At 58.8% G+C, this 57,671-nt stretch carries 45 protein-coding genes and 2 pseudogenes; 13 read left to right on the top strand and 34 right to left on the bottom strand.

The window, feature by feature from the left end:
* Positions 1 to 466: 466 nt before the first annotated feature.
* From ACZBJS_RS03600 to ACZBJS_RS03645, 10 genes are all read right to left on the bottom strand, one after another.
* Positions 467 to 1,327, bottom strand: coding sequence for a host specificity protein (locus tag ACZBJS_RS03600; RefSeq protein ID WP_463438372.1), 861 nt, complete (start codon positions 1,325 to 1,327; stop codon positions 467 to 469).
* A gap of 413 nt (positions 1,328 to 1,740) precedes the next feature.
* Complete coding sequence (gene fdxB / locus ACZBJS_RS03605; RefSeq protein ID WP_463438373.1) at positions 1,741 to 2,040, bottom strand: ferredoxin III, nif-specific; 300 nt, start codon at positions 2,038 to 2,040, stop codon at positions 1,741 to 1,743.
* 3 nt (positions 2,041 to 2,043) lie between these two features.
* Complete coding sequence (locus tag ACZBJS_RS03610; protein WP_463438374.1) at positions 2,044 to 2,253, bottom strand: CCE_0567 family metalloprotein; 210 nt, start codon at positions 2,251 to 2,253, stop codon at positions 2,044 to 2,046.
* A gap of 8 nt (positions 2,254 to 2,261) precedes the next feature.
* Entirely contained in the window at positions 2,262 to 2,726 is a 465-nt protein-coding gene (locus tag ACZBJS_RS03615; RefSeq protein WP_463438375.1) for a NifX-associated nitrogen fixation protein, read from the bottom strand.
* Between the two features lie 6 nt (positions 2,727 to 2,732).
* Positions 2,733 to 3,128, bottom strand: a complete 396-nt coding sequence (gene nifX / locus ACZBJS_RS03620) for a nitrogen fixation protein NifX (RefSeq protein WP_463438376.1) — start codon at positions 3,126 to 3,128, stop codon at positions 2,733 to 2,735.
* Positions 3,125 to 4,531: a nitrogenase iron-molybdenum cofactor biosynthesis protein NifN gene (nifN, locus tag ACZBJS_RS03625; protein WP_463438377.1), complete on the bottom strand. Its 1,407-nt coding sequence runs from the start codon at positions 4,529 to 4,531 to the stop codon at positions 3,125 to 3,127. The genes nifX and nifN overlap by 4 nt, the downstream gene beginning before the upstream one ends.
* 9 nt (positions 4,532 to 4,540) lie before the next feature.
* Complete coding sequence (nifE, locus tag ACZBJS_RS03630) at positions 4,541 to 6,187, bottom strand: nitrogenase iron-molybdenum cofactor biosynthesis protein NifE (protein WP_463438378.1); 1,647 nt, start codon at positions 6,185 to 6,187, stop codon at positions 4,541 to 4,543.
* An 88-nt stretch (positions 6,188 to 6,275) separates the two neighbouring features.
* Positions 6,276 to 7,832 (bottom strand): nitrogenase molybdenum-iron protein subunit beta, encoded by a 1,557-nt coding sequence (nifK, locus tag ACZBJS_RS03635; RefSeq protein ID WP_463438379.1) that lies wholly within the window; start codon positions 7,830 to 7,832, stop codon positions 6,276 to 6,278.
* A gap of 65 nt (positions 7,833 to 7,897) precedes the next feature.
* Complete coding sequence (gene nifD / locus ACZBJS_RS03640) at positions 7,898 to 9,400, bottom strand: nitrogenase molybdenum-iron protein alpha chain (RefSeq protein ID WP_463438380.1); 1,503 nt, start codon at positions 9,398 to 9,400, stop codon at positions 7,898 to 7,900.
* Between the two features lie 391 nt (positions 9,401 to 9,791).
* Positions 9,792 to 10,673 carry a LysR substrate-binding domain-containing protein gene (locus tag ACZBJS_RS03645; RefSeq protein ID WP_050420793.1) on the bottom strand — a complete coding sequence of 294 codons (882 nt, stop codon included), beginning with the start codon at positions 10,671 to 10,673 and terminating at the stop codon, positions 9,792 to 9,794.
* Between the two features lie 139 nt (positions 10,674 to 10,812).
* On the opposite strand from ACZBJS_RS03645, the gene ACZBJS_RS03650 reads away from it, so the two are divergent.
* The 6 genes and pseudogenes from ACZBJS_RS03650 to ACZBJS_RS03675 form a co-directional block, all read left to right on the top strand.
* The gene (locus ACZBJS_RS03650) at positions 10,813 to 11,562 is read left to right on the top strand and encodes an SDR family NAD(P)-dependent oxidoreductase (protein ID WP_463438455.1); all 750 of its coding nucleotides are present in this window, start codon (positions 10,813 to 10,815) and stop codon (positions 11,560 to 11,562) included.
* Positions 11,563 to 11,582: 20 nt separating this feature from the next.
* Positions 11,583 to 12,428: a transketolase gene (locus tag ACZBJS_RS03655; RefSeq protein ID WP_463438381.1), complete on the top strand. Its 846-nt coding sequence runs from the start codon at positions 11,583 to 11,585 to the stop codon at positions 12,426 to 12,428.
* Positions 12,425 to 13,435: a transketolase family protein gene (locus ACZBJS_RS03660; protein ID WP_463438382.1), complete on the top strand. Its 1,011-nt coding sequence runs from the start codon at positions 12,425 to 12,427 to the stop codon at positions 13,433 to 13,435. Before ACZBJS_RS03655 ends, ACZBJS_RS03660 begins: the two co-directional genes overlap by 4 nt.
* A gap of 165 nt (positions 13,436 to 13,600) precedes the next feature.
* A complete protein-coding gene (locus ACZBJS_RS03665) occupies positions 13,601 to 14,626 on the top strand; it encodes a TRAP transporter substrate-binding protein (RefSeq protein ID WP_253641101.1) in 1,026 nt (341 codons plus the stop codon).
* Positions 14,627 to 14,629: 3 nt separating this feature from the next.
* Complete coding sequence (locus ACZBJS_RS03670; protein ID WP_463438383.1) at positions 14,630 to 16,513, top strand: TRAP transporter large permease; 1,884 nt, start codon at positions 14,630 to 14,632, stop codon at positions 16,511 to 16,513.
* A gap of 508 nt (positions 16,514 to 17,021) precedes the next feature.
* Positions 17,022 to 17,156: pseudogene (locus tag ACZBJS_RS03675) on the top strand (transposase); the annotation flags it as partial.
* Between the two features lie 223 nt (positions 17,157 to 17,379).
* Here the strand turns inward: ACZBJS_RS03675 and ACZBJS_RS03680 are convergent.
* From ACZBJS_RS03680 to ACZBJS_RS03785, 22 genes are all read right to left on the bottom strand, one after another.
* Positions 17,380 to 18,627 (bottom strand): cysteine desulfurase, encoded by a 1,248-nt coding sequence (locus tag ACZBJS_RS03680; RefSeq protein WP_463438384.1) that lies wholly within the window; start codon positions 18,625 to 18,627, stop codon positions 17,380 to 17,382.
* Complete coding sequence (sufD, locus tag ACZBJS_RS03685; RefSeq protein WP_463438385.1) at positions 18,624 to 19,946, bottom strand: Fe-S cluster assembly protein SufD; 1,323 nt, start codon at positions 19,944 to 19,946, stop codon at positions 18,624 to 18,626. Before sufD ends, ACZBJS_RS03680 begins: the two co-directional genes overlap by 4 nt.
* A 19-nt stretch (positions 19,947 to 19,965) precedes the next feature.
* Positions 19,966 to 20,718, bottom strand: coding sequence for a Fe-S cluster assembly ATPase SufC (sufC, locus tag ACZBJS_RS03690; RefSeq protein WP_463438386.1), 753 nt, complete (start codon positions 20,716 to 20,718; stop codon positions 19,966 to 19,968).
* A gap of 71 nt (positions 20,719 to 20,789) precedes the next feature.
* Positions 20,790 to 22,286, bottom strand: coding sequence for a Fe-S cluster assembly protein SufB (gene sufB, locus ACZBJS_RS03695; protein WP_463438387.1), 1,497 nt, complete (start codon positions 22,284 to 22,286; stop codon positions 20,790 to 20,792).
* A gap of 192 nt (positions 22,287 to 22,478) precedes the next feature.
* Positions 22,479 to 22,673, bottom strand: coding sequence for a 4Fe-4S dicluster domain-containing protein (locus ACZBJS_RS03700; protein ID WP_128971097.1), 195 nt, complete (start codon positions 22,671 to 22,673; stop codon positions 22,479 to 22,481).
* 641 nt (positions 22,674 to 23,314) lie between these two features.
* Positions 23,315 to 24,427 (bottom strand): alanine dehydrogenase, encoded by a 1,113-nt coding sequence (gene ald, locus ACZBJS_RS03705; RefSeq protein ID WP_463438388.1) that lies wholly within the window; start codon positions 24,425 to 24,427, stop codon positions 23,315 to 23,317.
* A 419-nt stretch (positions 24,428 to 24,846) separates the two neighbouring features.
* Positions 24,847 to 25,893, bottom strand: coding sequence for a hydrogenase expression/formation protein HypE (gene hypE, locus ACZBJS_RS03710; RefSeq protein WP_463438389.1), 1,047 nt, complete (start codon positions 25,891 to 25,893; stop codon positions 24,847 to 24,849).
* Positions 25,890 to 27,032 carry a hydrogenase formation protein HypD gene (hypD, locus tag ACZBJS_RS03715; RefSeq protein WP_463438390.1) on the bottom strand — a complete coding sequence of 381 codons (1,143 nt, stop codon included), beginning with the start codon at positions 27,030 to 27,032 and terminating at the stop codon, positions 25,890 to 25,892. The genes hypE and hypD overlap by 4 nt, the downstream gene beginning before the upstream one ends.
* Positions 27,029 to 27,265 carry a HypC/HybG/HupF family hydrogenase formation chaperone gene (locus tag ACZBJS_RS03720; RefSeq protein ID WP_463438391.1) on the bottom strand — a complete coding sequence of 79 codons (237 nt, stop codon included), beginning with the start codon at positions 27,263 to 27,265 and terminating at the stop codon, positions 27,029 to 27,031. Before ACZBJS_RS03720 ends, hypD begins: the two co-directional genes overlap by 4 nt.
* A 1-nt stretch (position 27,266) precedes the next feature.
* Positions 27,267 to 29,525: a carbamoyltransferase HypF gene (gene hypF / locus ACZBJS_RS03725; protein ID WP_463438392.1), complete on the bottom strand. Its 2,259-nt coding sequence runs from the start codon at positions 29,523 to 29,525 to the stop codon at positions 27,267 to 27,269.
* A complete protein-coding gene (gene hypB, locus ACZBJS_RS03730; RefSeq protein ID WP_463438393.1) occupies positions 29,522 to 30,469 on the bottom strand; it encodes a hydrogenase nickel incorporation protein HypB in 948 nt (315 codons plus the stop codon). Before hypB ends, hypF begins: the two co-directional genes overlap by 4 nt.
* Positions 30,469 to 30,810 carry a hydrogenase maturation nickel metallochaperone HypA gene (gene hypA / locus ACZBJS_RS03735; RefSeq protein WP_229159175.1) on the bottom strand — a complete coding sequence of 114 codons (342 nt, stop codon included), beginning with the start codon at positions 30,808 to 30,810 and terminating at the stop codon, positions 30,469 to 30,471. The genes hypB and hypA overlap by 1 nt, the downstream gene beginning before the upstream one ends.
* Complete coding sequence (locus ACZBJS_RS03740; RefSeq protein WP_463438394.1) at positions 30,803 to 31,897, bottom strand: hypothetical protein; 1,095 nt, start codon at positions 31,895 to 31,897, stop codon at positions 30,803 to 30,805. The genes hypA and ACZBJS_RS03740 overlap by 8 nt, the downstream gene beginning before the upstream one ends.
* A 100-nt stretch (positions 31,898 to 31,997) precedes the next feature.
* Positions 31,998 to 32,861 (bottom strand): hydrogenase expression/formation protein, encoded by an 864-nt coding sequence (locus ACZBJS_RS03745; protein ID WP_463438395.1) that lies wholly within the window; start codon positions 32,859 to 32,861, stop codon positions 31,998 to 32,000.
* Positions 32,862 to 32,881: 20 nt separating this feature from the next.
* A complete protein-coding gene (locus ACZBJS_RS03750) occupies positions 32,882 to 33,292 on the bottom strand; it encodes a thioredoxin domain-containing protein (RefSeq protein WP_463438396.1) in 411 nt (136 codons plus the stop codon).
* Between the two features lie 187 nt (positions 33,293 to 33,479).
* On the bottom strand, positions 33,480 to 33,770 hold the full coding sequence (locus ACZBJS_RS03755; RefSeq protein WP_463438397.1) for a HypC/HybG/HupF family hydrogenase formation chaperone: 291 nt from the start codon (positions 33,768 to 33,770) through the stop codon (positions 33,480 to 33,482).
* A 16-nt stretch (positions 33,771 to 33,786) separates the two neighbouring features.
* Entirely contained in the window at positions 33,787 to 34,386 is a 600-nt protein-coding gene (locus tag ACZBJS_RS03760; protein ID WP_463438398.1) for a HyaD/HybD family hydrogenase maturation endopeptidase, read from the bottom strand.
* Positions 34,383 to 35,102: a Ni/Fe-hydrogenase, b-type cytochrome subunit gene (gene cybH, locus ACZBJS_RS03765; RefSeq protein WP_463438456.1), complete on the bottom strand. Its 720-nt coding sequence runs from the start codon at positions 35,100 to 35,102 to the stop codon at positions 34,383 to 34,385. Before cybH ends, ACZBJS_RS03760 begins: the two co-directional genes overlap by 4 nt.
* Before the next feature lie 4 nt (positions 35,103 to 35,106).
* The gene (locus ACZBJS_RS03770) at positions 35,107 to 36,897 is read right to left on the bottom strand and encodes a nickel-dependent hydrogenase large subunit (RefSeq protein WP_463438399.1); all 1,791 of its coding nucleotides are present in this window, start codon (positions 36,895 to 36,897) and stop codon (positions 35,107 to 35,109) included.
* 23 nt (positions 36,898 to 36,920) lie between these two features.
* Positions 36,921 to 38,012, bottom strand: coding sequence for a hydrogenase small subunit (locus ACZBJS_RS03775; RefSeq protein ID WP_463438400.1), 1,092 nt, complete (start codon positions 38,010 to 38,012; stop codon positions 36,921 to 36,923).
* A gap of 819 nt (positions 38,013 to 38,831) precedes the next feature.
* Entirely contained in the window at positions 38,832 to 40,094 is a 1,263-nt protein-coding gene (locus tag ACZBJS_RS03780) for a serine hydrolase domain-containing protein (RefSeq protein WP_463438401.1), read from the bottom strand.
* Between the two features lie 102 nt (positions 40,095 to 40,196).
* Entirely contained in the window at positions 40,197 to 40,877 is a 681-nt protein-coding gene (locus ACZBJS_RS03785; protein ID WP_463438402.1) for a molybdate ABC transporter permease subunit, read from the bottom strand.
* Between the two features lie 776 nt (positions 40,878 to 41,653).
* Here ACZBJS_RS03785 and ACZBJS_RS03790 point away from each other — a divergent pair.
* The 7 genes and pseudogenes from ACZBJS_RS03790 (at position 41,654) to ACZBJS_RS03820 (ending at position 52,133) form a co-directional block, all read left to right on the top strand.
* A complete protein-coding gene (locus ACZBJS_RS03790) occupies positions 41,654 to 41,911 on the top strand; it encodes a hypothetical protein (protein ID WP_463438403.1) in 258 nt (85 codons plus the stop codon).
* Between the two features lie 879 nt (positions 41,912 to 42,790).
* Positions 42,791 to 44,095 (top strand): C4-dicarboxylate transporter DctA, encoded by a 1,305-nt coding sequence (dctA, locus tag ACZBJS_RS03795; RefSeq protein WP_461345120.1) that lies wholly within the window; start codon positions 42,791 to 42,793, stop codon positions 44,093 to 44,095.
* Positions 44,096 to 45,050: 955 nt separating this feature from the next.
* Positions 45,051 to 47,723 carry a PAS domain S-box protein gene (locus ACZBJS_RS03800; RefSeq protein WP_463438404.1) on the top strand — a complete coding sequence of 891 codons (2,673 nt, stop codon included), beginning with the start codon at positions 45,051 to 45,053 and terminating at the stop codon, positions 47,721 to 47,723.
* Positions 47,720 to 48,391: a response regulator transcription factor gene (locus ACZBJS_RS03805; RefSeq protein WP_463438405.1), complete on the top strand. Its 672-nt coding sequence runs from the start codon at positions 47,720 to 47,722 to the stop codon at positions 48,389 to 48,391. The genes ACZBJS_RS03800 and ACZBJS_RS03805 overlap by 4 nt, the downstream gene beginning before the upstream one ends.
* A gap of 93 nt (positions 48,392 to 48,484) precedes the next feature.
* Complete coding sequence (locus ACZBJS_RS03810) at positions 48,485 to 48,871, top strand: response regulator transcription factor (protein ID WP_463438406.1); 387 nt, start codon at positions 48,485 to 48,487, stop codon at positions 48,869 to 48,871.
* Positions 48,872 to 49,551: 680 nt separating this feature from the next.
* A complete protein-coding gene (locus tag ACZBJS_RS03815; protein ID WP_463438407.1) occupies positions 49,552 to 50,349 on the top strand; it encodes an effector protein NopP in 798 nt (265 codons plus the stop codon).
* A 449-nt stretch (positions 50,350 to 50,798) separates the two neighbouring features.
* Positions 50,799 to 52,133, top strand: a pseudogene (locus tag ACZBJS_RS03820) (IS5 family transposase).
* A 430-nt stretch (positions 52,134 to 52,563) separates the two neighbouring features.
* Here the strand turns inward: ACZBJS_RS03820 and ACZBJS_RS03825 are convergent.
* Complete coding sequence (locus tag ACZBJS_RS03825; RefSeq protein ID WP_463438408.1) at positions 52,564 to 54,528, bottom strand: glycoside hydrolase family 127 protein; 1,965 nt, start codon at positions 54,526 to 54,528, stop codon at positions 52,564 to 52,566.
* 1,143 nt (positions 54,529 to 55,671) lie between these two features.
* Positions 55,672 to 57,498 (bottom strand): glutamine--fructose-6-phosphate transaminase (isomerizing), encoded by a 1,827-nt coding sequence (glmS, locus tag ACZBJS_RS03830; RefSeq protein ID WP_463438409.1) that lies wholly within the window; start codon positions 57,496 to 57,498, stop codon positions 55,672 to 55,674.
* Positions 57,499 to 57,671 lie beyond the last annotated feature (173 nt).

Genomic DNA, 57,671 nt, shown 5'->3' on the forward strand with positions numbered 1-57,671 from the left:
AGAATACGGCTTGCCCATCCATGCTGGCCTCCGTCCAGCCAGCATGATGAATCAGAAACAACCTGATTTGGGAATCCTAAATCGATTCAACCTAACCCCATCCCGCTTTAGCCGTCGCAGAACGATTTTCACGATCGCCAACTTCGCAACCGCCTAAGTGATATCGGATTCAACGGAAGTACTGACATCGTGAGCGCAATCGGTTCTCGCATTTGCCTCAGATTGCCGCTCAAAAAGCCGGACTAAAGCAGGTCCTCTCCCAAACCGTACCAAAGCCCCGCTGGCTCGGCGCCGCAGGCCGTCCGGCACGTATGACACAAGGCCGGCCCAGCTCCACCAACCAACTCGCGAACCGGTATCTGGCAAGCATAAGGGAGCGCGACGTGGCGCACGCCCCCTTCAAGGCTACGACTTCTGCTCGTGCGCGAGCTATGGCGAAAAACCGATCAGTTCCGCCGCACTCCGATTATTCCGAATCGTCTTCAACAGCCATTCGTCGAAGTTCGCGCTCCAAGTAAAACGAAGGGTCATCGTCAGATGAATTCGTCTCAACGCTCTCTTGACGACCGCTGCGGGCCTCTTCGACTTTGGAAAGATATTTTGTAGGCTTGTCTACTCGCTGCCACTTGTCGTTCTCGTTCTTCGTCCACACTTCGGGATGCTGGTGAGGGTCGAGCACCCAGTGATTTTGAGCCACGTGAACAAAACCCATTTCAGCCAGACGGGGCTCCATCCCGGGTCGGGCAGGACGTGACAATACCAATGGATGATCGCCGTCCAATCGCAATTGATGCTCGAGCAGGATATCGCCTGCGTTTTCGACAAGCGGGTGAGTAACGCGTAGATCTACGACGGACGTGATATCGTTACGCCCGAACTGTTCTCGAAACCGGTCTCCCTTGATCCGGACCGGGCCACCCACTGCTAGCAGGCCGACACTTTCGTTACCCAGTTGATAGCTGAAGAACCGCGCGGGTCTATTCGGGTCATGGTAAGTGTTGGCATAGGCTCCAGCAACAGTTGCAGCCCACTCAGCTTTCTTCGAGACAAACTCAGGGTACTCTTCTTGTGGGTTGTCTGCGATGTCCATGATATCGCGACGCAAGTATCTCTCCACGAGATCCATGAAGTCGTCTTGTTCGTGGATTTCGATAATTGGTGGATCGGAACTCAGAGAGTATGGCGCCGCGGCCCCCGACGACGACCCACCTCGCTCCATGCGCGCAACTGTTTCCGCAAAACGGGGGCTATCTCCCGCCTCGCTCGAATCATCAGCCTGATTCGCGCTTGTGGACTGGCTGGATGAGCCAACGATTCTGCCATACATCCGGATCGTTCTCCTATCGGCGAATTGCACGCAATCGAGCTCGTGCCGCGCAAGCTCTGCCGACGAGGATACAATCTCTAGCTGACCACAAGCTTACCACGCCACCGGCCCACCACGGGCTCGGCAAGGCATCCGCCGGAAGACAGACAACGACTCGGCCGCCTTAAGGCTCCACTGCATAGGTGAACCGCGTGTCCCTTGTCGCGGACGGGCGATCAACGACGTGCCGCTCGACGTTGTTGCTCTCAACCAACTAAAATACCCAATCAATCATTTCCAAGTCACTTGGTCTCGGAGGTTTGAGCACGATGGCCTGATCAAAGCTGCGAGCTCACTGATCACGTGCGCGTCATCCGCAGGCGGCGCATGTGAGTGCACTATCCTCTGCTGCTACTGGACGAGGCGGTCTTAGCTCACGCGACTTCAGCTCCGACTGAGGTGTGGAGCTGGCAATTGGCCGGGCACACCCTGGCGCACGCGCCGCAACCGATGCATGCGCCCTGATCATTCAGAACCATGATCTTCTTTTCGATCTCATCGTCCGCGTCATCGTCTAGATTGACAAGCTCGCCCTCTTCGCTGATTCCTTTCAAAGTCATGACATCTCGACCGCACACTTTGAAACAACGGCCACATCCGATGCACTTCTTGTCATCGATCGATATCAGGTATTCTGGTATCCACTCGCGGCCATCGCGCGCTGCAAATGACATAAGTCAGCCCCTCTGGTTATTTTCCAGCGCCTTTAAATCATGGCTCTTGCGCTCGAGTTCGGCATAGGCATCGTACGCCTTCTGCGCCACCGTCATGATCGAGCCCCAGTTGACAGGCAATTCCTCCGACAGGTCGTGCAAATCCATTTTGGCTTGCAGCGCTTTGCCTGACAGCTTCTTCAGTTCTGCTTTCAATGCTTCACGTTCGCTCATGAGCGCCCTCAATAGTTCGCCACGTCCGGAAATCTGCGAACCATCTCGATTCCGTCGTTGACATATTTGTCGCCTTCCTGTGCCAGCTTTACGTGACTAACGAAGCCGAAACGATGCACATCGCGTAGCTGCTTGTTCACGGCGATCAGCCGGCCAGCGATCAACACCACGCGGCCGAAGCCTTCATGATGCAGCTTCATAATGGGCTGGATCATCACGCCGGTGACCCTCTCGATCGAGAGCGCGACCGCATCGAAGAATAGTTCAAGCCGCCACAGCGTGTCGGGATCAGGATCGCCGACAATAGGTAGGGCGCGCCGCTTCTCCTTATCCAAGATATAGGGTTCGAGCAGGTCGAGATCGCTCTTCTTCGTCCAGGCGCCGTTGGCATCTTGAGCACGCCAAATCTTGATCAACTCCATGAGGAACGGTGTGTCGATGCCGCTACCCTGTCGCACTATTTCTTCGGTCATCTCACCTCATTCGTCGAACTCAAACGCGCGGCGCTGGTCCTTGGCCATGGCCTTGCGTAGCCAGGGAGGTGGCGTTCCCTTCAGTACGTCCTGAAGCTTTTCAAGCAGCACCAGGATGCTTTCCGGCTTGCTCACCTTGATAGGATGGATCTTGTTGGCCACCACCCGCGCGGCACCAGCACCGCCGATGGCGGCGACGTAGAGAATTGCACAATCCTTGATTGCATCTATCTTCGGCCCCAACTTATCGTCGTTGCCGTCTTCCTTGAGATCGCCCTCAAACTCAATTGCTTTGAGAAAGACGTGCCCGCCCGGCGCGACATCATAGATTGCGATATTCTTCGCCCAACCAAAATGTGCATCGACCCGTTTAAGATCTTGCGTAGCGAATGCGACCTTCATGCTGTCGACCTCTCAGCTGCGCCATTCGAGCTGTGGCCGGCTCGTCGTGGCAGTGCGGCCGGAACCCGCCAGCTATCGGGCGTAGGCTGATGGTTCTCCTCGCGGTCAGCAATCACGAGATTGGCGATATCGAAGATCATATCGCGCGTACCACGGTAGCCGACGGATAGCTGGTGTCCTGCTCCAAGCCGATCGAACATCGGAAAACCCGCGCGATAGAACGGGATTTTCAGCCGAGCCGCCGCTTGCCTGCCATGCGAATGCGTGACCAGTAGGTCGCATTGCTTGGTTCTGGCGAGTTCTTCGAGGTCCTCGAGGTCGCCAATGAGGACCTCCTCGGCCTTGACTCGCTCAATAACGACCGACTGTGTGGTTGTCACTGCTGCGGTCACCTGCGCACCCATGTCATGCAGCATACTGGATAGGTCGAACAGGAGGTCTGGCTCGGCGGCGATCGCAACTCTGCGACCACCAATATGGAAGTGCGCGTCCAGCATTGCATCGGTGAGCTGGCCACGCTGACGCCGATATTTCACCGGTACGGGCCGGCCGCTGATCTCGCTCAAAAAGGTGATAAATTCGTCGTTGGGATCGAGACCGCAAAGCCGTTCGAACAGGCGAAATGGCACGCCGGCCTTGGCCTGCAGGACCTCCGCCGCGCGTCGCATCTGTGCGCCAATTGCGATCGTCCATTGAGCGCGTCCCATGCTCGCAATTTCGTCGATGCCGATGCCGCCTATGGTTGTCGGCGTAAACTCATCGGGGATATGCCCATCAAGCGAGCCTGCCAGATCAGGCAAAAAGGACGGCCGCAACCCGAAATCCTCCAGGATGACCCGGAGTTCGTCTAGATCACCGGGGGTGAGGTGGCATCCTGGAAGAACATTCACCTTGGACGGGTCGCGCAGTCCACTCACGCCCGGCCCCTCGACCAACTCCTCCACAATGCGCGCCACAGCCTTCTCCCAGCCGTCCTGGAACCCTCCCTTGAAATCTGGTGTCGAGACATAGACCAGCGGCAATTTTGCAAGTTGCGGATGCTTGTCCCGGATCAGCTTGAGGTAGGCATCGACATCGTCGCCATTGGTCTCTGTAACCCCGGTCGAGCAGATCCCCACGATCTTTGGCTTGGCTCGGCTGTGGATATTGAGTATCGCCTGCTCGAGATTCTCGTAGCCGCCGAGCACGGTTGCGACCTCGCTCATAGCGGTGGTTTGCAGCGGTACTGCTTCCTTGAAATGGCGCACGAAGAGCGTGAGCCCGAAGGATGTACAGCCTTGCGAGCCGTGCAGAAGCGGCATAGCCCCACGCAACCCCATAAAGGCGAAGGCTCCACCGATCGGCTGGCTCATCTTCAGCGGATTGACCGCGCAAGATTTAGTAGACGCTTTGACGAGGGCCATAACAGGTCCTTATTCTGCGGCCTGTGGCAGGGCAGATGGTGAGGCCGCCAAGATTCCCTCGATGCGTCTGTTGCAGCAGCCGCCGACCGCATTGGTGTGCTCTCTGACAGCTTCCACACTGATCAAGCCATGCGTGGTGATTGCATCCTCGATTGTTCCGAGATCGACCTTGTTGCAGCAGCAGATCTCCTTGGCTCGGCGCGCCGTTTCGCCGAGCGCAGGATCGCAAGCGATCTCGGCCAGCGGTGATCGCATCTGCACCATCGCCTTCGCCAAGACCTGCCATGGCGCAGGTCGACGCAGCTGCTCCCACATCGGATTGGAGAGCGACTTGTCGATCTCCTCCACCAGTTTGACCATTCCAAGATAGCCCAGATAGGCATGGCACCGCTCCTGGTTGATATCGATCCAGGGCATCGCCGCCTTCAGTGCGACAAACTGCGATTTGCCGCCCGACAGCATGATGTCCGCCTCCGCTTCTTTCAACATTCTGTACATTTCGCGCGGCGTCATCTCCTCGATCATGTGGGCATCCTGCCCCATCAGCTCCTTGATGCGTTCCTTATCCTCCCTGGTCGATTTTTTCACGCTGGTTCCGACCAATTCGAGACCGGCTTCCTGCAGCGCCGCCACGACCGACCATGACTTGACGCCGCCGGTAATCAACAAGACCTTCTTGCCTTTAAATCGTGGCTTGTACGGTTCGATGGCAGCCCAGGCGCGCGTTTCCTCGCGCGCGATCACCGCATCAGTGCGCCCGAGCAACTCTTCGGGGGCGCCGCGCTCGACCAATAAGCGGGCGATCTGGCGAACCGAATCACTCGAATCCTGGATACCGTAGAACGACCCCTCGAAGAACGGGATCCCGTAGCGTTCCTTCATTTTGCGTGCGACGTTGATCATAGATTTTGAGCAGACCAACATCGCCGCCCGCGCGCGATGAGAAGAAGCGACCTCGCGATACTTTCCGTCGCCAGAGATGCAGGAGAGAATCCGGACTCCGAGCTCGTCCAGCAATGGCTTCACTTGCCAGAGCTCTCCTGAAAGGTTGTATTCTCCGATCAGGTTGATGTCGTACGGCGTTGTGTAGTCCGGCTCCTGCGTTCCGATGACATGTTCGAGCAGGGCCTCGCCGGCGAGCTTGTTACCCAGGTTCTTGGAGCCGACGAACCCGGGGGAATTGACCGGGATAACTGGTTTGCCGAACCTTTGAGACGCAGCCTTGCAAACCGCATCGATATCGTCGCCGATCATCGCCGGGATGCAAGTCTGATAGACGAAGATCGCGGGAGGGTCCCACTTATTGATGATTTCTGTGATTGCTTTGCACAGCCGCTGCTCGCCTCCGAATACGATATCGGTTTCGTTCAGATCGGTTGTGAATGCGGTCCGCCACAGATTTGAGCCAGACGACGCCGAGCCGCGATTGTCCCAGGAGTTGCCTTCGCACGCAATCGGACCGTGCACCAAGTGAGCGACATCGGTAAACGGCTGCAGCGCGATCTTGGCACCGTCGAAGGCACAGCCCCCCGCAGCACTGCCCGGCTGCAGTTGCTTGGTGCAGCCCTTCCTGCGTTCAGCCTCCGGCTTACTGCCATTCTTGCCGCAGCCCGGCTCGTCGAAAATATTCTGGACCGTAGCCGCCAGCGAACTCATCCGTTTTCCCCTCAGCGGAAGCCAATTGAAAGGTTTAATGCGTTTGTGCCATCGCCGGGTTCGGCGATGGCACGTGCACCATTCGTCATCAACGAATGATGTCGAAGCTGTAGTCGGTTTTGCCAAGAAGGTTGGTCTTCTTGTCGATTTCGTCGAAGATCTTGTCGAGGATCTTGACCAGCACATTCAGGCCGCCCTGATACCCCCAAACGGGCGAGCGGTGATGGTGATGCCGATCAAAGACTGGAAAGCCAATTCGGATCAGTGGCGTTCCAGTGTCGCGCTCAAGGTACTTGCCGTACGTGTTGCCAATCAGAAAATCGACCGGCTCGGTAAATAGGAGCGAGCGCATGTGCCAGAGGTCCCGGCCAGGGTAGACTTGGCAGCTCTGCCCAAACGGCGAGCTTGCAAGCAGCGCCGCCATTTTTGTCTGCCATGCCTTGTTGCCGTTGGTGGAAAGCACATGGGTTGGCTCGGCGCCCAGTTCGAGCAGAAAGGCAGCTACTCCGTAGCAGAGATCCGGATCACCATAGATCGCGAACTTCTTGCCATGGATATGCGCACTGGAATCGGCGATGGCATCGACCAAGCGGCCACGCTCTCGTGCGAGTTGCTCGGGAATGTCCTTGCCGCCGATCCGCGATAACGCCACCAGCAAGTCATCCGTTGCAGATATGCCAATCGGGTAGTTGAAGGACACGACATCCTGACCATGCTCGGCCACGAATTGCAACGTTTTCTCCGTACACCACTCCTGCATGGAGATTGTCGCCTTGGCGTGAACGGCGTTGGCTGTGTCTTCCAGCGTGGTGCCACCGTCATACATCCGGAACTCGCCATCTGTCGGGGTGTCGAAGACTTCGGAGTTGTCGGCGAGTATGGTGTGCTGGATTCCCATCAGTTCCAGGATGCGCTTGATCTCGCGAAGGTTTCCGACGGTATAGCCATCGAAACCGCCGATGATGTTGATGGCCTGGTTCGGCCTGCGCTCCAGCTTCGGCGCCGTTCCGGCCTTGCCGTCCCAAAAATGCTCCAAGATGCCCTTGAGCGCGTTGTCGTAGCCGGTGACGTGGCTGCCGACGAAGGCCGGCGTATGGGCGAACGGCACGTCGAACTCCGCCGGAACCGAGCCCTTCTCCTTGGACGTCTTGATGAAGGCGTTCAGGTCATCGCCGATCACCTCAGCCATGCAGGTCGTGGAGACTGCAATCATCTTGGGTTTGTACATGTTGTAGCTGTTGGCGAGGCCGTCGATCATGTTATTCAGGCCGCCGAATACAGCAGCGTCCTCCGTCATCGACGAAGAGACGCAGGAGCTCGGCTCCTTGAAGTGTCGCGACAGATGGCTGCGGTAATAGGCCACGCAGCCTTGCGAGCCGTGGACGAATGGCAGCGTGCCTTCAAAGCCGACGGAGGCGAATACGGCGCCAAGCGGCTGGCAGGCCTTGGCCGGGTTTATCGTTAGCGCCTCCCGCGCAAAATTCTTCTCGCGGTACTCCGGCGTTTTCGTCCATTCCTTGATACGCTCGACTTCGGCAGGCTCGCGGGGATCCTCGAACATTTTCTTCTTGTCCAGCATCTGCTGGTATTCTGGACCGCGGAACAGTTCGAGATGATCGAGCACGTGCTCGGCACTTTGCGCCATTATTAAGATCCTTTTACTGTCGAAATTGACCGCCCCGCTCTCCGCTGAGAGCGAGACTTGTTGCTCTATTCTGCAGCCAAGAGCTTGGCCCTCGGCGTTTCCCTCCAGGGTGCCCTTGTCTTCTTCCAGACAGGCGAGTTGACAGCCATGTCCATGTCGCGCGCGAAGATCGCAAAGCCGTCATAGCCGTGATATGGACCCGAATAGTCCCAGGAATGCATCTGCCGGAACGGCACACCCATCTTCTGGAACACGTATTTTTCCTTGATGCCCGAGCCGATGAGGTCAGGCTGGAGCTTTTCGACGAAGCGCTCGAACTCGTAGCCATTGACGTCGTCATAGATCAGCGTGCTGTCCTTTACGTAGTTCTGAGCGGTGCGCTGATAATCGTCGTTGTGGCCAAACTCGTATCCGGTGCCAACGACTTCCATCCCGAGGTCTTCGTAGGCGCCAATCACATGACGCGGACGAAGCCCGCCGACATACAGCATGACCGTTCGGCCCTCCAGGCGCGGGCGATACTTCGCAACCACCGCGTTCACCAGCGGCTGGTACTTTTCAATCACGCGCTCGGCCCCTTCCTTGATCTTGTCGTCGAAATAGGCCGCAATCTTCCGCAGCGATTCTGCGATCTTTGAAGGTCCGAAGAAGTTGTATTCGCACCAGGGGATGCCGAATTTCTCTTCCATGTGGCGGGAGATGTAGTTCATTGAACGGTAGCAATGCAGAAGGTTGAGCTTGGCTTTCGGAGTTGCCTCGAGTTCAGCGAGTGAACCGTCCCCGGACCACTGCGCGATCACCCGCAGGCCCATTTCCTCCAGCAGAATTCGCGATGACCAGGCATCGCCGCCGATATTGTAATCGCCGATGATCGCAACATCGTAAGGCGTCGGCTCGAACTTTGGTGTGCCGTCGGGCTCGAGCTTGTCGAAGATCCAGTCACGTACCGCGTCGTTGGCAATGTGGTGACCTAGTGACTGCGATACGCCACGAAAACCCTCGCAGCGGACCGGCACGATGGTCTTGCCTCCATACTCCTTGGATTTAGTTCTTGAGACAGCTTCGATATCGTCGCCGATCAGTCCGATCGGGCATTCCGATTGGATGGTGATGCCGTTGTTGAGGGGAAACAGCTCCTGGATTTCGTCAAGAACTTTGACCAGTTTCTTGTCACCACCGAATACGATATCCTTTTCTTGGAAGTCGGAGGTGAATTGCAGGGTCACGAAGCTATCGATCCCCGTCGTACCAACGTAATAGTTGCGGCGCGATCCCCACGAATACTGACCACAGCCAACAGGACCATGGCTGATATGGACCATGTCCTTGATCGGTCCCCAAACCACGCCCTTGGATCCCGCATAGGCGCAGCCTCGGATCGTCATCACGCCGGGTATGGATTTGATGTTGGACTTCACCCCGCAGTCGGACTTGCCGGCCTGATGAACGTTGAGGTGCTTGGCACGCCTTTTCGCGGTTTTCTCCGGATAGACCTTCAGCACCTCCTCGATCAGCTGTTTGTTGCGAGCCCTGATATCTGCGATACTCTGGGTCGTGGCGAGACTCATCTGATGTCCTCAAGGTTAGCTGTTGCAAGAGCGGCTTCGGACCAGAACTTTTGCAACCAGCATGCCAGCGCTTGGCGAACACAAAACCCACAACGATTAACGGCAGTTAGCGCGTCTCGCGCGGTGGCAACGCCGTTGTTGCGAACGCGACATCGCGCTTTGCTCGGAGGCTTCTTGGTTTGACCTGTTCGAAACGGAACAAGGGGGAGCTATGCGCGAAATGGCCCCGCTCAGCTATCAGCGCGTGTTTTCGTTCTAGACGATGAACCCATAAATCTGCCGGGCGGACGGCTTGCCAGAATCCGCTATGGCCCGATAGCGACCAAATTCCGCAGCGCGACCAAATAACGCGAAGGGTCAGGAGCGGATGTCAGCTCCAGCTCACGCTAATCTATAAACTTGGCGCAATCTCAGACCTGATCCATTCCACGAAGGTCTGCAAAGCGCGGCGCTGACGGCCAGCGCGCGGGAACACTAGATGATGACCAACGTAGCGGATGTCGGTGGAGCGGCCAGCCAGGGGCGCTATCAGGCGCCCCGATGCTATCTCACTTTCAGCCAACCGAGTTGATTCCAACGTCACGCCAACCCCGCCGCAAGCCATGGCTATTGCGAGGAAGCTGCGGTCGAATCGCATTCCATGGATCGCTGGAGGTTCGAGCCCGTTCGCGGCGAACCATTGATACCATTGAACCTGCTTTACGTCGGAGCGAATAAGAACTTGGCTCAACAAATCCTTTGGCTGGCGGATTCTCTTCGCGATTTGAGGAGCACACAGAGGGGTGACGGTTTCCTCACCAAGCGGGATCACTTCGAGGCCCTCACCGCGAGGTGAACCGTAGACGATGTCCAGATCGAAATCGTCGTTCGTGAAGCGGGCGTACTCCGTATTGGCGGCGAGCCGAACCTCCAGTTTCGGTTCGGCCGCGAGAAATTTGGTCAGGCGCGGGGCCAGCCATTGCGCTGCGAAACTTGGGGCACAATGCACCCTCAGGAGCTGCGGCCCGCGACCTGCGACTTCTTCGATCCCGCGCCGCAAATTGTCGAAGGCCGCACCGGCGTGGCGCATCAGGTTCTCACCAGCGGGCGTTAGACGGACGGAACGAGCACTCCGCTCGAACAGAACGGTGCTCATGGTGCTTTCCAGCTTGCGGATCGCGTGGCTGACGGCGCTCGGCGTCAAATGCAACTCGTCGGCCGCATCGCTGAAGGAGCCAGTGCGCGCAGCCGCTTCGAAGGCCCGGATAGCGGAGATCGGGATGCTCGACAGCAGCATACCCATAAGTGAACCAGATTCACACATCCAAGACAACTGCGCGTTTGTCCCGGCCGGCCCCTCGGCTCTAGCAATGGGGCAAGAGGACCGGCTGCCTACCGCGGCGTCCAAAACGACAGGGACAGGGAGGATTCGAATGCTGCTTCGCGGCAAAACGGCGATCATCACGGGGGCGGCCTCGCCTCGTGGGATTGGCCTCGCAACCGCCAGGCGATTTGCCGAAGAGGGCGCGCGGGTCGCCATCCTCGACATCGATGGGACCGCCGCACAGGCTGCCGCGCAAGGCCTCGGCGACGCTCATATCGGAATTGCTTGCGACGTCGCCGACCAGGCTTCGTGTCAGAAGGCAGTCGAAGCTGTCGCTGACGCTTTCGGCCAAATCGATATCCTGATCAACAATGCCGGCATCACACAGCCGGTCAAATTCCTCGACATCACGCCGGCCGACTGGGACCGTATCCAGGACGTCAACCTGAAGGGCATTCTGTTCCTGTCCCAGGCAGTGATCCCGCATATGCGCAAGCAAAAATCGGGATCGATTGCATGCATGTCGTCGGTATCGGCCCAGCGCGGCGGCGGCATTTTCGGTGGTCCGCACTACTCGGCGGCGAAGGCCGGGGTCCTTGGGCTTGCCAAGGCGATGGCTCGGGAATTTGGCGCCGATGGTATCCGCGTCAACTGCGTCACGCCGGGATTGATAGGCACCGACATCACCTCTGGCAAGCTCAACGACGAGATGAAAGCGAAGATCCTGGAAGGCATTCCGCTCGGACGGTTCGGGGAGGCCAAGGACGTTGCCGGTATCTACACATTTCTTGCATCGGACCTCTCGGCATACGTCACAGGCTCCGTGATCGACGTCAACGGCGGGATGCTCATTCACTAAGAGCAGCGATGGAGAGACGGATGTCCACGAGTTTACTTGTCAACACGCCCAGCCTTTCGCAGCGTGCGCGCAACATTCGCCGCAACGCCCTGCGCATGGGCGAAGTTCAAGGCCAAGGCTATATCGCGCAGGCGCTCGATATTTCCGACGTGTTGGCGGTCGCATATTTTCACGCGATGCGCTACCGGCCTGAGGAGCCAACCTGGGAAGATCGCGATCGTTTCCTCCTTTCCAACGGTCACTACGCGATCGCCCTTTATGCCGCACTGATCGAGGCCGGCATTATCCCCGAAGTCGAACTCGAGACGTATGGCTTCGACGAAAGCCGCCTGCCGATGTCAGGCATGGCGTCCTACACGCCCGGTATGGAAATGTCCGGCGGGTCCTTGGGGCTCGGACTGAGCATCGCGGTCGGCATGGGCCTCGGGTTGAAGCACAAGGGCTCCAAGAGCCGCGTTTTCACGCTGTTCTCGGACGGAGAGCTCGACGAGGGCTCGAAGTGGGAAGCAATGATGTCGGCTGCGCACCACAAGCTCGACAATTTGATCGCGATCATTGACGTCAACAACCAGCAGGCCGACGGCCCTTCGAAACAGATGATGGGGTTCGAGCCGTTGGTCGACAAGCTCGAGGCCTTCGGCTGGTTCGTACGCCGCGTCGACGGCAATGACCTGGACGCCGTCGTGGCAGCATTCGACGCAACGATTTCGCACCCCGAGCAGCAACCGAGGATCATCATCGCCGACACTCTCATGGGCAAGGGAGTTCCGTTCCTCGAACAGCGAGAAAAGAATCACTTCATTCGGGTCGAAGCGCACGAATGGAAATTGGCGCTGGCAGAACTTGATGCGGGAGACAGGTCATGAAGTCGGTTACCCCAGGTACGCCCGGGAAACCGCGGTTCACCACCTCCGCGATGATCGCGTCGATCGCCGCCGAGGGACAAAAGACAAAACCAGCGCCGTTCGGTCACGCGCTTGTCGAATTGGCCCGGAGCTGCCCCGAGGTGGTGGGCCTCACCGCCGATCTGGGCAAGTACACGGACCTGCACATTTTCGCAAAGCAGTTTCCAGACCGCTACTATCAAATGGGTATGGCGGAGCAGCTCCTCTACGGTGCGGCTTCGGGCATGGCGGCTGAAGGATTCATGCCCTTCGCAACGACTTATGCCGTATTCGCCTCGCGGCGCGCTTACGACTTCATCCACCAGACGATTGCAGAGGAAGACCGCAACGTAAAGATCGTCTGCGCCTTGCCAGGTCTCACTTCCGGCTACGGCCCAAGCCACCAGGCGGCGGAAGACCTCGCGCTGTTCCGCGCAATGCCGAACATGACCGTGATCGATCCCTGCGACGCTCACGAGATCGAGCAGATCGTTCCGGCCATCGCGGCGCATCACGGGCCCGTATATATGCGGCTCTTGCGTGGTCAGGTGCCCCTCGTCCTGGACGAGTACAACTATCAATTCAGGCTCGGCAGGGCATCCTTGATTCGGGACGCTCGGGACGTTCTGATCATCTCCTCTGGAATCATGACCATGCGAGCGCTGGAAGCTGCAAAGGAACTCGCCGGTGATAGCGTGGACGTAGCTGTGCTGCATGTACCGACAATCAAGCCGCTCGACCACGGAGCGATACTGCGCGAAGCAGCAAAACCCGGCCGTCTCGTCGTGGTCGCCGAGAACCATACCATCATCGGCGGGCTCGGAGAGGCGATTGCAGCGCTGTTGATGCGCTCCGGCGTCCATCCAGCTTTCCGCCAGATCGCGTTGCCCGATGAGTTCCTTGCCGCTGGGGCGCTTCCCACGCTGCACGATCGCTACGGCATTTCGACTGCGGAAGTTGCAAGGCAGATCAAGGGGTGGCTGCGCTAAGCGCGCACCTAGATACGTCAACTTCGACTGAGGGAAGCATCGCCTACGCGGCGTCGCCGCGGAGAACGATGGCCGCTGCCTGACGGCCGGTGCCCGAGAACCGGCCGGAACTGCAGAAGCGTGCTGCTGCCGATCAACATACCGATACTCAACAAGGAGGAAGCAATGACCCAACGCAAATCGACTGCCATCACCCGTCGCAAGTTGCTCCTGGCCGGCGCGGCTGTCCCGTTGTGCGCCGTCCTCAGCCGCCCGGCCGCCGCCGCAGAGTTCACTTACAAGCTCGCGACCGGGCAGGACCCCGCGCATCCGGTGAATGCTCGGGCCAAGGAGGCCGCCGATCGCATCAAGGAAGCGACTAGCGGGCGCTTGGAAATCAATCTCTTTCCCGCCAACCAGCTTGGCTCGGATACGGATCTGCTGACGCAGGTTCGCAACGGTAGCGTCGAGTTTTTCAACCTTTCCTCTCTAATCCTCGCTACCCTTGTACCCGCCGCGGGCGTCGTGAATCTCGGCTTCCTCTTCCCCAACTACGATGCCGTCTGGAAGGCCATGGACGGCGAACTCGGCGCCTACATCCGCGCGCAGATCGCCAAAACGCCTATCATGGCGGTGTCCAAGCCTTGGGACAATGGCTTCCGCCACATCACGTCGTCGGGCCGTGAGATCAAGACACCGGACAACCTCAAGGGCTTCAAGCTCAGGGTACCTGCCGCACCCAATCTGACGTCGCTGTTTCTTGCGCTCGGGGCAGGACCAGCGCCGATCAACTTCAACGAGGTCTATTCCGCGCTCCAGACCAAGGTCGTGGACGGTCAGGAAAATCCCCTTCCGATCATAGCAACGGCGCGCCTGTATGAGGTGCAGAAGACCTGCAGCCTGACGGGTCACGTCTGGGACAATTACTGGATCCTCGGCAACAAGCGCGCGTTCCAGAAGCTTCCGCAGGACGTGCAAGAGATCGTGACGCACGAACTCGATCGCTCGGCCAACGATGAACGAGCCGACATCGCAAAGCTCAGTGAATCCCTCCGCACCGACTTGACAGCCAAGGGGATGCAATTCCTCGACGTCGACCGATCCGCCTTCCGGCAGGCGCTGGCAGAGACGAGCTTCTATGCCGACTGGAAATCCAAATTCGGCGCGGAGGCCTGGGTTCAACTTGAGAAAGCCGCGGGCAAGTTGGGGTGAGCCATGGAACATGCGCACATGGACGGGGCGACACTTGCTCTTCCTGAGCCTGTCTCCGGATGGCGCAAGGCCGCCGTGAACCTGAACAAGGCACTGAAGCCCGTCGTCGCCATTCCTGCCGCACTGCTGGTCATCGCAGAGGTGATAGTCCTTTTCGTCGGCATCGTCTCTCGCTACGTGCTCCATACCCCGATTGTCTGGTCGGATGAGCTCGCCGGCATCCTGTTTCTGTGGCTGGCGATGCTGGGATCGGTCGTCGCCTTCCAGCGGGCCGAGCATATGCGGATGACGGCTATCGTTGGCATGATCCGCCCGGAAGCCAGGTTGTTCCTTGACGTCTTTGCGACGGCTGCCTCGTTCGCGTTCATGCTTCTGGTGGTTCGCCCCGCCTACGAGTTTGCGGCCGACGAAGCCTTCATCACAACTCCGGCCCTGGGAATAGTCAACACTTGGCGCGCCGCCGCCCTGCCGGTCGGCATCGGCTTGATGCTGGTCGTTGCCACTCTGAGGCTGGCAGCCACGGCCAATGTGAAGCACCTCGCGGCTGCAATCGCTGCGGTGGGAACGCTGATCGGAGTTCTCGCGCTGCTCGCGCCAATCCTTAAACCGCTCGGCAATCTGAACCTGCTGATCTTCTTCGTGTTTATCGTTGGCGCCATGGTTTTCGCAGCGGTGCCGATCGCCTTCGCGTTCGGCCTTACGACCATCGGCTACATAACGCTGACGGCCAGCACACCCGACGTGGTCGTTATCGGTCGCATGGACGAAGGCATGAGCCATCTCATCCTGCTTGCGGTACCGATGTTCGTGTTCCTCGGCTTGTTGATCGAAATGACCGGCATGGCCCGCGCCATGGTCGGTTTCCTCGCCAGCCTGCTCGGCCACGTTCGGGGCGGCCTCCAATATGTGCTGGTCGGTGCGATGTATCTGGTCTCGGGTATTTCGGGGTCTAAGGCGGCCGATATGGCAGCAATAGCGCCTGTGCTCTTCCCCGAAATGACCAGACGCGGCGCCAAGCGTGGTGACCTCGTCGCACTCCTGGCGGCGACCGGCGCTCAGACCGAGACGATCCCCCCATCATTGGTGTTGATCACAATCGGATCGGTGACAGGCGTGTCGATCGCGGCCCTGTTCACGGGCGGATTATTGCCGGCGATCGTGCTGGCGGTCGGACTGTGCGTGGTGGTGTGGTGGCGGTACCGTGGAGAGGATTTGTCGCACGTTCAGCGGGCGACCAGGCGTGAAATCGGCCGTTCCTTTCTGATCGCGATTCCCGCCATTGCCCTTCCATTTGTGATCCGCGCTGCAGTGGTCGAGGGGGTAGCAACGGCCACCGAGGTCTCGACGATAGGCATCGTCTATTGCGTATTGGCCGGGCTTTTTATCTATCGCCGGTTCGACTGGCGTCGCCTCTATCCGATCTTGGTTGAGACCGCGGCTCTTTCCGGCGCGATCCTCTTCATCATCGGTGCGGCGACGGGGATGGCCTGGGCTTTGACCCAATCGGGCTTCTCGGCATCACTTGCGAACTTCATGACCTCCTTGCCGGGTGGTGCGCCGATATTTCTGATCGTCACGATCCTTGCGTTCGTCGTCCTGGGAAGCGTGCTCGAAGGCATCCCTGCCATCGTGCTCTTCGGTCCGCTGCTTTTCCCCATTGCCCGTCAGGTGGGGGTGCATGAGGTCCACTATGCCATGGTCGTCGTTCTGGCGATGGGGATTGGACTTTTCGCGCCGCCATTCGGCGTCGGCTACTATGCGGCGTGCGCCATCAGCCGGATTCATCCCGACGAAGGCATGGGTCCGATCCTGGCGTACATGCTGGCCCTGCTCCTCGGCACAGTCATAGTGGCTGCAGTGCCGTGGATTTCCATAGGTTTCCTTTAAACTCTGCGAAACGTCTCAGCTACGGAGATCGCCCGCACCTCTCTCCTTTCACCGCATTCGGAGGGACGCGAGGTGAGATTCTGGCGAGCTAGACAGGTTGTTCGCACAGTTCTTTGCTCCTCGTGGAGGCAACGATCGCGTTTCTCGGGGCGCGGAGCGACGCACGGCCTTCAGGGCCATACGCGACTATGGATCGCGCATCGACCAGATCGCATGCGAGTTTCGAACAAAGGCCTGACGTGAATGCGAGTCGCCTTTCGTTCGAAGCTCCGATTACTTTTCATGACCAGCGCGACTGGCCCCTGGTAGTCCTCCAAGGCCGATCCTACGTCATGTCCGCTTCGGGGGTCATTCACGACCGGGTCGAGCCACAAGCAAGCCCGGCCAAGTCCGCTATGCCGCCAAAAGTGGATGTGTATTCAGAGCATTAGCGGCACGCCACGGGGCGTTGCCGGTTGATGGCGTTGCCCGAGGCATGGTTCAAGCTCCGAAACCGGAACCTCGAATCATGCGCCACGAATTCAGCGATTGCGAATGGACCGCCATCAAACCGATGCTGCCGAACAAGCCGCGCGGCGTTCAGCGCGTAAATGACCGCCGCGTGCTTAGTGGCATCTTTTGGGTCTTGCGTTCAGGTGCGCCATAGCGCGACCTGCCGTTAGAACACGGCCCCCGCGCTCGACGAAGGCGGTCGCAAAGGAAAAACGGCGGTGCCCTGGCCGACCAGGCCTGCCAATGCGAACTTTGCTTGCCGAGACCTCAGGTGTTGACCTTCTGCGATGACGATAATGCTCAGGGGCACGACGTCATTCAACTTCGCAGCTCAATGCAGGCTCCCTCTCACCTCGACGCAGCACGCCAGCCGATCACGCCAATAGCTGGTGTGCCTTGATAAGTGCGCGCGCGAGCACATCAATTTCTTCACGGGTGTTGTAAAGTCCAAGGGACGCACGGCATGTTGCCAACGCCCCGAAGCGCTTGAGCAGCGGCATCGCGCAGTGAGCCCCTGCCCGCACCGCTACACCGGCCCGATCGACGACGGTGGCAATATCGTGCGCATGCGCACCTTTCACATCAAACGAGATGATCGGCCCCGTCTCGGCCGGCGCCCCGATCATGCGCACGGAGTTGATGTCCCCGAGCTTCTCCTGCGTGTAAGCGAGCAGTTCGCTCTCGTGCTTGCGGATCTGAGCCTTGCCTATTGAATTAATGTAATCCACGGCCGCGCCCAACCCGATCGCCTCGACGATCGGGGGCGTACCCGCTTCGAACCGGTGCGGCGGATCACCATAAATGACGCCGGAACGTGAGACCTCGCGGATCATCTCGCCGCCACCATTGAAGGGCGTCATCGATGCCAGATGGTCGGATTTTCCGTAAAGTACGCCGATTCCGGTCGGACCATAGAGTTTGTGGCCGGTCATGACGTAGAAATCGCAATCAATGTCGCAAACGTCGACGCTCAGATGGACGCACCCCTGTGAGCCGTCGACCAACACTGGGATACCACGAGCATGTGCGACTCTCACCAGGTCTTTCACCGGCAAAACCGTGCCGAGCACGTTCGACATCTGTGTGATTGCAACCATCTTGGTGCGGGAGGTCAGCAGTCGTTCAAATTCATCGAGCAAGAAGTTACCGTCATCATCTACTGGTGCCCATTTGATCACTGCACCGAGCCGCTCCCTAAGAAAATGCCATGGCACAATGTTGGAGTGGTGCTCCAAAATTGACAGAACGATCTCATCACCCGGGCTGATGCGCTCTCGACCGAAAGTCTGTGCGACAAGATTGATCGCCTCGGTGGCGCTGCGGGTAAAGATGATCTCTTCGTTCAAATGCGCGTTCACAAACCGCGCTACCTTGGTACGGGCCCCCTCATACGCCTCGGTCGCCGCATTGGCGAGATAGTGCAAGCCACGATGAACGTTGGCATATTCGCTGGAGTACACCTGCGTCATGCGGTCAAGCACCGCATTTGGCTTTTGCGCGGACGCAGCGTTATCGAGGTAGACAAGCGGCTTGCCGTACACGGTCATGGCCAGCGCCGGAAAGTCACTACGCAAACGGTCGACCTCGTAACGATCATTGCTGACCGCGGGATGTTCGTTCATTGCCGTTCCTGCAGCCAGTGTTCAGCCTGCGCGGTCACAAAATCGCGCAGGTTATCGGCGGAGATCTCTTCAATCGACTCTCCAATGAACGCTTTAATGAGCAACATCTGCGCATCCTTCTCGGACAGCCCGCGCGCGCGCAGATAGAATACGAGATTGCCATCCAACGCTCCTGAGGTCGCTCCGTGGCCGCAGGTCACGTCGTCGGCCGAGATTTCAAGTTCGGGCTTATTGTCTGCCTCGGCCTGGTCGGATAAGAGCAGCGCTCGCGTCGACAGGCTGGCGTCGGTCTTCTGGGCGACGGGACGAACGACGATTCTGCCCTGAAACACCGAGCGGCCGCAATCATCAACGACCGCGCGGAATTTCTGCCGACTGGTGCAATGCGGCACGGCGTGGTCGACCACGATTGTTGTGTCGGCGTGCAGTTTATCTTTGATGAGATTAACCCCGTTCGCAGAGAGCTTGGATCCCTCGCCACCCAGCGTCACGTATCCCTGATAGCGATTGATGGAGCCGCTGCACGTCATGCTGACGAGATCGAGCTTAGCTCTGGTGCCGGCCGCGATGATTCCCGATGAGATGTTCACCGCATCAGCGGCGTCGGCCGCTACGCGGATATGCGAAAGACTCGCCTCGTCCCCAACCAGGGCGATTAAGACATCGTTGGCCTGATAGCCGCTCGCGCCTTCGGCCGAGATGAAACTTTGCACCACGGTCGCATGCGCCCCTTTATCGAGCTGCAGATATGAGCGTGTAAAAGCGGACACCGACGATCCCGTTGCGACCTGAACGATTTGAATAGGGCGTCTAATCGTGTTGCCTTCGGCAATCGAAATCACCAGACCATCTGAGGCCATTGCCGCATTGAGCGAGATCACCGCATCGTCCGTCGTCGAAAGCACCAAACCGGCCATTGCGCCAGTGGCCGAATTCTCCAACACCTCTCGCAGTGACTGCACATGGAGCTCATTTTCCAGCTCGCCGAGATCGGATAGCTCAGGCGCGAATATGCCGTCCACCAAGACCAATTTGACGGCCTGATCGACAGCCACTCGCCTGACCGACGCCTTTGCGCGCGCCAACGCCGCCGCATCCGGTCGCGGAGCGAGTGGCAACACCTCGCCGATCAGGGCACGCAGATCCGTGTATCTCCAGGCCTCCATGCGCCGATGCGGCAGGCCGGCGCGCTCATAGGCTTCGAATGCCCTCGCACGGATATGGGGGACGAGGCCCGCGCCAGGCAGCCGTCCGAGCGCAGCTGCGAGAATATTGCTCGTTGCACACCCGGCATCGGCCTTAGCCAATACTTGCTTCATGGGGAAATCCCTTGAGCCGTCAGGCCGCGGTTTCGAACTGGGCGTAGCCACAGGCCTCGAGTTCCAGCGCGAGTTCCTTGCCGCCGCTCTTCACGACGCGGCCTTTCGACATCACGTGCACATAATCGGGCACGATGTAATGAAGGAGCCGCTGATAGTGGGTGATCACGATCATCGCCCTTTCCGGCGAACGCAGGCCGTTGATGCCGCTCGCGACAATACGCAGGGCGTCGATATCCAGCCCGGAATCGATCTCGTCCAGGATGCATAGACTCGGCTCGAACAACGCCATCTGCAGGATCTCGTTGCGCTTCTTCTCGCCGCCCGAGAACCCGACATTGACGCCGCGCTTGAGCATGTTCCGGGTAATGTTGAGTGACTCGGCCACCTCACGGACCTTTTTCAGAAATTCGGGCGTGGAGAATTCCCCTCGGCCGTGTGCCTTGCGCTGGGCGTTGAGCGCCGTGCGCAGGAAGTTCATGGTGGTGACGCCGGGGATCTCGACCGGGTACTGGAACGCCAGAAATACGCCCTTGGCGGCGCGCTCATTGGGCTCCATCTCCAGGAGGTCCTCGCCCCTGAAAAGGATCTGGCCGCCGGTGACTTCATAGCCCGGCTTGCCGGCGATGACGTGGGACAGCGTCGACTTGCCGGAGCCGTTCGGCCCCATGATCGCGTGCACTTCGCCCGCATTGACCATAAGATCGAGGCCACGGATTATTTCGCGACTGTCGACACCGACATGCAGATCTTGGATTTCGAGCAGCGTCATTTTTGATCTGATCCCTCAAAATGCGTCGTCCGGAACGGCGAGCCGCGTTCGAGGGCTCGCGGGACGTTTGGTTATCCGACAGATCCCTCGAGAGAGATCGAGATCAGCTTCTGCGCCTCCACCGCGAACTCCATCGGAAGCTTTTGCAGGACATCTTTCGCGAAACCGTTGACGACAAGGCCGATGGCCTGTTGCTCGCTCAAGCCCCTTTGCAAGCAGTAGAACAGCACGTCCTCGGAAATCTTCGACGTCGTCGCTTCATGCTCGAACGTCGCCGAGGAATTCTTGGCCTCGACATAGGGCACGGTGTGCGCGCCGCATTTGTCGCCGATCAGAAGCGAGTCGCAGGCGGTGTAGTTGCGCGCGCCGGTCGCCTTGCGATGGGCGCTGACGAGGCCGCGATAAGTGTTCTGCGACTTGCCGGCGGCGATGCCCTTGGAGATGATCCGGCTCGACGTGTTCTTGCCGAGGTGGATCATCTTGGTGCCGCTATCGACCTGCTGGAAGCCGTTCGAGATCGCGATCGAGTAGAATTCGCCGCTCGAATTGTCGCCGCGCAGGATGCAGCTCGGATATTTCCAAGTGATCGCCGAACCGGTCTCGACCTGGGTCCAGGAGATCTTGGAATTCTTGCCGCGGCAGTCGCCACGCTTGGTGACGAAATTGTAGATGCCGCCCTTACCTTCCGAATTGCCGGGGTACCAGTTCTGCACCGTCGAATACTTGATCTCGGCGTCATCGAGCGTGACGAGCTCGACCACGGCAGCGTGCAGCTGGTTCTCGTCGCGCTGCGGCGCGGTGCAGCCTTCGAGATAGGAGACGTAGGAGCCCTTGTCGGCGATGATCAGCGTGCGTTCGAACTGGCCGGTGTTGCGCTCGTTGATGCGGAAATAGGTCGACAGTTCCATCGGGCAGCGCACGCCCGGCGGCACATAGACGAACGAACCGTCGGAGAAGACCGCCGAGTTCAGCGTCGCGAAGTAATTGTCCGAGGTCGGCACCACGGTGCCGAGATATTTCTGCACCAGCTCAGGATGCTCGCGGATCGCCTCGGAGATCGGCATGAAGATCACGCCGGCCGCCTTCAGCTCCTTCTGGAAGGTGGTCGCAACCGAGACCGAATCGAACACGGCGTCGACCGCGATCTTGCGGTTCGGCGTCTGCTCGCCGCCGGGCGGCGGCTCGACGCCTTCGAGGATCGCGACCTCGCGCAGGGGGATGCCGAGCTTCTCGTAGGTCTTGAGGATTTCAGGGTCGATCTCGTCGATCGAGGACAGCGTCTTCTTCGGCTTCGGCGCCGCGTAGTAATAGATGTCCTGGTAGTCGATCTTCGGATAGTCGACGCGCGCCCAGGTCGGCTCGGTCATGGTCAGCCAGCGGCGATACGCCTCCAGGCGCCATTCCAGCATCCAGGCCGGCTCATTCTTCTTGGCGGAGATGAAGCGGACGGTGTCTTCCGATAGGCCCTTCGGGGCCTTGTCGGACTCGATCTGCGTCTCAAACCCATATCGATACTGGTCGACGTCGATGCGCCGGACGCGCTCGACCGTCTCTTGTATAGCTACCATTGCCCACTCCATTCGCGCATGGACGATCTCCCGACGGCGATGATTGCGTCGCCTCTCCTCCGAGCAGATCGCCCAAGTCACGGCCGACTCGAAGCCAGGGTGTGAAAGAACTAGGAGACCGACCCAAAAGGTAGCCGCCCTCGAGGATTTCGATCATGTTTTGCGCCGGAGGCCACCCGTCGGCTATTCGAACTATGCCGGCACACAGGTATCGGGCACCGGACAAACGACGGCGCATTGCGGCGCATCAAAATGCCCTTCACATTGAGTGCACTGGCTCGGATTGATCACATATATGTCGTTCTTCAGGCTGATCGCGGCATTAGGGCATTCGTACTCACACGCACCGCAGACCGTGCATTGTGACGCGATTATTTTGTAGGCCATCACTCCGATTCCATAAGCAAAGGTGCGGGACTACGCCTTGCCTTCAAGTCTCATGCCAAGGAGTCTTGTGCTTGATTTGTCTCGGCTACTTTCGATAGCGCAAGCCGCCGCCTCGACCAGGTGTCGTAAACCCTACAATCGGCATCGCAGCTGCTTGATCTCGTAGCTTGCGCATTGTCGAGATTTCGCGATAGCCAGCGATCATGTGAAGGGGTTCGCCAATAAGACGCAGCTCGGCTCGACCTGACGTGGCGGCGGAGCGCTTTTGAAGTGGTATCGATTGTAGCCGTGCCACCGCCTCGGTGGGGATCGCAGATCACCCTCTGGTGATGGCTCTGCTCACCCGGACAGCGGCAGCGAATTCACCACGATGTCAATCGGGCGACGTCGTCATCGGCTCAACCAACGTCTCCATATCGCAACCAGAAAAATCGTCGCGATGGCGCTAGATAAATCCGCTCCGGTGATCGAGGCCCCCTGGCCGAGCCGGCGCACGCAAGTGTTCAAATCTCGCAGATTACGGCCGCGCTCGGCGTCGCAAATAACTCTCAGCGGACCCCAGCAGATTGACAAAGCCGAAAAAAAGCCACCCCGGAGGGTGGCCCAAGTCAGGGAGGAAACGCCCGTAGGGGCCTCTGGGATCAGGCTGCAGCCTGCTCGATCGGTGAGAACGGGAGCCCGAGACTGTCGGCCACCGCCTTGTAAGTCAGCCGGCCTCGATGGACGTTGAGGCCTGCACGCAGATGCGGATTTTCCAGCACGGCGGAAAAACCCTTATTGGCCAGAGCCAGGCCAAACGGCAGCGTGGCGTTATTTAGTGCCTGGCTCGAGGTCAACGGTACGGCGCCGGGCATATTGGCCACGCAATAATGAATGATGCCATCCACTTCATAGGTTGGATCGGCGTGAGTGGTTGGGTGCGAAGTCTCAAAACAGCCGCCCTGATCGATAGCGACATCTACGAGCACGGCCCTCTTACGCATCGAGCTCAGCATGCTCCGGCGGATCAGCTTCGGCGCACTCGCACCTGGAATGAGCACGGCACCGATCACAACATCGGCCGCAAATACCTCTTCCTCCACAGCTTCGATGGTCGAAAACCTGGTTCGAACGCGCCCTTCGAACAGCTCATCCAACTCGCGCAACCGAGGTATCGAGCGGTCGATGATGCTCACCTCTGCACCCAAACCGACCGCCATCCGTGCCGCGTGCGTACCAACGACGCCACCACCGATCACCACGATGCGGGCCGGCTGAACACCGGGCACGCCACCGATCAACAGCCCTCGTCCGCCTGCACTGCGCTTTAGGGCGCTACCTGCCGCTTCGACCGCGAGCCTGCCTGCGACCTCGCTCATCGGAGCCAGCAGCGGAAGGCCACCATGCCCATCAGTCACGGTCTCATAGGCGATCGCGGTGCAACCCGATTTTAGAAGCCCCTTGGCCTGCTCCGGGTCCGGTGCCAGATGCAGATATGTGAACAGGATCTGGCCCTCCCGCAGCTGGCTCCATTCGGACGGCTGAGGCTCCTTGACCTTCACGATCATTTCGCTCGATGCGAATACCTCAATTGCAGAATCCAGAATCGCTGCGCCGGCGCTGCGATAATCGTCATCGGTTGCGCCAATGCCAGCGCCGGCATTGGTCTCGATCATTACGCGGTGTCCTGCTGCCGCGTATTCGCGGACAGCTCCAGGGGTCAGGCCCACTCGATATTCGTGTGCCTTGATTTCCTTGGGAACTCCGACCTTCATTTGCAAACTCCCTGCCTAGGGCGCCTTTCTAATTGAAAGAGCGCAGCGATATTGCGACGCAGCAGCCCAAATGGCGCAGGAATTCAGCGATCTTTGATCAGCCGCGCAGGTTTTCGAACAAGCCGATGCCGAGTGGGTTGAGCGACCGTGCTCGCTAAGCTTAACCGTCGTACTCCGCGATACGATGTCTCGGTTAATCGGGCTCTCGGCTCGTGGAAAAGCTAACAACGATTCCAGTCTTGCCGACCTTGTTAAAGAACGAATATTGTAGTTTGCCAGTGAGGCAGGATTTGCCCAGAGACTGGATTGTTTGCCACCGCTGATGGCCAAATGACCATTATTGATCATCAATCTGGCTCCCAGGACGGCGGTGCCGACGCTTGACGCCTTCATGCTCGTCGCAATTGGGCGTGGATTGTTCAACAAATCCGAGGCAACTGTTCGCCTGACAACCAATCGACGATCCGTCCGCCGCCGAAACTGGTCGCTATCTGCACAAATTTGTGATCGTCAGCTACCGTCTCGCCAATATCAGCAGCATCGCATCCGAGCGGATGCGCCTTCATGGCTGCAAGCACTGCATCGGCCAAATCGGGCGCGACGATCGCAACGAGCTTGCCCTCATTAGCGACATGGATCGGATCGAGCCCAAGGAGTTCGCAGGTTGCCGCAACCGCTGGCTTCACCGGAATGGCTGCTTCCTGTAGACGGAAGCCAAGGCCCGATTGATGCGCAATCTCATTGAGGGTTGCCGCAAGACCGCCGCGCGTGGGGTCGCGCATCACCCGGATGCCGGCGCCGCCAGCCGCAATCATGACCGCAACTAGGTTATGCAGCGCTGCGGAATCCGACACGATCTCGGTTTGAAACGCGACGTTCTGGCGTTTTGACATGATTGCCACGCCATGGTCGCCAAGGCTGCCGGACACCAGCACACGGTCTCCGACCATGGCCTTATCGGCGGAGAGATCGAACCCATGGGCCAGAGCGCCGATCCCGGTGGTGGAGATAAACAGACCATCGGCCTTGCCGCGCTCGACGACCTTAGTGTCCCCCGCAATGATGTAAACGCCCGCGCCGCGCGCTTCCGCGCCCATCGAATCCGCAATCGTCTTCAGATCAGACAGCGGGAAACCCTCCTCGATGATGAAGCTGGCCGACAGATAGAGGGGGCGCGCGCCGGACATCGCGACGTCGTTAATCGTCCCGTGCACCGCGAGTGAGCCAATATTGCCGCCGGGAAAGAACAGCGGCGAAACCACATAACCATCGGTCGTCATCACCATTTTACCCGTCTCAACGTCAAAGGCCGACTGATCATTGCAGCGGGCAAGCCATTCATTGCCGAAGGCTCGGTGAAAAAGGCTGGAGATCAGCTGTGCCATGGCTCGTCCCCCGGCCCCATGGGAAAGATCAACGCGTCCGTTCTCGAGATCGAGCTTGCGTTGATAGCCCTGTACGCTCATGACGTTCGCCTCACCTGATCATCGCGAACCCGGCCATATGTCCAATATGCCGCACAAGCACCTTCCGATGAGACCATGCAGGATCCTATGGGAGTTTCCGGCGTGCAGAGGGTTCCAAACAGCTTGCAGTCGACTGGCTGCTTCGCGCCGCGCAGGATGGCGCAGCACTCGCACGCCGGATTGTCGGCGACACGCAGTTCGTGCATCGCAAAACGCGCCTCCGCGTCGAACCGCGCGTAGACCCGCTTCAGCTTCAGTCCACTATTTCGTACGAAACCGAGCCCGCGCCATTCGAACTGCTCACGCGATTCGAATACCTGCGAGACCTCGTCTTTGGCGCGCCGATTGCCTTCACGCCTCACTGCTCGGCTGTATTGGTTCTCCACGTCGTAGCGGTCTTCGTTCACCTGCCGCACCAGCATCAGGATCGCCTGCATCACGTCGAGCGGTTCAAATCCGGCGATCACGATCGGCTTGCCGAATTGTTCCGCCAGGAGCTCGTAAGGCTGCGTCCCGATGATCGTGCTGACATGTGCAGGCCCGACGAAACCGTCGATTGCGGCCCCGCCGATATTGCGGATCTTCGGGTTCTCGAGGATGCTCTGCATCGCAGAGGGTGTGAGCACGTGGTTGCAGAACACGCTAAGGCTCTTCAGCCGCTTCTTCTCGGCTATCCGGATCATCATGGCTGTCGGGGGTGTCGTGGTCTCAAATCCGATGGCAAAGAACACGACCTCGCGGCTCGGCGCCTGTTCGGCGATCCGGATGACGTCGAGCGTCGAGTAGACCATCCGGATGTCTGCGCCGAGCGCCTTGGCTCGTAATAGGGACTGTCCTTGCGAGCCAGGCGCCCGTATCAGGTCGCCGTAGACGCAAAGGGTAACCTCCGGCCGCTCGACGAGACGAATCGCCATGTCGATCCGGCTGGCAGGTAGAACGCAGACCGGACAACCAGGCCCGTGGATCATGCGCACATTCGCGGGCAGCAGATCCTCAAGGCCATAGCGTGATATCGCATGCGTGTGTCCACCGCAGAATTCCATGAACCGATAGGCCTTTTGCGGATCGGCTTCGGCGCTGATCGCACCGGCGAGCCCCTGCGCAAGGGTCTTGTCGCGAAATTCGTCGGCATATTTCATGGCCGGAGTTCCCGCCCTGCGCTGCCTAGCTCCTGGAGGAGCTCCAGCGTGCGCTTGGCTTCTATCGGATCGATCTTGGCCAGCGCGTACCCAACATGCACAAGGACGTGATCACCGACGTCGAGCTCGTCGATAAGAGCAATCGATATCTCCAGGCTAACACCATCGATGCACACGACGGCCATGTGGTCGGGAAGAAGTTTTACGATCTTTGCCGGAACCGAAAGACACATATCAGATTCTCCGTTCGCTGGCGGACGACTGTCCAGCAAGCTGCAAAGCGGCAATCCAGGCTTGGCCAAGGCTCAAACCACCATCGTTGGCCGGCACCCGCTGTGGCACCAGCGGGGTCAGGCCGGCAGCGCAGCACCCGCGCCAGATCTCATCCATCAGTATCGCGTTCTGAAAGCAGCCGCCGCTCAGAACGACGGTATTGACGCCGGTTGTCCGCGCGGAGTGCCTGACCCAGTCAACGCAGGCAGCGGCGAAGGTGCCATGAAACAGGCCGGCTCCGCCAGCGGCGTCAATGTCGTCTGCAATCAACCGCGCAAACAGTGGACGAAGCGACAGCACGCCACCATCGATAGTCCACCCGGCCTCTAGAATCGCAGTCCGCCGCACTAGCGCCTCGAGCTTGATCGCGGCTTCACCTTCATAGCTCTGCCAACTCACAATCCCCAGCAGCGCCGCCACCGCGTCGAATAACCGGCCCGCGCTGGTCGTGGTGGCCCCGCCGGACTGATCGAGCAAGGCCGACATACATCCAGCTTGCCGTTGCGCTGCAAAGCGCGGCGCAATTTCGTTACCCCGCCCGAGCCAGTGTAGTATCGCGCTCGCCATGCGCCACGGCTCGCGGGCGGCGCGATCACCACCAGGCATTTGCAGCGGCGCGAGATGCCCGATGCGTCGGCACATCGCGCCTTCGCACAACAATAGCTCGCCACCCCAGTTACCGCCATCCGAGCCAAAGCCATGGCCGTCGAGCACCAGAGCAAGCGCCGGTCCCGCATGACCATATTCAGCGATCACGGCGGCAGCGTGTGCATGGTGGTGCTGGACAGCAACCACCGCGCGGCCGCTTGCTTGCGCAAAGCGTGTGGATGCCATGTCGGGATGCAGATCATGAGCGATGACAACAGGCTCTACGTCAAGAATCGATGTGAGGTGTCGGATCGTCCCCTCGAACACACGGATGCCTTCGGGCGTATTGAGGTCGCCAATATGTTGGGAGACGAACGCTTGGTTGTCCCGCGTGATGGTGACAGTCGATTTCAGCGCGCCGCCGACGGCGAGCACGGGCGGCACAGACTGCGCGAGCTGGATCGGATCGGGAACATAGCCACGAGCGCGACGAATGAATTGGGAGCGGCCAGCCACCACAGCGACCACGGAGTCATCAGCACGCGTTAAAATATCCCGATCATGGGTCACGACAAGGTCGGCGATCGCCTCGAGTCGGCGCAGCGCCTGTGCATTGTCGATCAGGAGCGGTTCGCCGCAAGGATTGGCACTGGTGACGACAATGACCGGGCTCGGTTCCGCAATCCAGGCTCTTGTCGAGCGAAGCGCATGAAAGATCAGATGATGCAGCGGGGTTACAGGCAACATGACGCCAACGCGAGACAAGCCGGGCGCTATGGCGCGCGCCAGACATTTGCGCGAAGTTAGAAGGACAATGGGCCGCGCTACGGATTCGAGCAGAGCGAGCTCGAGAGCAGTCGCCTCCGCGATCTCGTTGACGCACTCCATGGAACCGAGCATAACTGCAAACGGCTTCTGACTGCGTTGCTTTCTGCTGCGCAGGCGCTGCACGGCGCCCTCGTTACGGGCATCGCAGAGCAGCTGGTACCCGCCGAGACCCTTTATGGCTACGACTTGACCGCCTGCGATTGCAGCGACAATGGCGCTGATCCCATGGCTAAGCCGAGGGCCGCATTCTGGACAGACGATCGCCTCCGCATGAAACCTGCGGCTCGCCGGATCCGCATATTCGGCCGTGCAAGCGGGGCACGGCCTAAACGCCTTCATCACCGTGTTGTGGCGATCGTATGGGAGCCGTCCGGCAATAGTGTAGCGTGGACCACAATGGGAGCAGCTAATGAAGGGGTAAAGGTAATGGCGATTCTCCGGATCGAACAGCTCACTGAGGCATTGCCCGCAGGTCGCGGCGTCGGCGATGATGTGCGTTGACGATTTACCGCCTTCGCTCGCGCCGATCGAAAAGTCTTCTGACGCGAGCGTCGCTGTCTCCTGAACGCAGATGTGGTCGATGCGCGCCAGCGGAGGCGCCTCGAGCGGCAACCTGGCAACAAATTCCGACGCACGGCCGCCTTCGACTTCGATTGTGACTCCCTCCGGGCCGTTGGCGACAAATCCCGCCAATCCGTACCGCGTAGCGAGCCCATAGACGTAAGGACGAAAGCCGACCCCTTGCACCGCTCCGCTCACGCGCACGCGCAGCCGTGTTCGGTCGCAAATGGTTGCGGCGCTCATTGCCTGGCGTCCTCTACGGCTCGCCTTTGGTGAGCCACCTGTCTATCGATCCAAGTGTAGAGCGCGCCAAAACCCTCGCCGGTACGGGCCGAAACCGTAACCACTTCGATCTTTGGATTCGCGCGTCTGGCATATCCAATGGTCTTGTCCAGATCGCACTCAAGCAGTGAAGCCAGATCGATCTTGTTGATCACCATGAGTGAAGAAGCCGCGAACATATCGGGATATTTCAGCGGCTTGTCTTCACCTTCGGTCGTCGACAACACAACGATCTTGCAGGCCTCGCCAAGATCGAAGGCCGCGGGACAAACCAGGTTACCGACGTTCTCGATGAAGAGAATACCGCGCGTGAGCCGCGGCAAGTGGCGATAAGCCTCGCCAATCATTGCAGCATCGAGATGGCACCCCTTACCCGTATTGACTTGAATAGCTGGCACGCCGGCCGCTCGAATGCGTTCGGCATCGTTTGAGGTCTGCTGATCGCCCTCGATGACTCCGGTCGGATAGCTGAGCTTGAGCTCGGATACGGCGCGGACGAGCAGCGAGGTTTTGCCCGCACCGGGACTCGACATAAGATTAAATACCAGCAGCTCATCGGCCGCGAAGAGCGTCCGGTTGTCGGCGGCGATCGCATTGTTCTTGCCGAGGATGTCACGCTCGACCCGAATGATGCGTTCGCGGCTCGTGCCCTTGACCTTCAATCCAGCTGGGCCGGCGCTGCAGCTCAGAAGCGCTTGCCGACCATCACTCTGATAATGTTCGTGATCATGACTGTGGCGGGCATGGGATGAATGCTGCACGCTCTCGTCGCCGTGAAAATGTGCGTCATGGCGCTCACCATCGTCCTGCCCATGAGGATAGCAACGGCCTTGGCTCTCCGGATCACGCGCTCTGGCAAGTTCGATCGAAGACGTCGCTTGGCTGCAACCGCAAACGGTACACATCAATCGATCTCCAGTTCTTTCACTCGCATCTGCTCGCCGCCGGTTACTTGCAACTGATAGCTGCCGCAGCAAGGACAGGGGTCACCGCGGCGAGCAATTTCGACACTGTTAGAACAGCTCATGCACCAGGCGATACCCGGAAGTTCGAGGATCTCAAGAGCTACTCCCTCGGCAATCGTTCGCGTCGCAACGACAGCAAAGCAGAACCTGATCGCATCAGGCGCGACATGACTCAGCGCGCCGATTTCCAGACAGATGCTCCGCACCCGCGACAACGATCGCTGACGCATCTCCTCCTCGACGATTTGGATGATGCCCAGACAAATCGCCATTTCATGCATCGTCAACTTTGCGAAACCTGAGTGTGAATCCGCCACAGGGATCAAGCGATTCAATCACCGCACGAACCGCTTTCTGATGCCGTCTCGCCGTCAGAACCGCGCCCTGCAGGTTCCGGACAAGCGGTCCGGTCCTATGGAAATTCCATTCCGTCGGAGCAAGAAATTCGAAGCGGTATATCTGGCCCTGAGGGTCAAGCTCAACCGCATGATAGAGCCTGCCCCTGGCGCATTCGACCGCGGTCGCGGCGCGTCCTGGACCCAACCTGTAGCTTTTGATGATCCCAGGCTCTGCTGAGTCGATATGAGCACCGGCCTTGAGCCAATCGCATAGCCGAACGATTTCTGCAATTCTGGCCTTCAGCCGCTCGACCGCACCCGACCGGCCCAGCCAGAGCCGATCACGCGTCATCTGGCGTGCCCATGGACCCGTCTCGGGCGCACGCCCCCCAAGGTCGGGACAATGGCAAAATGTCGGGTCATCGCCGAGCAGCCGTTCAATGATGTTGCGGTCGTCGGCAACGGACAGGAACGAGTGCGCGATCCGGATCGATTTCAGGTCGATCTCGTCCAGCGCGGCTATGCGAATTGCCAATGGGCTGCAGGGCCTGGGCGCGCCATCTCCGTTCGGCATGCCGATCGCGGCCAGCCCAGCCACAATTCTTGCCGTCGCTTCGCGTCGAGCAGGACCGCAGGCCGGTTGTCCGCTACCGATAAGTGCTGACATTCCCTGCATCACGGAGCGAATAGCCGCGGCACTGGCGGTGTCCCGGGCAAGATGTCCGACAAAGAGACCCCGCAGCAATTCCACGATGCGCTCGGCAACGACCAGCGCAACACGATGCTGCCTTGTCGCGGGGCTGATCGCTTCGTCGCGCGCCGTCTCGATCGCAGACAGAAGCGCCGTTTGCTGCGCAACGGCACACAATGCGAAGAGCCGCGGGATCTGTTTGAGCAGTAACGAGGCCGGTTTGCCGACGAACAGCCGCGCCAACGGTGGCCGGCCTCGGGGCATGATATCGACCGCGGCAATTACGTCGGCAGCAAGCCAGACCGAGACATCGATTTTGTTGCGGACCACGAAGCTCATATGCACCGCTGCGTCATTAGCCCGCGCAAAACTTGTCGGCAGCAGCCGTCCGCGCGCAGTCTGCGAGGTCCCATCGCATTGCGAGCATTCTTTGAGTTCTTCATGTGAAGTACGCCTCCATAATTTCCTGCAGGCGCTCGGCAGAGTCCTCGAAATCCTCGTCGGCAGCCAAGGCAACGATCGGCACGTCTCCGACCTCCACCGTATCAAGGATGACGTCGTCCAAAGAATTGAAGTACTGCACCGACCAAACGTTCCTCACCCCGGTCGCCTGCACGCGGCATGTGCCGTAACCGCGGAAGATGAGCTGGACCGGACCATTGCCCAAACTTTGCTGCAGGAACGCCATGTCCACAGCACTCATCGGCAGCAACGTCAGATTGATAACATGCGCCCGCATGCCCGACCGCCAGACACGCGCCCGCGCGCGTATTTCCGCAAGCACCGCGAGCACGTTCATGGCGCCGTTCGGTGCCGCGCCGATCGGAAAGTCGGCAGACGTCAACTCAGTTGCGGCGCGCTGCACAATCTGCGGGATTGCCCCAACCTCAACATATTCGTGCGCCGGTTCGGCCCCGATACGCACGCGCCAGATTCCCGCAAGGACCGCCTCCCGGAGTTGCGCAAAAGAGCCATCTGGCAGCGCAACTACGCCGGTGACTTCGCCCTCGCCGAGCACTTCGCCAATTAGCTTGCGCTCGAGCTCGCTGAGATTGGCGAGTCCGTACAGCTGCGTCCGAGTGCTCTGCCGATGGCCGCGAGCGGCAGCGGCGACATTCGACAACAGCACCGTGACATTCGGATAGTTCCTTGCAAGCTCGTCGCCGACGCGCCGGGCGCGCTTGGCTACCTCCTCCATAGTCGCCGGCCCGCTATGGAATACATCGAGACTTTCCGTGCCCGTGGCAGACTTGCTCACCACCTGCTCGGCGTCCTCGGATACGACGTGGACCGCTGTCGTCATGATGCGATGTCCGGTTGGATCTATCGGGAGGCATTGCCGGCACAAATGCTACCAGCGTACAGCCAAACGATCGGTACGACGATGCGGTCGATCTTGACCAAGCGGGCGAGACGCCTGCCGATCAGGCCAAGCGTATCGTGCCGATGGCACCAAATTAGCGTCGATCGACGACGCGGGCCGAGCCGTCCGACCAGCTTTCCAGCCAACGCATGCGCAGGCACTGCGCCTTGCACGCAACGCCGAAGAGCTTTGATCAATTCAGGAAGGGAGAATGCGACATGGACGGCCCGGAGCGAATGCACGGCATCGACCGTCAGCAGCACTTCGGGCGCGCTCGGGGAAGCGTGCGTGACCAGGCGTGCATGCACGCTGATGCTCTCCACCTCAGACGGACAGGATGCGAGGTCATACCGCGCCGGCTGGAACTTCATCAGACTCCTTTCAGATAGTCCTTGGTTTGAGCTAGGTGAGATGTAGCAAGGCACGTGCCAATCATCGTCGGGCTGTGAGGGAGACTGGAATCATCGCTCGAAGCATTTGACTTTTCCATGCGGAAGGTGCGCGCGATTGATCGATTTGCGGGCAGGCGTTGTCACCGCAACATTCGCAGCAGAACCGCTAACGTAGGTGCTTGGGCAATTGCGGCTCACGACCGACCAGGTCCGCAAAGAAGGGGCCGCAGTCCTGGCCGTTACGGCTGGCGTCAAGCCCATCGAGTGCTTCCGAGATCAGTCTTGCTTCATCCTCATCCAAGAGTCGCACGGCGGTGTCGATATGAACGAGCACCCTGGCGCCGACCGGAGCGCAGTAGAGCAGCATGACCGAGACACGCCGCTGTTCGTTGCGATACTCACAAAGTGCCGTGATGTCGTCCGTCTCAACAATCGTCATTGGTAAGCCAAGGCACATGATCAATCGCGGGCCGCTAGATCGGCTGCGCTCCCATCTCATAGCTTGCATGGTCGATATTGTTCGCCAACAGCCGTTCTGACGCAGGCAGCGGCGCCGTTCGCAGTGTGGCCGGCGAGCCCCATTGCGCCAGGAGTTTGCAAGCCAGTTCGATCGCCGGCGCAATCTGCAAGCGCACCGGAGCTGTCAGCGCACCGCCCCAATGCTCTAGGTCCAGCGCCTGACATCCGATGAGAGCGAGGTCTCGCGGGCAGCGGCCAAGCAGATCGGCCGCACTCAAGACCTCCTGAAAGCCGGTCTGATGTAAGCTTATCTTCTTGGCGCCAGCAAATTTTGGCACCTCGGCATCCCGCACGAGCTTCAACTGTCCGGGCGGGAGTGCAAAGTCGATGGCATCGAACACGATCAGGCAATCAGCCTGCTCAAGATAACTCACGAGGTAGAGTCCCTGCGTGCCGCCATCGAGGATGGTGACGTTGTCAGCGACTACATAGCGGCGATGGAATTCCTCTACCGCCCGCACGCCGAACCCCTCATCGGCCCACAGGATATTGCCGATGCCAAGCACAAGGATCCGTTGCTTGTTCTCCGGAATTAGTAACCGCTTGCCATTCAATCGCGAAACTCGCGCTCACCCGAAATCATGGAGGAGATGCTCCGGCGCGACATGATGTCCTCCCGAATCACCGCGTAGATGTGAACCATCACAAAGACCATGATCACCCACAGGCCGAGATGATGCCAGGTATGGACGTCCTGGCTATTCGGCCAGATTGAAAACACCCAACCGAACAGCCTGTCCTGCCAACTGTCGCTACCGGCGCCCTGCCCATAAAGTGCAAAGCCTGTGACGATCATGAACGTGATCGTTTGCGTAAACATAAGGAACATCGCGAGCTGAGCCAGGGGGTTGTGCCCGACGCGTCTATCGGCCTCAACTGCAAGGAACGCGTACCAGCGAATCTCGTGGTGCACCTCGCGCCAAAAGCACCCCCGCCAGAGCGGAACACAAAAGATCTGCATGGCATGTCGATTTCCGATCAGGGCCGAGTAGATACGCAGAACAAAGCCGACGCTGAGGACATATCCTGCAGAGAAATGCGCAAATCGGATATAGCCGAACAGGAAATTGCCGCTTGCCTGTCCCGACATCGCCGGTGTGCCCGTTCCGATCAGATAGCCGGTTAAGGCCAGCATCAGAATGGCCGCCGCATTGACCCAGTGCCACAGTCGCACGGGCGCGTCATAAACGTAGGCGTCGCGATCGCCGATGCCGCGCTCGGTCGGTGCCGCATCGACAGCAGCGGGGGACTGCCGAGCCTCGTTTCGCATGTCCCTAACGAACATTGACTGAAGCCATTTCTTGGCCGTCAAGACTCATCACATGGGTCGAGCACGCCAGGCACGGATCAAAGGAATGGATCGTACGCAAGATCTCCAGGGGTCGCAGCGGATCGGCCAACGGGGTGCCGATCAGCGAGGCTTCAAAGGCGCCAATATTGCCCTTGGCATCGCGAGGAGATCCGTTCCATGTCGTCGGTACGACACATTGATAGTTGTCGATCTTTGTGTCCTTGATCTTGATCCAGTGCCCAAGCGCACCGCGCGGCGCCTCAGTAAAACCGTAGCCCATGGCCTCCTTGGGCCAGCTTTCCGGCTTCCATCTTGTGACATTTGCAGTTGCCGTATTGCCTGCCTTAATATGGACGACCAACTTATCCTGGAAATAACGCAGCTGATGCGCCGCCCACTGGCATTCGAGTGCCCGTGCCGCGGTACGGCCAAGCGTCGAGAACATCGCCGTCAGGGGAAGATTCAGTCCCTTGAGCAGTCTGTCGGCCGGCTCCTTGAACTCGGCTTTGCCCTGCGCATAACCGATGATGTATCGCGCCAAAGGCCCGACCTCGACGGCGTGGCCGCGCCAGCGCGGCGCTTTGATCCACGAATACTTGCCGCCTTCGTCGAGTTCCTTAATATCAGTCTTACTGCCCTTGACTTTTGGCCCGAGCTCGAAACTCGGTTCGGTGATGCCATCCCATGGATGCAGTCCACAGCAATCGTGCGGGTATTTATACCACGAATGCGTGACGAACTCCTGGATCTGCTCGGGATCACTATGGTCGATCGGCAATATCTCCGTGAGGTTGCCATCAAGGATCACGCCGCGCGGCAGCTTGAGATTGTTCGCTGAACAGTCGTTGGCGTTTTCGAGGATGTCGCCATAGGACATTACGCTTTTGCTTGAAAGTCCGCCGCCATGGAGCCAATCCTTATAGAACGAGCCGATCATTGCGACGTCGGGCAGATAGACCTGCTCGACAAACTCGATCGAACGGTCGATGATCGAGGATACGAGATTAAGGCGCTCCATGTTGATCGCACCCACCGCACCAGTTCCGTCGATGTTGATCGCGCAGGGCACGCCGCCGACCAGCCAGTTCGGATGCGGATTCTTGCCGCCATAGACAGCCTGGATTTTGACGATCTCCTTCTGGAAGTCGAGCGCTTCCAGATAATGTGCCAGGGCCATCAGGTTCGCCTCCGCTGGCAGCTTGTAGGCCGGATGCCCCCAATAGCCGTTCTTGAAGGGACCTAGTTGCCCTGATCCAAAGAATTTAGTCAGCCTGATCTGCAAATCCTTGAAATAGCCAGGGGACGACAATGGCCACGGCGAGATGGACTGCGCCAGCGCAGAGGTCGACTTGGGGGCGGCCTGGAGCGCGGATACCACGTCGACCCAATCGAGCGCGTGAAGATGGTAGAAATGCACGAGATGATCATGCACGAGCAAGCACAGCTGCATGATGTTTCGGATCGAATTGGCGTTCTCCGGAATCGTGATGCCTAACGCATTCTCAACCGCGCGCACGGAGGTCAGCGCATGGGTGCCGGTGCAGACACCGCAAATCCGCTCAGTAAACGCCCAGGCGTCGCGTGGATCGCGCCCGCGCAGGATGACTTCGATGCCACGCCACATCGTCCCGCTCGAAACCGCATTGCGGATCACGTTGTCGGAATCGACATTGGCTTCGACACGCAGGTGGCCTTCGATGCGCGTCAACGGATCGATGACAATTCGCTTGCCCGAGCGATCGAGATTGAACCCATTTGGTATCTGTCCGGCCACCGTCACCCTCTTCTCAATTCCGTTTACTTGGGTGGAGCTGTGCGATCCGGCTTTTTGGTCAACCGCTTCACGGCGGTGGCCGCCGCATGGGCGGCGACGGTCAGCCCAACCACCCCGGCAGCAGCCATACCAATCTGATCGGCGTTCTTCTCAATGCCGAACTGCTTGATGGTCGTGAGTCGGTCGTAAAATGAACCCTTGTCCCAAAAGCCGTCTTCGGAGCAACTCAGGCAGCCGTGGCCGGATTGAATCGGAAATGAAACACCGCTGTTCCACCGAAGGGCCGAACATGCATTGTAGGTGGTTGGTCCCTTGCAGCCCATCTTGTAGAGGCAATAGCCCTTGCGTGCGCACTCATCGTCCCACTCTTCGACGAATTGGCCGGCATCGAAATGGGAACGTCGATAGCATTTGTCGTGAATGCGCTCGGAATAAAACATCTTGGGGCGCCCTTGGCGATCGAGCTCCGGAAGCTTTCCGAACGTGGTGATGAAAGTCACCAAGCCGCTCATGACCTCTGCGATAGGCGGACACCCGGGCACCTTGATGATCGGCTTGTTCTTGATCACCTGATCGATCGGCGCAGCGCCAGTCGGATTGGGCTTGGCCGCCTGGACGCATCCCCAGGACGCACACGTGCCCCAAGCGATGATCGCCATCGATTCTTCAGCCATCGACCTGAGCTTTTCAACGAATGGCTTGCCGCCGTCAATGCAGAACATACCCTCCTGCTTCAGCGGCGGATTACCTTCGACCGCAAGCACATACCTGCCTTTATACTTGGCGCGGGCTTCCTCCAGGATGGCTTCAGCCTGATCTCCTGCCGCCGCCATGATCGTATCGTCATAGTCGAGCGAAATCATCGACAGCAGCGTGTCTTTGATCAGCGGATGGGCCGAGCGGATGAAGCTTTCCGAGCAGCAGGTGCACTCGAGCCCGTGCAGCCAGATCACGGGTACGCGCGGTTTGGTCTCCAGGGCGGCGGCAATAGTGCTTGCGGCAAGCGGACCCAGTCCCAAGCTTGCGGCCGTCAAACTGCAGAATTTGTGGAAACTACGACGCGTGATGCCCTGACCTCTGATCACGCTATAAAGCGTCTCCGTTGCCCCACCCATGAACCCTTCCATGTGAGTCGTCGTCGGCAGTAACGAACTGCTGACGCAGCAGCAAGAAACAGGCCATCGGAGCGCAACGCTTGACTGGGTGCCAAGCCAGCCTTTCGACTCTGGCCCTATCGGCGGGCCGGCCAGCAAGCCCCAGGCGCGCGCCGTCGAGCTCTGTCATGCCAGTGACGTCGTGCTTTGAACGTCGATGTGAGAACTTCAACAGAGCAGCACAATGATTTGCCAATCCTGGCGACCACGTCATACTCGCTTTTGCACGATCGGAACACGCGCGCGCATGCCCTTGTTGAAGGAGTTGGTGCAGGTGACGGGCACCGCGCCAGCCGTCCATCTCCATCAGACTTGCGCTCTGCGGACCAATGGCGGGTTCGATCCGCGTCATAGTCCGACTGCGGACACACGCCAAAGTGGCGGCCCAGCGCGCCGAACAGAAGGCGAGACGAGCCGTGCAGCGCACATGCTTTGATTTGCAAGGCGGATCGATCCGATCTGTCTGTCATGCAATGTGGCTGCCGCACGGCATTACCACGGGATCGGGCGCGAGGGGCTGGATGTTCTGAGCTATCATCTGGGAGCGCATCGCGCGAGCCAATCGACGGCAAGCCGCGGTCCTCTTAGCGTATCACGACACCGCACTCGCCTGCGAGAGTCTCTTCGCGATGCCGGAGGCGTCGCGTTCGTTCCTAGCACCGGCGCAATCCGGCCGAGGATTGCGGGCGCCGGCGCTGACGTTCAGTCATCGGTGTCCGGCAATGGCACCGGGTTCCAACCACCCAAAACTGTCGTCGGGTTCTTTCAACGCCGGGCGAACTATCGAATTATTGCAGCATAGACGATGTACTGGACTTGTTCGCGATAGTACTTGCGGATTTCTCCGGGCGCGGCCGTTCCGACCACCACGACCAGACGTTCCTTTGGGTCGCAGAAAAATTGTGTTCCGTAAGCGCCCGTCCAGGTGAACTCACCTGGATTGCCCGGAACCGCCGAGAGACCCTCGCTTATGCGTACAGCCACTCCGAGTCCAAAGCCGAAGCCGGCACGATGCGCCTCCACATTGGAGACCTTATTCTTGATCTCCGGCCCGAGGTGGTTGGAGATCATGTGGCGCACCGTCTTCGGGCCGAGAATGCGCTGCCCATCGAGCTCCCCGCCGTTGAGCAGCATTTGTCCGAAGCGCACGTAGTCACCGACTGTCGCAAACGCGCAGGCTCCTCCGCAGTCAAACTTCGTCGGACTCTCGAGGAGCTCGATCTCTTGTGGCTTTCCCGTCAGCGGGTCGTCTGGAAACGGATGCGCGAGGCGCTCGCGTTGCGATCTGGACAAATGGAAGGTGGCATCCTGCATGCCGATCGGCTTCCACAGGTTGTTGGCAAGATAGTCGCCCAATCGTTGCCCGCTGATCTGTTCCACGACAGCTCCAAGCACGTCGGTTGAGAAGCCGTATTCGAATTCCGTCCCCGGTTGGCGTGCTAGCGGCAACTTGGTAATGGCATGGATGAAAGCCTGCTTGTCGCCCTTTACCGGCGGGGCTGCAAATTCCGGGTAGAGACGCGCCACTTGGTCTGGGCTATCTGGAGGCGCGCCATACGTGAGACCTGATGTGTGTCGATAGAGATCGTGGATGTAGATCGGAGAACTCTGCGCTAGATATTTTAACGAACCGTCAGGCCGTGGCACCGCCACCTTCATGTTTGCGAATTCCGGGTAATAGTCCGTAAGCCTGCCCCGTAGAGGCAGGCGACCTTGCTCCATGAGGGTGAGGCCGGCAACGGCCACCATCGGCTTGGTCATAGATGCGAGCGCGAACACCGCATCGAGCCGCATCGACGATCCTTTTGCAGGATCAAGTTGGCCGTACGCCTTGTAGTGGATTAGCTTGCCGTCTCGGGCGATTGCAACCACCGCGCCCGGCACGCGTTTGTTTTCGATCTCACGATCGAAGAACTCGTCTAGCTTCGCAAGGCGCCGCTGAGAAACTCCGACATCATCGGCCATGACCTCGGGCAGAGGCGCTGGATGCACTGAATTGAGGCTGATTCCAGCAACCGCTGCGGCCATAACAAGCTTGTTCATTCTATCCTCGCCATTAGACGGAGCTGGCTTGCGCTGCTCCAGCTGTGGCATGTCTGGTCTGACAAGCGGAACGCCCCTCGATCCGGCTTGGCGTGCCTGCGCTCATGTGCTTCTCCTGGCACAGCGTCTGTCGAGGAGAGCTAAAGTGAAGATGACCGCAAAAGCGAACATCACCATGCCGCCTGCAATCACGCTCGCCTCGCGCCAGCGTGATGCTTGGACGTAGTCTATGACGTAGGCAGACAACACCTTTGTGCGCCCGGGAATACTGCCGCCGATCATCATCACGACGCCGAATGTGCCGATCGTATGAGCAAAACCAATCACAGCGGCTTTGACAAACTCCAATCGCGCCAGCGGCAAACCGATTGTAATGAAGGCATACAATGGAGAAACCCGCGCCGCAGCTTCCACCGGAGGGTCGCCCATCGCAACAAAGGCGTTGCGGATTGGCTGCACCACCAAAGGCAGCGCCGAGAGCACCGATCCGACTACGATTCCTGCGAAGGTAAAGGCGAGCGAGCGCTCGCCCCAGAAAGAAGCGAGAAGCCCGCCTGGACCGCTGGGGCCAAGCAGCACGAGGACGCAGAAACCGAGTGCCGTCGGCGGCAGCACCAGCAGCAGCGTGATGATCGCTGCCACGGCCTCGCGCAGAGCAGTCTTTGAACGCGCTAGCCACCACGCGAGCGGCGCACCAATCACCAGGAGGATCATGGTCGTCACGCTGGCGAGCTCGACCGTAAGCGCAACGGATTGCCAAATCTCTGCCGAAAACGCATCCATCGCCGTCAGCCCCCCAGCGAGAGACAGTCGCCATCTCGAGGCAGTGATCGCCTGCACGTCCGGCGCGCCGAGGCATGGGGCGCGCAGCGCCTCTTAGTCGTGCGGAACTTCGTGGCGGCCACCACATTGACGCGCGTCGTTCTCGCAAGCAAGAGCAGCGTCGCAAGCTTCATAGGAAACTCCTGTTTCGGGGCCACTTCGACCGATCTTGACGGCGGCAGCTCCTCGCTCGTCATCCAGCAATCCCTGTGCCGCTTGCGCAATGTGGTAAGTCTAGGCTCAACGTGAGAAAATACGCACCAATAACGAGTTCACTGTGGAGCTGATCCTGCGCTCTGTCAGGTTTCCGGCATCTTTGTTCCCGAGCAGACAGCGACGGCACAATGATTGGCAGAGTTTGACGCCCTCAGGGTTGTTATTGGATCTTACGGCGCTTGATGATCACTCGACGCGATCCTTAAGTGGTTTCTGTTTCGACAATTGCCCCGGCCGCTTAGAGTTCGCTCGAACGCGGGCGCAGCTGAGCGCGAGCACAACCCGCCGCATTCCCACTTTACGATAATGGACGCGGCTGGTAGCAAGGATATCGGAATTAATGCCTTTGCTTGGCAGTGCCGGAAAAGACCATCAAGCAGAGACGCCTTCATCCAGCAATCATGTGCGCACCATAGTCAGCGGGCGCACAACCTTGCGACATGCAGCTAGTTGTGCTGGGGCCGGGACCTGCCGCCGAGAACGGTTTGCAGCGAACCTACAGAGCGTCCGGGCGGTGCCGTATGTCGACCGTGATAGTGCCCCGGGCGCGAGATCTTTTCGTTCGCGCGTTTCTGCGGCTCGCCGTAGAAGACGTCACGGTGGTCAAGATCACCGTCGGTCTTGACGATGTCGATGGCGCAAACGCCACACTCGCCGCGCACCAAATTGCCGAAGCGCGCCTCTGCGCGATTTACGATAGTGGCAACCCCTCCCCGATGCGCATGGATGGCGTGAAGGCGCGTTGCTCAAGCATCGCGCATGCTTGGACAATCCGATAAAAACGACGGAATCAGCGCGCCCCTTCATCTTGCTCCGCGCCGCATGCGCCGTGCTCGGAGATTCTCAAACCACGATTCGGCTCTGTAGTGCGCGCCCACATGCGGGAGCTATAGAGCATGTGCGGTGTTCCCATTCTGGCCAACCGCGCGTCGAGCAGCGACGACGGTAGCCCCGTTTTGAGGGGCGACGTTGCCGCTGAACTCGGCAACAGACGGCAGGACTTCAAGGGCCATAAGATTCCTTCTTCTTGGACGACTTCTGCGGGCTCCTGAGCGCACAGCCAGATGTCCGCCTTCTACTGAACTGTGCGGTCAATCACCTGGAGACAAATGCCCCGCGAACGGACATGCTTTGCCGCTACCGAAAATGTAGCGGCTCCATCATAGAATTTTGAGGCAATCGGGTTTCAGATCTTCGATGTGCCAGGCTTCCATCGTATGAATGCCTACGATCGAAACTATCGATTTTACTAATCTCACGCAGTGTTGCATCAATCTCATCAGTCGGCGCATACCGATCACGCCAAGCTTCTAAGCGCGCGCTCTCGAGACGAGCCCGCGCTACGCCCAGCCGACCACAGATACGCATTATGCTGCAACGTCATGTTCGAGCTTGCAACCGTGGTCCGAGCACCTGGACCGAGCCAACGGCGAGAGACAGTTTATCCGCGGACACTTGATTCGCTGCAGATCGGACATCTGGTGCATATCTTGCTTAGCGAAAAAAGATAACGTAACTGAACGCCTGCCTTTGGGATGACGCGCCGCCTCTCGGATCGTCTTCAATCGGACACGGCTAAAACAACGAGCCTCGCATGATGCTGTCGCCTCTCAACGACGCGGCGGCTTGCATTCGAGTATATTCGGGAAGGAAGCGTCATGACCACCATGGCAACCGCGGCACCCGCGCGCGCGTCGCAGACTTGGTATAAGATCCTCTACGTCCAGGTGTTGATCGCCATCGTGGTTGGTGCTTTGGTCGGTTGGCTGTGGCCATCTGTCGCGACCAACGATTGGGTCAAGGCGCTCGGTGACGGATTCATCAAACTCATCAAGATGGTGATCGCACCGATCATCTTCTGCACCGTCGCATCCGGCATCGCGCACATTCAGGATGCAAAGAAAGTCGGTCGCGTGGGCGTCAAGGCATTGGTCTATTTCGAGATCGTCTCCAGCTTTGCGCTGCTATTGGGCCTTATTATGGGTAATCTGATCCAAATCGGTCGTGGCCTTGCACTCAAGCCGGACGCGGCAGCGGTCGCCAATTACGTCAAGCAAGCGGAAGCGTCTAAGAGCGTCGATTTCATCCTCAACATCATTCCCGATACCGTGGTCGGCGCGTTCGCTCGCGGCGATGTTTTGCAGGTACTCCTGTTCGCGATCCTGTTCGGTTTTTCTCTGATGGCGCTAGGAGAACGCGGGGAGCGGCTGCGCGGCATGATTGACGACGTCGCGCACGCGGTGTTCGGCGTAATCGGCATCATCATGAAAGCGGCCCCGATCGGGGCCTTCGGCGCCATGGCCTTCACGATTGGCAAGTTCGGGCCGGCAGCGCTCGGCAATCTGATCGGTCTGATCGCGCTATTTTACGTGACGGCTGCGCTTTTTGTTGTGGTGGTGCTCGGCGTTATCGCACGCATCGTCGGCTTTTCGATTTTCAAGTTCATTGTCTATATCAAGGACGAGCTTTTGATCGTGCTCGGCACTTCGTCCTCGGAAAGCGCGCTGCCGCAATTGATGGAGAAGCTTGAGCGGCTGGGCTGCTCCAAGCCCGTGGTCGGCCTGGTTGTCCCAACTGGGTACTCCTTCAACCTCGATGGCACCAACATTTATATGACGCTTGCCACATTGTTCATTGCCCAAGCGCTCGGCGTCGATCTCACCTTTGGCCAACAGCTCACGATCTTGCTCGTGGCAATGCTGACCTCCAAGGGGGCGAGCGGCGTCACCGGCGCAGGCTTCATCACGCTCGCCGCAACATTGTCGGTCGTCAACCCGGCGCTGGTACCGGGTATGGCAATCGTGTTCTCGATAGACAAGTTCATGAGCGAGGTACGCGCCCTTACCAACATCACTGGCAATGGCATTGCAGCCGTGTTCGTATCATGGTGGGAAGGCGAGCTAGAGCACGCGACGTTGCACGCTCGGCTCGACCGGCCCACCACTGTCGACACGGGGAGGTAGGCCACGGCATCCCCAGAACGCAGCTCTTGCTCCGCGTCGCGCCCCCGGCAGTCGCCTGTGAGGGGTTACCGCACGCGATAAGGAGCTGCAGTTTTAGAAAGTCATTTTCAAACGTGGTCTTTCGAGGTCAGGCTTCTGGCCAGCCGAGCGCCTGTGCAACATTGCCGAGCCAGACAGTAAGACTGCGAAAGAACGTATCCAGCGTGACGGACCAAGGTGTTGGCTTGCCCACAAATGCCCATGTGCGTGGTCAACACACTTGCCTCGCCCGGCCGACGAGGCGGTAGTGTCTTCCGTGCAACTCAGTACTACGGTGCGTATCAGATCGCGATGCGTGGACTAGATTGGCACCTTGACTGGGACGAGCCGGCTCGCAGAAGCAAGTGTTGGCTCGGCCCTCATATACCCGCCCTGAATTTCGGCTGACGGCTCGTCGGCACCGAGCCTGGGCGGACATGGCCGCGAGGCATAGATAGCAGTTGCATAACTTCGCCTTGCTATCTCGGCACATTACATTGCGCTCCCTTCCGCATGATCGATCGCGAGATGCGTGGTCCCGCAGCTTGCACCTGCCCTTTCCGGGTTCGACGAGGGGGCCTGCTTTTTCGGCCGCGACGTCCTGGCTGAACTGGAGTCCTTGTCCTCGTCGTGGGTGCCACTGGGTCGCGGCGGCGGTCCTCGGCCGCAGCCTCGAATGCCTGCCCCGAGGTCACCGGCGGCGGAGGAAGCAGACAACCCAGCCTCGATTGTACAGAGGTCAGCGCGCAATATTGAAAGGTTTAGGACAACTATACGTACGTTTGTAATGCGTCTTCGTTCGGCGCGTGCTGAGTTCAACACTAGGCAATCAATCTCGGAACCGCGCACGAGCGTCTGTCGGCACGGAAAGGATTGCCTCATTTTCGCCTAAAATGTTATAGCTCTCCCGCCGGAGAAAAGGCCGGACGATATAAAAATGCTTAGCCAGATCAGCAGTTTGAAAGTTTCAGCCCCTCAGTTTACCTTCGGCAGCATAACGTTGGCCGTAGTAACGCTGGCTTGCTTGTACCTTCACGCGCAGTTCGCTGCGACGGCGTTCGCCTATTTGTTAGTCGTATTGCTGTTTTCGTTGATGGGCAGCCTCATCGCGTCATCCGCGCTTTGTGTCGTGGCCATCGTAGCTCTGGCTTACTACTTTGCGCCGCCAGCGTTCAGTCTGCGGATCGATGATCCACAAGATCTTCCGGTGGTCGTTGCGTTCTTCATTGTCTCGATCATCGGAACGCACCTGATCGGAAAAGTCCGCCAAGAAAGCCAAGCCGCGCGTGAGGCCGCAGCCAAGCTCCGGATCAGCGCGGCCGATTTGGAGGACCGCGAGAAACGCTGGCAAGCAATCTTTGAACACAATCCGGCCATGTACGTCATGGTCGACGAAGCCGGTACCGTCCTCAATACCAATACGTTCGGCGCGGCACAGCTCGGCTATGCGCGTTCCGAACTGATCGGCCATTCCATCCTGGGAGTCTTTCTGGAGGAGGATCGCGAGTTAGCTCGCGAATGCATTCGCGCCTGCCTTGAAGATATCGGTCAGTCGCGGACCTGGGAGGCCCGGAAAGTGAGGAACGATGGCTCCGTACTGTGGGTACGTGAAAATGCCAAAGCCATGCTCTGGGCTGATGACCGGCCCATTGTTCTGATATCCTGCGAAGATATCACGGAACGGAAGCGGACCGAGTTTGCCCTGCAGCGGAGCGAAGCACATTTGGCCCAGGCGCAGGAGCTGAGCAATACGGGCAGCTTCGGCTGGAACGTCGTCACCGGCGAGGTCTTCTGGTCAAAGGAGACGTTTCGAATATTTGAGTTGGACCCGCAGACCGTTCCGTCGCCGCACCTCGTCGTCGAGCGCACCCATCCAGATGATAGGGCTTCGGTTCAAGAGGTCATTGATCGGGCGATGCGAGATCCGAAGGATTTCGAACACGAATACCGGCTGCTGCTGCCGGACGGCTTGGTGAAGCACATCCATGCGCGGGCACGAGCCACGAGAACCGCCAGCGGTGATATTGAGTTTGTCGGAGCAGCGACGGATGTTACCGCGGAGCGGCAAGCAGAGCAGAAGCTGCGCCGCAGTGAGGCCTATCTCGCCGAAGCCCAGCATCTCAGTCACACGGGCAGTTGGTCCTGGGACGTTCATGGGCTCGATTTTGTGTATCGCTCCGCCGAGGTCGATCGTCTGTTTGAGTTTGATCCGCAAGAGACTGTATCGATAGAGACCATTCGCTCGCGCATCCATCCAGACGATCTGCCCGGGCTCCAGGAGGTGCAGCGCCAGGCTATCGAGCTCAAGGAAGATCGCTTCGAGTATGATTTTCGAATCCTTCTAAAAGACGGCGGGATAAGGCGCATACACTCCGTTGCGCATATCGTGCTCGGCAACGATGGTTGCGTGAGCGAACTGATCGGAACGCATATGGATGTGACCGAGCAATACGCCGCCAGAGAGCGCCTGGAAAACACACTGGCTGCGCTGCGCGAAAGCGAGCAGCGCTTTCGCGATTACGCCGAGACGGCTTCCGATTGGCTCTGGGAGACCGGGCCGGATCACCAGGTTACGCGCTTGTCCGAGCACACCAGCGCTGCGGGAATCTTAGCGACAGGATTGATGGGCCTGCTCCGCTGGGACATTGCGTGCGATGTCGAAGAGGAACCTGAGAAGTGGCAGCAGCACCGGGCCACACTGGAGGCGCATCTGCCGTTCCGGGATCTGGTCTACCGTACTGTCAACCGGACCGGATCTCCGATCTACGTTCGGACGAGCGGCAAGCCCTTTTTTGATACGAACGGCAAGTTCCTTGGTTACCGTGGCGTCAGCACCGACATCACCGCTATTATTCGCGCAGATCAAGCCGAACAACAGTTGCGAAAGGCACATGCGGAACTTGCGCATGTGACACGTGTAACGACGTTAGGAGAGCTGACAACCTCCATTGCCCATGAAATCAACCAGCCACTCGCCGCAATCATCAGCAACGCCGACGCGTGCCTGGGCTGGATGGGCCGCGAAACTCCTGATCTATCGGCGGCGCGCTCTTCGGTTGAGTGGATCATCGAAGACGCAATACGGGCAAGCGAAGTGATCCGTCGCGTGCGCGCTCTTGCGAAGAAGGGCGAGATCGAGATGGTGCCGCTCGATATCAATGAGGTCGTTAGAGACGTCATTGCGCTGGTGACCCGAGAGCTGGTGAGCCACCAGGTGGTGTTAAGAACCGAGCTGATGGCAGCGCTGCCTACGATTCTGGGTGACCGGATTCAGCTGCAGCAAGTGATCATCAATCTGGTGATGAACGGGATCGAAGCCATGGACGCAGTTAGGGACCGAAAGCGTGAGTTGCTGATTCAGTCGTCTATGGACGATATGGGGCATGTGCAGGTGGCCGTGACAGATTGGGGCGTCGGGATCGCCGAGAATGATGCGGACCGCGTGCTAGAGCCTTTCTTCACCACGAAATCCAGCGGCCTTGGAATGGGTCTTTCGATCTGCCGGTCGATCGTCGAGGCTCACGGAGGACGGCTGTCAGTGGCGCGCAAGCAGGAGCCGGGCGTGACATTCCAGTTTGCCCTGCCGTTGCATGAGGAGATCGTCTCATGACGCGACGCTTTGACTCGCCAAGCAGCAATCTCGAGGCTTCGACAAAGGCGATCGTCTTCGTCGTCGAGGACGACATTTCTATGCGTCGGTCGCTCACCAACCTTTTTCAATCGGTAGGTTTGGAAGTAGTTGCATTTGGATCGGCCCGCGAAATGCTGCAGAGCGCACTTCCGGATGTTGTTAGCTGTCTGGTTCTTGATGTCCGGCTCCCAGGCTTGAGCGGCCTGGAGTTCCAAACCGAGCTGGCGAAGTTGAACATACATATTCCGATCATTTTCATTACCGGCCATGGCGACATTCCCATGAGCGTCAGGGCGATGAAAGGAGGCGCGGTCGATTTTCTTACCAAACCGTTTCGCGATCAGGAATTGCTTGACGCGGTGATCGCCGCGACCGAGCGCGACCGCAAAAGACGGGAGGCCCGGCAAACCGTCGCAAACCTGCAGTCCCTATTTGAGACCCTAAGCCCGCGCGAACAGGCAGTGATGAAGCTGGTCGCTTCCGGCCTGATGAACAAGCAGGTAGCCGCTGAGCTTGGGCTCGCCGAGATTACGGTCAAGATCTACCGGGGACACGTAATGAGAAAGATGCGTGCCCGCTCGCTGGCCGATCTGATCAGAATGGCTGAGACTCTGGGGATCGGCGCCAATCGTCCTGAACAAACCTAAGTATGATTTTACAATTTCGTCCCTCGAGCCCACTTTTCACCCAGGGTGGCTAATGCCTCGGCAGCCGTTAGTCCCGCGCCAGGAGGGATCGTCTTGTCCACGCCTTTGATTTCTGTCGTTGACGACGACGCATCTGTCCGTGCGGCGACGGAGAACCTATTGAAATCGCGCGGCTACATCGTTCAAACATTTACATCGGCGGAGGATTTTTTGAGATCGCCGCGGTTGGAGGAGACCTCCTGCGTAATTACGGACGTGCAGATGCCGGTTATGAGCGGCTTGGACCTGCTGGCGGAAATGCGGACTCGCGGTTACGGGGTGCCGTTCATTTTCATTACTGCCTTCCCGAACGACCGCGTGCGCGCCTCAGCTCTGAGCGCAGGAGCGATTGGTTTCTTGGCCAAGCCCTTCGCCGGACATACACTGATCGAGCACCTCGATGCCGCACTGAAGGAAAACCGCAACGGAGGATGCACTTGAAACGATCAGCCGGCAGCGAGTCATTTCAGCCCCGAATGTCGAGATCCGGTCGCGAGCTCGGTACGATCTTATTGAAGCGGACTCTGCGAAATCAGGCGGCCCAGCGGCAGTCGATGTCGCATACCGCCGTCAGACATGACCGATGCGAAATCCTGAGTACCTCAAAGAGCTGATCATCATCGAAAGCACTTCGTCACCAGTGAAACGAATGAGATCGAATCCGTAGTCCTCATTCGCTCGCAGGCCGTCCTCCACTCGTGCACCGTACCAATCTGCGGTGAGGCGAGGAGCATGATTGATGTTGACGCGACAAGGTCGAAATCCACACTCGATCACAAAGTCGCAATTGGCCGATTGTTCTTTCTAGAGGTGGGCACCAACCGCATTCAGACTATGAATCCGGACGGATCCAACCGTTTATCGGCATAAACGGCGGATCAATCGAACGTGCCGACCTCGTAAAACTGATCGTTCGGCGCGGCGCGACATTTGCGCCGAAGCAAATCCAGCTCGATCATAAAAATCGGAAACTCTATGGCCCTGCAGACCTCGACTCGCGACTTTCCGGCCGCGTTTTCCTTCAAGACGCGGTGTCAGCTTGCGGACAGCTAAGCTCGGTATCAAGCAGGGCAGGTCGAGGGACCTGAACAAAATGCAACATCGATAGGAGTATGGTCGTCATGTACAATCGAATTAACAACTGGTCGGATATTCCATCCGATGATGAGCATCATCACTCACGCAGTCACGGGAATGCCGACGACTTTTCCGACGTGTTCGCTAGAATGCGATTGCACGATTCCGGTGCCAGCTCATCGTCGCAGCCGAATTATTATCTCAGCTCAAGAGCTCCTGTCATTGAAATCGACCAAGCCAGATTCCGGCAAGAGGTGAGGAACTTTCATGGCGAAGAAATCAATCATATCGCCAACAATCCGCAGGAGTACTCGGAATATGTATCCGAAAGAGCCAGGCGCACGGCGGACGTCGCTAGCAATTTCGGGATCCGAAGGGATTCTGACGCCGCCCGATATTACAGCTACCAACTAGGAAACAGGAGCGTCGGTCTCCAAAGAACGGAAGCGGGATTTCCTATGGAGAGTGAGTTCTACAGCCAACAGTGGCGAGAACAGTTCCCCGGACGCACTGACGTCACCTCGATCGTGGATTTTCAGGTTGCTCATCCGCTCGTCGGCAACGCTGGCGATATTCTGCTCGAGCACCAGCTACGGCAAGACGGCGAACGGCCGCTGGTGAACTGGCGTCCTGCTAATGACGAAGCGAGAACTCGTGCAGAACAAATGGGCTTCGTTGAAGTGGATCAAAATGATATGGTGCTCGATCCCACCCAGTCCAGCCAATGGCGATACGTGGATGGTGGATGGCAGCGTGCAACCAGTTCTTCGAGGTATCTCTCCAAAGTGGCGAGCGATACTGAGTCTTCTTCAGAGTCCGACTCGGACGGAGACTTTATGTGACGTGAGATCTGCACCTCCATGAAAGGAGGTGCAGGAGCGCAGACCAACCAACATTTGCGGCTTACGATCGAGCCCAGGACTGAACGAAGCCGAATCCAATTCGGCTCAATGCGTGAGGTGTAGCTTACCGCACCGCGGCGGTTACGAGAGTTGGCTGGTTATGAATAGCGCAGCAGAAAACCCCGGCTTGCAGCCGGGGTTTTCGACGCCGCCGGGCGGCACGAGCGGATTGCCTATGGCAGGCGCGAGCGTCATCGTGTCCGCTTCCGGCCAGTTAACGCGTCGACCGTGAAGAGCGGCTAAGCGACTGAGGTGAGATCGCATTATTCGTTGTGGCCTGTTTTGGGATTGCAGAGTTTTGATGTTTCGGGCATCGGAACCCTGCAATTTCATTTTCAGGATTCCGTCGTATCGCCAGTCATGATTCCGTGCTCGCATCGGAGGTGGCGATGCGACCGAAGAAGCCCAAGGCAACGGGATCGGGCGATCTGTTCCGGGCCAGGCTGGGCCAGATCATCAACATGAAGCACGAGCTGGTTCAGCTCGCCGGCAGCGTTGATTGGGACTGGATCGACGGCGAGATCGCGCCGCTCTACAGCGAGAACGGTCGACCGGGGATTGCGACCTGCTTCATGATCGGGCTGCTGCTGCTCAAGCACATTTACGGCCTGTCCGATGAGGGGGTGTGCGAGCGCTGGTCCACGACCCATATTTCCAGTACTTCACCGGCGAAGAGTTCTTTCGCATGCGTTCCCGCACGAGCGCTCGGACCTGAGCCACTGGCGCAAGCGGCTCGGCGACAAGCTGGAGCTGCTGTTGGCCGAGAGCCTGCGGGTGGCGCACCAGACCGGCACGTTACGCAGCCAGGATCTCAAACGGGTCACGGTCGATACCACCGTGCAGCCGAAGGCCATCACCTTCCCGACCGATGCCAAGCTACTGCACGCGGCGATCAAGGGGCTCAACCGCCTGGCGAGGAAGCACGGGGTCAAGCTGCGGCAGTCCTATCTTCGCATTGCCAAGACCGCGGCGATGATGGCGGGACGCTACGCCCACGCCAAGCAATTCAAGCGGCATCAGCGGCAGTTGCGCAGCCGGTTGGGCCGAATCATCCGCGATATCCGCCGCAAGATCGAAGGCCTGGCCGTACTCGAGAACGCCTTCGCCCTCTCGCTCAGCCAGGCCTCCCAGATCCGCTCGCAGCAGCAGCGCCAGCGCGGCTGGAAGCTGTATTCCTTCCATGCTCCGGAGGTCGAGTGCATCGGCAAGGGCAAGCAGCCGCGCCTTACGAGTTCGGTGTCAAAGCCTCCATCGTCACCAGCAACCGCCGGGCTCCCGGCGGCCTGTTCGTGCTGCATGCCAGTGCGCTACCCGATAACCCGTACGACGGTCATACCTTGCGGGACGTAATCGACCGCACCGAGACACTCACCGGCTGTGCGATCGAGCGGGCCTATGTCGACAAGGGGTACCGCGGCCATGACGCACAAAATCCCCGCCGGGTCTTCATCTCCGGCCAGAAGCGCGGCGTCTTCGGGGTCATCAAGCGCGAGCTGCGCCGCCGCTCCGCCATCGAACCCATCATCGGACACCTGAAGACCGATGGTCACCTCGGCCGCTGCTACCTCAAAGGCCGCGCCGGCGATGCCGCCAACGTCATCCTCTCGGCCGTCGGCCACAACTTTCGCCGCATCCTCGCCTGGCTGAGGGCTCTTTGGTGCCTGATCCTGACCACCCTCATCGCGACCGCCAGCGATCGTTTGCCGTCTAAATCGATTTTTTAACAGACGACTAGATTTCTGCACTTGGTCAAGGCCTGTTAGGCCGTGTGGAGCTGATAGGCAGCAGCCTGGCTTACGAAAACCTGACGTGGATCCTCTAATCGTACTTCATTTTGGCTTGTCGCCGTGCTTGCTTCAAAACACGCACGGCGGCACGCTCAAGCCATCGGCATTTGGTCGGCTTGATGAGGCCAAGAGCAAGTCCGAGGGTGCCTCTTCACCAACAATTGGATCGCTCGATGTTGGCCTGCTTACTCCAAGCGACTCGTTCGCGTTCCAACGGCTCGCTGAACCGGCTCATATCCTGTTCTTCGCTTGATAGTTCAGTGGAGCTCGTGGACGGGCCGACTTAAATGGATTGACGACGTCCAGGCTTTGACCGGCGATATTGCCTATCTAACTAAGATTCATCGCAGCAGGCCCCTTGTCAGCGTCAGCGCTCATTTATCCAAATCCGCATTTCGCCTTCACCGCGGTTCGCCCAGCTGAACCACGGAATGAATGTCAACCGCGTTGGTTCTAGCTGTCCAGGCACCCTGTCGTAATGATAAAGTGGCGCTTCTTCGGATTGCGTGTGTTGAAGTCGCGCTCCGTCCGCCTGCAGCAAAATCTTGCCGTTGAAGAGATCAGTTCCGTCGACAAGGGAAAAACGGCTGTCTGCATGAAGCCAAACGTTGTGTAACTCGGTCCCGTTGTCGACTTCCTCAAGGCAATAAACTAGCGGGCCACGCTCTATGGCCACCTTGCCAGCCAAATTACGAACTTGCGGATGGCCGTAGACGCGACGTACTTGCATCGGCAGCAATAGTTTGACGCGATCTCCCTGCCTCCATGTCCGGTGAATGTGCAAATAGCCACTTCGGGGCTCGCAATTGATACGCTCTCCATTCAGACTCGCCTCCGGCGCGCTGCACCATTGTGGTAGGCGCAGAGCGAGTGTGTGGGAAATTGGCAGCGCGGATTCGACGGCGATCTCCACTTCGTCTTTCCAGGGATAGTTGCCGCTCATGAGCAGTCGCAGCTTAGTCCCGCCGACCGGTATTTCCACCCTATTGCCTACGTAGAGATTTACATAGAGCGCATCGGCGCGGGGTGTATAGATATAATGACCAATCGATGCGAAAAGCCGTGCGATGTTCGGTGGACAGCACGCACAGCCAAACCAGTGCCTTCGCACCGGCGAGACATGATTATAAATGCCATTGGACCTCAGCGTTTTGGGATGCATTTCGAGCGGATTAACATAGAAATAATGACGACCGTCGAATGCGATACTGCCGAGAACGGTATTGTAGAGCGCGCGCTCCATCACGTCGGCATAGTGACCATCCAGCTCCATCTCCAGCATACGACGCGCGAACATCATTAGGCCAATGGACGCGCAACTTTCCGCATACATCGTATCATTCGGCAGATCGTAATCGCAGCTAAACGCTTCGCCCGCGCTTTGCGAGCCGATGGCTCCGGTAAGATAGATCTGGCGCTGCACCATGCTTTGCCACAGCCGTAGGCAAATCTGACGTTGCTGATCGTTCTGACGCAGCCGGGCAAGATGAGCTACCCCGGTCATGAGGTATACAAAGCGAACCGCATGGCCGGTGGCAGTCCGCTGCTGCGAAAGTGGCAAATGCGCTTGGCTATATGCTTTGTTTCTTAACATCCATGGCGGGCGGCCTGATTTGGTCGCACAGGATCGCCGGCGCTTCTCGTACTCAATGTCGTAAAAATGGGGCTCCGAGCCGCGTTGCTCCACGAAAAAATTGGCTAGCGCGAGATATCGCTGCTCATGCGTCACTTCGTAGAGACGCACTAACGCAAGTTCAATTTCTGGGTGGCCATCGTAGCCATGTAGCTGATCGCGCTCCGGGCCGAAAACTCTGTCGACGTGGTCAGCAAGTCTGCAACCAACCTCGAGCAATCGCCGTTCGCCCGTCGCCTGAAAGAAAGCGACACCCGCTTCAATCAAATGGCCGGCGCAGTAAAGCTCGTGGCACTCTGCTAAGTTGCTCCAGCGCTCCCGAGGCGCGTTCAGTGTGAAATAGGTGTTAAGATAGCCATCGCCACATTGGGCGGTTGCAATCAATTCAATCAGCTCGTCGGCAGCCTTCTCCAGCTCTGGATTGGGTGCCTGGCATAGCGACCAAGCAACCGCCTCCAGCCATTTTGCGACGTCACTGTCCTGAAAAACCGTGCCTTGGAACTCGCCTCTCGCATCTCCGGCGGCGATGCGGAAGTTCTCCACCGCGTGGCTCGGGATCGCCTCTGGATTGCGATCGTTCAGCACCTCCCATTGGTAGGGAATTGCCACTTCCCTTACCAACTGCTGACATTTCCCAATCAGTGGATCCAAGACGTGTAGGTTGTGAAGATCGATTTCGGCCACATCCCGCTCACTCATTTCAATCCTCTCTGGTGGGACGGAAGGACGCCTAGCCGGACAGGCCGACGCACCATGATTGCGTTGCTGGAGTTGCGGCACTGAGGTTTGCGGCTGCACAGTCCTATTCCCGAAGCGAGTGTTGCAGTGATAGAAATGGAGAGGGTTCTCCTGCGGCGTCGCACTACCAGACATGTGCTGGCAGCGGCTCGTTCGAGGAGCAGGCCAGCAATTCCCATGCCGAGAATGAGGAGTGTTCTTGTCGATCCGATCCGCGGCTCTGCGATAAGCATCCGCCGCGATCGCTGGCCCACCAACCGGATTAGCCAGTCGAAGTAAATCCCCCATCGCCGCAGCGCTGGGGCGATCCTGGTATGTGAACCGATCGGCTGTCCCCAGGGCAGATAATGGCCCACACACTCGCCGGCCGCAGATACAGCCGGAACACCGCTCCTTTCGTCGCGACCAGCCGCCCGCACCTGATTCGAGGTCTTCAATATGCTGCGCGGGAATGTCCGGTTTCGGACAATCCTTTGATGACGCGTGGCAGGTGGGAGGGGCGCGCAGGGCGTGTGAAACCCAAGTCGGATCGAATGGGCCGCTGCTACGCAGGATTCAACGGAAAAACTGGGCCGTTAATCCTAGGCACGCCCCCGGTCGAAGTGCATACTCAAGTTGGCCGAGATGGCGCGCATGCTGGCATTTGGAAAAAGTAAGTTGCCACGCCTACGCCCTGCCAATGAGCTAGCCGCGACGAAGCAGCCCGAAGCTCTTTACGCTGGTCTGCTCGTTGGCTTTGCGAGGATGCGGAGCATCCGTTCTGAATCGGCTTCAGGCTGATTTGGCCCTGAGGGAAGACAGGCCTCGCTCCCATCGCATTAGTTAGGGTTACGATCCAAGTAAGAATCAATCTGCTCGTCCAACTGATCGGTCTATCATTGACCCGTTGATGCCAGGAATCGTTCCCCATCGAAGCTCACCGTCTGGCCGATCGGCGGAGACCCGGAGCGATGGCGACAGCATTGCCTGAACGCGCAACCAGCAGAAACTACGAGCAACTTCGGATGCAACTAGATCAAGGACTTGTCCTGCTCCGTCATCCACAACCAACGGAACCGAACGCAAATCCAACAGCCCGATGCCGTGGCGGGAGGCTCTGCGGCTTCATTCGACAGTCACCGATTTGGCGAGATTACGTGGCTGATCTACATCCGCGCCTCTTACGAGGGCGGCGTGGTAAGCCAAGAGCTGAAGCGGAATGGCATAGACCATCGGCGTAAAGTTTGCGACCATCTCCGGCAGCACAATGGTCATGAGTGTGTCCAACGTTGCTTCCAAAGCGCCCCTCGCATCGGTGATCAGGATGATCTGGCCGCCGCGAGCTGCAACTTCTTGCATATTCGATACGGTCTTCTCGAAGAGTTCGTCGTAAGGCGCAATCATCACCACCGGTACGGCCTCATCGATCAAGGCGATAGGTCCGTGCTTGAGCTCGCCGGCGGCATAACCTTCTGAGTGGATATAGGAAATTTCCTTCAACTTGAGTGCGCCCTCCAATGCCAGGGGGGCCGACGTGCCACGGCCGAGATAGAGCACGTCCCTTGAGTTGGCGATATCACCCGCGAGCTTTTCGATCTGCGGCTCGATCAACAGCGCCGCAGCAATCAACCGCGGCACTTCGATGAGCTCGCGCACGAGCTTCGATTCATGGATCTCTGACAGCTTACCGCGCTCTTTTCCTGCTGCGACGGCAAGCACCGCCAATACCATCAGCTGGCAGATGAATGCCTTCGTAGAAGCGACGCCGATTTCTGGCCCCGCCAGCGTCGGCAGCACGGATTCGCTCTCGCGCGCAATCGTCGACGTAGGAACGTTGACCACAGATATCGTGTGCAGGCCCTGACTCTTGGCGTATCGCAACGCAGCTAGTGTGTCAGCGGTTTCGCCGGACTGTGAGATGACGATCGCGAGATCACCCTGACGCAAAGGCGCCTCCCTGTAGCGGAACTCGGAGGCTACATCGATCTCGACAGGCAAGCGAGCTAACCGCTCGAACCAGTATTTGGCGATGTGACCGGCGTAGTTTGCCGTTCCGCACGCGGTAATTGAGATGCGCCGAATGGAGCTAAAATCGAACGGCAATGTGAGCGGCAAGGCCACGCGCTCGCCTGCCGTATCAAGATAGTGCGCCAGTGTTTTACAGGCCACTTTCGGCTGCTCGTGGATTTCCTTGGCCATGAAATGGCGATAATTCTCTTTATCCACAAGGAGTGACGATACGCCAGGCTTTGATGTCTCCCGCTGCACGACGGAGCCGTCTGCGCTATAGATCACGCAAATCGCGCGGGTAAGCACGGCCCAGTCGCCGTCTTCAAGATAGGTAATGGTGTCGGTCAACGGCGCGAGCGCGATCGCGTCCGATCCTAGATACACTTCGCCGTTGCCATGTCCGATCGCGAGGGGCGATCCCTTGCGCGCACCGATCAAAAGGTCGTCGTGAGCTTTGAAGAGGAATGCAAGCGCGAAGGCTCCGCGCAGCCGCGGCAGCGACGCTTGTACTGCATCCTGTGGCGAGTAGCCATTCTTGAGATAAGATTCGACGAGATGCGCCACCACCTCGGTGTCTGTCTCTGAGTAGAAGTTGGCCCCATCCCGCTCCAGCTCGGCTCGCAACTCGCGGAAGTTCTCAATGATTCCGTTATGAACGACCGCGACATTTTCCGTCGCATGCGGATGAGCATTGCTCTCGGTCGGTTTTCCATGAGTCGCCCAGCGGGTATGACCGATACCGGCATGACCCGCGGGCGGACAATAGCGCAGCCGCTCCTCAAGGTTTCTCAGCTTACCTTCAGCCCGCCGGAGCTCGATACGTAGCCCTTCGAGCGTCGCAAGGCCTGCGGAGTCGTAGCCACGATATTCCAATCGCTTGAGCGAAGCGACCAACTGCCCGACGACCGGACCACGCCCCAAGATGCCGACAATTCCACACATATCGATTAATGCCGCCCAAGTTCAAAGAGCCCGACATCCCCGACAGGAAATCTGGTCATGAAATCCGCTTTCGACAAAAACTGACTTTCGCTGGATAGCGACGATGGCGTCATTGCCGCACGAGGCCGCCGCAAGGATACGTCGTACAAGTCGTGTGGCGTCACCTTACAACG

This window comes from Bradyrhizobium sp. KZN70725 (assembly GCF_055264925.1).

Excerpts from the sequence above, each read along its gene's own strand:
- nifX (WP_463438376.1), bottom strand. The coding sequence starts at position 3,128 with ATGAAGGTCGCATTCGCTACGCAAGATCTTAAACGGGTCGATGCACAT.
- ACZBJS_RS03745 (WP_463438395.1), bottom strand. The coding sequence starts at position 32,861 with ATGACGACAGCGGTCCACGTCGTATCCGAGGACGCCGAGCAGGTGGTG.
- nifN (WP_463438377.1), bottom strand. The coding sequence starts at position 4,531 with ATGGCCCTCGTCAAAGCGTCTACTAAATCTTGCGCGGTCAATCCGCTG.
- ACZBJS_RS03670 (WP_463438383.1), top strand. The coding sequence starts at position 14,630 with ATGGAACATGCGCACATGGACGGGGCGACACTTGCTCTTCCTGAGCCT.
- ACZBJS_RS03825 (WP_463438408.1), bottom strand. The coding sequence starts at position 54,528 with ATGAGTGAGCGGGATGTGGCCGAAATCGATCTTCACAACCTACACGTC.
- ACZBJS_RS03790 (WP_463438403.1), top strand. The coding sequence starts at position 41,654 with ATGTCGACCGTGATAGTGCCCCGGGCGCGAGATCTTTTCGTTCGCGCG.
- ACZBJS_RS03780 (WP_463438401.1), bottom strand. The coding sequence starts at position 40,094 with ATGAACAAGCTTGTTATGGCCGCAGCGGTTGCTGGAATCAGCCTCAAT.
- fdxB (WP_463438373.1), bottom strand. The coding sequence starts at position 2,040 with ATGTCATTTGCAGCGCGCGATGGCCGCGAGTGGATACCAGAATACCTG.
- cybH (WP_463438456.1), bottom strand. The coding sequence starts at position 35,102 with ATGCGAAACGAGGCTCGGCAGTCCCCCGCTGCTGTCGATGCGGCACCG.
- ACZBJS_RS03775 (WP_463438400.1), bottom strand. The coding sequence starts at position 38,012 with ATGGGTGGGGCAACGGAGACGCTTTATAGCGTGATCAGAGGTCAGGGC.
- sufC (WP_463438386.1), bottom strand. The coding sequence starts at position 20,718 with ATGACGCTGCTCGAAATCCAAGATCTGCATGTCGGTGTCGACAGTCGC.
- glmS (WP_463438409.1), bottom strand. The coding sequence starts at position 57,498 with ATGTGTGGAATTGTCGGCATCTTGGGGCGTGGTCCGGTCGTCGGGCAG.
- nifE (WP_463438378.1), bottom strand. The coding sequence starts at position 6,187 with ATGAGTTCGCTGGCGGCTACGGTCCAGAATATTTTCGACGAGCCGGGC.
- sufB (WP_463438387.1), bottom strand. The coding sequence starts at position 22,286 with ATGGTAGCTATACAAGAGACGGTCGAGCGCGTCCGGCGCATCGACGTC.
- nifK (WP_463438379.1), bottom strand. The coding sequence starts at position 7,832 with ATGGCGCAAAGTGCCGAGCACGTGCTCGATCATCTCGAACTGTTCCGC.
- ACZBJS_RS03750 (WP_463438396.1), bottom strand. The coding sequence starts at position 33,292 with ATGAAGTTCCAGCCGGCGCGGTATGACCTCGCATCCTGTCCGTCTGAG.
- ald (WP_463438388.1), bottom strand. The coding sequence starts at position 24,427 with ATGAAGGTCGGAGTTCCCAAGGAAATCAAGGCACACGAATATCGAGTG.
- ACZBJS_RS03680 (WP_463438384.1), bottom strand. The coding sequence starts at position 18,627 with ATGAACGAACATCCCGCGGTCAGCAATGATCGTTACGAGGTCGACCGT.
- ACZBJS_RS03815 (WP_463438407.1), top strand. The coding sequence starts at position 49,552 with ATGTACAATCGAATTAACAACTGGTCGGATATTCCATCCGATGATGAG.
- ACZBJS_RS03755 (WP_463438397.1), bottom strand. The coding sequence starts at position 33,770 with ATGTGCCTTGGCTTACCAATGACGATTGTTGAGACGGACGACATCACG.
- ACZBJS_RS03800 (WP_463438404.1), top strand. The coding sequence starts at position 45,051 with ATGCTTAGCCAGATCAGCAGTTTGAAAGTTTCAGCCCCTCAGTTTACC.
- hypB (WP_463438393.1), bottom strand. The coding sequence starts at position 30,469 with ATGTGTACCGTTTGCGGTTGCAGCCAAGCGACGTCTTCGATCGAACTT.
- hypD (WP_463438390.1), bottom strand. The coding sequence starts at position 27,032 with ATGAAATATGCCGACGAATTTCGCGACAAGACCCTTGCGCAGGGGCTC.
- ACZBJS_RS03600 (WP_463438372.1), bottom strand. The coding sequence starts at position 1,327 with ATGTATGGCAGAATCGTTGGCTCATCCAGCCAGTCCACAAGCGCGAAT.
- ACZBJS_RS03660 (WP_463438382.1), top strand. The coding sequence starts at position 12,425 with ATGAAGTCGGTTACCCCAGGTACGCCCGGGAAACCGCGGTTCACCACC.
- ACZBJS_RS03615 (WP_463438375.1), bottom strand. The coding sequence starts at position 2,726 with ATGACCGAAGAAATAGTGCGACAGGGTAGCGGCATCGACACACCGTTC.
- ACZBJS_RS03700 (WP_128971097.1), bottom strand. The coding sequence starts at position 22,673 with ATGGCCTACAAAATAATCGCGTCACAATGCACGGTCTGCGGTGCGTGT.
- ACZBJS_RS03665 (WP_253641101.1), top strand. The coding sequence starts at position 13,601 with ATGACCCAACGCAAATCGACTGCCATCACCCGTCGCAAGTTGCTCCTG.
- sufD (WP_463438385.1), bottom strand. The coding sequence starts at position 19,946 with ATGAAGCAAGTATTGGCTAAGGCCGATGCCGGGTGTGCAACGAGCAAT.
- ACZBJS_RS03740 (WP_463438394.1), bottom strand. The coding sequence starts at position 31,897 with ATGAGCTTCGTGGTCCGCAACAAAATCGATGTCTCGGTCTGGCTTGCT.
- hypA (WP_229159175.1), bottom strand. The coding sequence starts at position 30,810 with ATGCATGAAATGGCGATTTGTCTGGGCATCATCCAAATCGTCGAGGAG.
- ACZBJS_RS03655 (WP_463438381.1), top strand. The coding sequence starts at position 11,583 with ATGTCCACGAGTTTACTTGTCAACACGCCCAGCCTTTCGCAGCGTGCG.
- hypE (WP_463438389.1), bottom strand. The coding sequence starts at position 25,893 with ATGAGCGTACAGGGCTATCAACGCAAGCTCGATCTCGAGAACGGACGC.
- ACZBJS_RS03805 (WP_463438405.1), top strand. The coding sequence starts at position 47,720 with ATGACGCGACGCTTTGACTCGCCAAGCAGCAATCTCGAGGCTTCGACA.
- ACZBJS_RS03610 (WP_463438374.1), bottom strand. The coding sequence starts at position 2,253 with ATGAGCGAACGTGAAGCATTGAAAGCAGAACTGAAGAAGCTGTCAGGC.
- hypF (WP_463438392.1), bottom strand. The coding sequence starts at position 29,525 with ATGAGCGCCGCAACCATTTGCGACCGAACACGGCTGCGCGTGCGCGTG.
- ACZBJS_RS03785 (WP_463438402.1), bottom strand. The coding sequence starts at position 40,877 with ATGGATGCGTTTTCGGCAGAGATTTGGCAATCCGTTGCGCTTACGGTC.
- dctA (WP_461345120.1), top strand. The coding sequence starts at position 42,791 with ATGACCACCATGGCAACCGCGGCACCCGCGCGCGCGTCGCAGACTTGG.
- ACZBJS_RS03720 (WP_463438391.1), bottom strand. The coding sequence starts at position 27,265 with ATGTGTCTTTCGGTTCCGGCAAAGATCGTAAAACTTCTTCCCGACCAC.
- nifD (WP_463438380.1), bottom strand. The coding sequence starts at position 9,400 with ATGAGTCTCGCCACGACCCAGAGTATCGCAGATATCAGGGCTCGCAAC.
- ACZBJS_RS03650 (WP_463438455.1), top strand. The coding sequence starts at position 10,813 with ATGCTGCTTCGCGGCAAAACGGCGATCATCACGGGGGCGGCCTCGCCT.